The sequence below is a fragment of the Lacimicrobium sp. SS2-24 genome (genome assembly GCF_002201535.1).
Classification (GTDB): domain Bacteria; phylum Pseudomonadota; class Gammaproteobacteria; order Enterobacterales; family Alteromonadaceae; genus Lacimicrobium.
This window is the reverse complement of the sequence record NZ_NIWW01000009.1, coordinates 57,672-115,342: the sequence shown is the minus strand read 5'-3', so window position 1 is coordinate 115,342 and position 57,671 is coordinate 57,672. Positions and strand designations below refer to the sequence as shown.

Genomic DNA, 57,671 nt, shown 5'->3' with positions numbered 1-57,671 from the left:
GTAATGCCCTGCGCCTCAGCCTCATAGCTGAGCAATAAGCGATGACGCAGAACATTGGCAAACACCGCCTGAATATCATCAGGACCTACAAAGTCGCGACCCGCCAGCCAGGCATGTGCGCGCGCGCAGCGGTCAAGAGAAATGGTTGCGCGGGGGCTGGCGCCAAATTCAATCCAGCCGGCTAATTCTTCGTCCAGCTTCTCAGGTAACCGTGTCGCCATGATGAGTTGCACCAGATACTGCTCCAATGCCTCGGCCAGGTGAATCTGCAGCACCTCTTCTCTGGCGGCGAAGATATCTTCTTGCTTCAGGTTAGGCGCGGCGACTTGCTTAAGGTGCAAAGCTTCGTTGCGGGTAAGACGCAGAATCTCAAGTTCCGTCTCGGCCCCGGGATAATCAATTTCCAGATGCATCAAAAAGCGGTCTAGTTGGGCTTCAGGCAAGGGGTAGGTACCCTCCTGCTCAATGGGGTTCTGTGTTGCCATCACCAGAAACAACGGCGGCAACGCATAGGTCTTATTGCCCACGGTGATTTGTCGCTCTGCCATGGCTTCGAGCAGGGCAGACTGCACTTTCGCCGGGGCGCGGTTGATTTCATCGGCCAACACCAGGTTATGAAATAAGGGACCTTGCTGGAATACGAAAGAGCCGTCTTCCGGGCGATAGATATCAGTACCGGTCAGATCAGCGGGCAACAAATCCGGTGTAAACTGAACACGGTGAAAGTCTCCTTCTATACCCTTGGCCAGAGCGTTTACCGCACGGGTTTTCGCCAATCCGGGTGGGCCTTCAACCAAGAGATGCCCATCTGCCAGCAAGGCAATCAGGATATTGCGGGTGAGGGTGGATTGGCCCAGAACCTGGGCATCCAGATAACGTTGAAGTTGCTTAAATTGTTCTACTGCCATTGCCCTTCCAAATCGTGTTGTGCTTTTTAGCTTATTGTTTGTCACATGTAGCGACATGAGCTTGCGTTAAACCGGCATGATTAGCCAGTTGTTATGGGGTCATTTACCCGTAATCCAAGGTGAACGTGGCGATATGTATTCTCTGCGATGACTTGGAGAGCGAATTCGAAGCGCAGTTCCCACGTCGACAAAGAATGTTACAACTCAGTCCGGAGTGATAAAAACAAGAATTTTTAAATCTATATTTATCAATGAGATAAGTTTTATTTCTGCAGATTTCAGGAAAAATTGTACAGTTAGTATGCGGATTCTAATTTGGCAGCGTAATCTTAGCATCGTTGATACATAACGGAGACCAACCATGACTAAATTAGACAGCATTAAAAACACAGTAAACGACGCCGAAGACTTTGCCCGTAAAATCTGGCTGGCAGGCCTGGGTGCCTATGGTAAGAGCCTGGACGAAGTTCAGGGACGTTACGAAAAGCTCAATGCCGACGCATCAAAAATGTTTGATGAACTGGTAGCTAAAGGTACCAAATTGGAAACCGAAGCGAAAGGCAAAATCAAGGCTAAAACGAACGTTGAAGCCCGCGTTGCCGAAGTTCGTCAGAAGCTCGGCCTGGACAAGCCAGAAATGGAGCAGAAAGTTGATGAACTGTCTGCACGCATTGATGCGCTGACTGCTGCTGTAGCCACTCTGGCCGAAAAGCAGAAGTAAGAGCACTATCTGAAGCAATGGAGAACGTGCCAGGGAGTGGCTGAATGTTATCGCCGTGCCAACGGGTAACGGCGAATCAGACCGACTTAAAAGGAGAGTTTTGGTGAAGACAGTCAAGAAAATCGAAAAAAACGGGCGCAATACTTGGTTGGCAGGACTGGGAAGTTACGATGCTGGTCGGGATGTGGCGGCGGAAAAGCTCGATCAACTGGTTGAAGGCACCGGCTCGACCCTGGATAGTCTGGTTAGCCGTGGACAGCTGGTGGAAGCCGATCTGAAGAAACGCTTGCAACCGCCTGCATGGCTGGAGCAGAGACTGGCAGCAATTCGTGCCAGCCTCAATCCAGGGCAGCAACAATTGGAGCAGGCTACGGATAAGCTGAACCAAGCTCTGAACACGCTCGAAGCACTGGTCAAAAACGTGGAGCAGGAGCAGAAAAAAGCCGAGCAGGCCAAAAAGACTGCTGCAGCAAAATCAGCGGCTAGCAAGAGTGCCTCCGCATCAACGGGCACCTCCAGTGCTAAGAAGACAACCAGCACGGCCAGCACCAGTAAAAGCCAATCGAGCGGTAACACCCGCTCTTCGGCGAGTAGCAAGGGCTCCGGCACGCAGCGTAAAACGACGACGCGTCGCAGCAGTGCCAGCGGCACTAAATCAGCCAGTACAGCCTCCAAGCGCGGCAGTAACAGCTGATATCAGAATAAACCTTAAAAAAGCCCGTTAGCCTGCGGGCTTTTTTTATGCCCCCGGTTCAGGCATAGGGTATTAAGAAGCGGCATAGCGTTGCAGGGTTTCAATCGGTATCACTGACAATGCGGCCTCGTTGACGGCAGCCAGGATGACGGGTGGGGCAACGCCCGCCTGTTCTGCTTGCAACCAGCGCCCTGCGCACAAGCACCATCGATCCCCTGCCTTGAGGCCCGGAAAGTCGTATAGCGGATTCGGCGTCATCAGGTCATTGCCCTGCGCCCGGGAATATTGAAGAAAGGCATCGGTCATAATGGCACAGACACTGTGATTACCGATATCGCTCGCTGGCACGTAGCAAAAGCCTTCCCGGGTGAAGCCACCATTACCACAACACAACTGCAACGGTTGTCCCAATACATTTTTTATCCTTGCCATAGTAATCCCTCTGTTGGATTTTACGTATCAAATGACTAAACGTGCAGACTAAAGGTTCTCACCTTATGGTCTTCATACACAGACAGTGAAGCAGAATAAGATGTTAGATAAAAGTCGGTTACAACCGCCAATGGATAACCACGCCAATGTCTCGGTAAAGGAGATCGAAAAATTTAATGCCTTAGCTGAGGCATGGTGGGATCCCAGTGGGAAATTTAAAACAGTATTAGCTTTTAATCAGACGCGATTACACTGGATTAAGCAACAGATTCAACGCCATGTTCATCATCAGGACGCAGAATCCGGGTCATTGGAGGGGCTGGAAATATTGGACATTGGTTGTGGCGGGGGATTATTGGCAGAGCCGCTCGCGCTCAGTGGCGCCACCGTGACCGGAATTGACGCCAGTGGCGTCAGTATTGAAGTGGCAAAACGTCATGCTGAAAAACAGGGCGTGAGTGTTGAGTACCGTCATGGTCTTGCCAGCGAACTGCTCGTACAAAAAAGGCAATTTGATGTGGTGATCAATGCTGAGGTGGTTGAACATGTGCCGGATCAAAAGCAACTGATTGATGACTGTTGTCAGTTGGTCAGGCCCGGTGGATTACTGTTGTTGGCTACCTTAAATCGAACCCTGAAGAGTTTTGTTGTGGCCATCATCGGGGCCGAGTATGTCATGAACTACCTGCCCCGCGGGACCCATGACTGGCGTTTTTTTGTCAAACCCGACGAATTAAGAACCATGGCCGAAGCCCACCATACTCGCCAGCTTGCTAGCACGGGCATGCGTTTTAACCCTTTCACACAGCGCTGGCGGTGCTGTGCCAGTGAATCGGTTAACTATATCCAGGCTTATGAGAAAATGCCTGAAGGGTAACGCCCATAAGGTGCAGATTTTAAGATCTTTTTTTGGAGAATGCCGGCCTTAGGTAAGCGGCGTATGTGCCACTGGCGCAACCATCTTTTGAAGAGCGCAGTCAGCGCAAATGGAAAATGGTACGAATCTATGACAATGTTTGGGCCCTGTCTGACAGAATGTGCCCAGACCCAAAGAAGATAGTTGCCATGAAACGATCTGTACGATACCTCATCATTTCAATTGCAGTGCTGCTGACAGCGGGCTTGGCTTACCTTTGGTTTACCTTTGCCAGCTCATATGGTTATACACCGCCCAAAGGGCTGCCTGTTATTGAGGACAATGTGCGCCACCCCGTGTTTGTTTACGGCACGCTTACACATCGTTGGGTACGCTGGCTGGTTATGGGGCGCGCCGGTAAAGCCGAGCCGGCTGAGTTACCAGGCTACCGTAAGCAGGCACTTAACATTGAGCCCAGTAAGGGAGCTACTACGCCGGGTGTTGTTATTCATGTCAACGCCGAGGAGCTTAGAGATCTGGATCGCTATGAACGCCTTGGCGTGCGGTACGAAAGAGTAAAGCTGACACTTAAAAGTGGTCAGTCAGCCTGGGTCTATCGGCTCATGGAGCCGGCATTGCTGGATATCACAGAGCAAATACAAGAGTGAAACCTGGGTACAAGTGGTTGCGCCATTGCCTTAGTGTTATGACCACACAAGGCCCGCAGTTGGACTGTAAAGGCGGCAAGGCAGCGGCGCTAGTGGTTGCCCATTAATTGCACTGGGCTAACTGCCGGTATTCGCCAGCTTTGGTCTGACTTCCTGGCCAGACAAAATGCGCGCTTCCCGGGTTTTCAGGCGCTTCAGGTAATGATTAAAAGTCTTACTGATTTTGGTACTGCGCTCAATTAAATCAAGCTGAGGCCAGGTCGCCTTTTCGCCCGCCCGGATAAGGGCCCTTAATCCATCCTCGGTGGGATTGGTTAACAGGTATTTCAGGCTCCCCAACCCTCGTTCAGGCAGAATATTAATGTCGCCCACATATTGCTGGTCGATAATCGAGCGCAGCTTATGAATGCCCAGTTTCGTGGCGCGCCCGGGGATCAGGTTTTCCATTACATCAAAGGCATACACGCTGTTGCTTTTCGCCAGATTGACCAGATGTTTCTTGGTTAATGAGAACAGCCCCTTGCTGCGCTGTTTGGTGCGCGATAAAAAGGGCACTGCCAGAGGATTGGTCTGGCTGACGATGCTGTGGTTGACACCATACAGACGGGCCAGCCGGTTGAAAGGCATATCCGCCATCAATGAGCCATCGGCGAATTTGCGATTAGGGATATAAGGAACAATTTCGCCGGCCTGGTTGCGGGCTTTCAATTGAACCGGGGAAAATACCCAGGGAATGGCGCACGATGCACGCACAGCCTGAGTAATAATGGCATTCGGTGAGGTTTTCGCATTCAGTAACCGTGAATACTGATGTAAATCTGCCGGCGATACGGTGATGGTGACTTTGCGTCCGGTGAGATTATACGCATCCTCGAAGGTGATCAAATCGAAGAGTTCTATCAGTGCGTTTTCCAGATTCGTGCTGTCCAGCCAGCTCCCTTTACCGGGACCACGCCAGGTACTCCATTTCTGGAACCGCTGGTGGATATTTTCGGCAGTGAGCAGTTCCAGCAGCTGTTGATCGGTTCGGGTGGCAACCAGAGCCGCAATAATAGAGCCAGCACTGGCCCCAGAGATGACCTCTGGCAACAAGTCGTGCTCAATCAATGAACGTACGACGCCACAATGAAAAAATCCCAGGCCGGCCCCACCACTGAGCATCAGACAACTCTGACCATAGGCAAAGGCCGTTTCCTCAAAGAAAGACAATTTTTCATGGAAGTCGATATCCTGCTCATCGGCGGCATAAATAAAATCGAGCGCTGCGCAGACTTCGTCGAGAAACTCCTGAATAAGGTGCTTTGTGCCCACTTTGCAGTAATGGGTCAGGTCAGGATTGGCAATATTGCCCAGGTTGCCGTGTATGCCTTCATGAAGAATAAACATCAGACCAGGTGCATCGTTGCGGGTCCGGGCGTCTTTCATGCGCTGAACACGTTTTCGTATCAGTTTATAGTCATAATCCCGGGATTTATCTTCCGCCTTCCATGCATCGGCGCCAGACAAACGGTCATGCTCCAGGCTGGCTTGCAGAAATTCCGCATAGCTTTGCGCTGTGGCGATGGTGTGTTCCAGCTTTTGAAGAGTGTTTTTCATGGCCATTTACTGCTGCCTGGATGGTTTATCAATAATACTGATTTCACGCTAAATAATTTGAAAGGACAACCTAATTCCGCGGAATGGTGTGAATACGCAGACTTATTGCAATAGGTTCATGCTTTTAGATTGACCATTCTAATTTCAGTGGTTAGCCTGAGTTGATACCCGGTCAACTCGCCCTGACCCGACCCTAATAATAATAGGCGCTACAGAGCTGATATGGAATGGAATGTTGAATTATTGATCCTTTTGTTGATCCCGATCATCAGTGCTTTCGTGGGCTGGTTTACCAACTATCTGGCGGTCAAAATGATGTTTTATCCGTTGGAGTTTGTGGGGATTCGGCCTTTTTTTGGCTGGCAGGGACTGATTCCGGCTAAGCGCCGTAAGATGGCTGAAATTGAAGTGGAACTGGTTTTGGGGAAGCTTCTGAGCGTCGAGGAGATCGTTAATCGTCTGGATGCAGAGCAGCTTACTCTCGCCATTCAGCGACGTCTGAAACAGGTACTCAGGCGGATTGTTAATGATGTGATGCAGGAATCAGCGCCAACACTCTGGTCAGCATTACCGGTGCAGGGTAAGAACCTGGTGTATGCCCGCATCGAGCTGGATGTGCCCAACGTTGTGGCAAAAATGGTCAGAGATTTTCAGCAAAATGTAGGGGAAATCCTGGATATCCGCGAGTTGGTCGTCGAACACCTCTCAGACGATCCTGAGCTGATCAATGAGATCTTCCTCAAAGCCGGAGCCCGGGAATTTCCTTTTATCGAGCGCTCCGGTTTGTATTTTGGCTTTCTCTTCGGTCTGCCAACCATGGTGGTATGGTATTTTTACCAGTTCTGGTGGATTCTGCCTTTGGGCGGGCTGGTCGTGGGCTACGCCACCAACTGGATAGCCATCAAAATCATATTTGAGCCCAAAAGACCCACTAAAGTGGGTATCTTCACCTTTCAGGGCATGTTTCTTAAGCGCCAAAAAGAAGTCTCCAGGGTCTACTCCGATATCATTCAGCAGCGGCTGCTGAATTCTCAGACGATTACGCATGCTGTGCTCAAAGGTTCCGGTTCGGCGCAACTGCTGGAACTGATCGAGTTGCACGTCAATGATGCCATTGAACGTTATGTAGCGGTTGCACAGCCCTACTTTGCACTGAGCGTAGGATCGCAGGACTATTTCCGTATGAAAGAGCTGGCGGTTCAGCGTTTGTTTGAGGATTCCGATAAGTTTCTGCGCTACGCCCATGACTATGCCAATGAGGCATTGAATATCGGTGATGATCTGTGCGTAAAAATGGAAGGCCTGACACCCGAAGAGTTTGAAGGGGTGTTGCGTCCTGCTTATAAGCAGGATGAATGGAAGTTGATCGTGGTTGGCGCAATACTGGGGATGCTGGCGGGTTTTGCGCAACTGTACTTCGTCTTCGGTGGCTGAACCTTATGTATATTAAAGCGATGACACGCATCCTGTTGTCAGCGATATCAATGTGCTTGTGGACCAGTGTGGCTCAGGCCGCAGCAGTATGGGAAGTGACGTCACCCAAAGGCAACGTCCTGTATCTGGCCGGAACATTGCACCTGCTGAGTGAACAGGATTACCCTCTGGATGCCGCTTATCAATACGCCTATGCACAATCTCAGCGGTTGGTTTTTGAAACGGATCAGCAGGCTTTGACTTCGCCCTCATTCCAGCAGGCTATGGCGGACGGATTTTCGTTACAGGATGGACAGCAACTGTCTGATTTGTTACGCCCCGCTACCTATGCTGCACTGCAGGCTGTGCTGAAAGAGAAGGGGCTGCCACCTGACGCTTTTAAGTCAGCGAAGCCTGCACTGGTTGCACTGACATTAACAATGCAGGAATTACAGCGTCTGGGTCTGACTGAGGCGGGGGTGGATAACCATTTTTTCCTGAGGGCCCAAGCCGATAATAAACCTGTCAGCGAATTGGAAACCCCTGAACAGCAACTGGCATTTGTGGTTAATATGGGCAGTGAAAACCCGGATCAATTCATACAGTTTACCCTGAACGAAATCGATGAGATGTCAGACAGCCTGGCACTGCTTCGCGCTGCATGGCAAAACGGAGATCTGCAGCAGTTGGAGCGCCTCGGTATCGCGCCAATGCAAGGACACTATCCTCAGGTTTATGACACGCTGATAAAAAAGCGAAATACAGAGTGGATGCGACAATTGCTGGTTTTGTTTGATACACCCCACACTTATTTTGTGCTGGTGGGGGCCCTCCATTTACCCGGTGAGGATGGTCTGATACCTCAATTCCAGCAGCGGGGGTTTAAAGTAAAAGCGCTGTGATGTATCCACAATAGGGTTTTCATTGTTTCAGATTAGGGCTAGGCTGGTGATTATTGCTTAATCAGCCTGATTCGGACGTCGTTGACTATGTGGGAGACTCACCGTGGCAAGTAAGACCGCAGAACGGATTCTGTTTACCAGCCTGGAACTGTTTAACGAACATGGTGAGGCTAGGGTAACCAGTGTGGATATCGCTATGGAGCTGGACATCAGCCCTGGCAATTTGTACTACCATTTCAAGGGTAAGGAAGTCATCGTGCTTGCCTTGTTCGATATGTACCGGCATAAGCTGAGTCATATTCTCGCCGCCCCCAGCAACGATCTCTCATTGCATGACTTTTTCTGTTTCCTGTATATGACGCTGGATTGCTCCTCACTGTTCCGTTTTTTGTATCGTAACCCCTCTGACCTGATGGAAAAATATCCGCCGCTGGCGAAAAAATTCAGACAATTACTGCAAACCCGCGAAGAAACGGTGACGAATCAGCTGGAGTACCTTAGTCAAAGTGGACAACTCAGTCTGCCTGGGGACGCCCTGAACCCTTTGAGTGAGCAAATAGGGCTGGTATTCAGTCAGGCGGCCAACTACTATCTGATTAAAGAACAAGTGCTTGATCAAAAAGGTTTTATCCAAAAGTGTCTGGACAGTATTCTGTTTCTGCTACATCCCTACCTGACGCCGGGTGAGGCTAAGGAAGAGGAGCTCAGACAGCTGATCAGTGAGTTGAGTGTTAATCGGGAAGACACCGATGAGTAAAAAAATCAGTTTTTTAGACAAGGCCTTTTGGATTACCGAGAGTGAAGACAGCCCAAAGCATGTTGCCAGCCTGCAAATTCTGGCTTTGCCCGAAGGGGCAGATGAGAACTACCTGCCTGAGCTGGTGAGTACTTTCAGAAGCTTCGAACAGGCTACCAGCCCATTTAATACAGTGGTGAAGACGGTATTGGGCTTTCCCTGGGCGTTAAAGCCCATCGATAAGCTGGATATGGAGTATCATGTGCAATTGCATGAAATTGATGATGTCTCGGACCGCCAGCAGTTACATCGTTTCATTGCGCGCCTGCATGAGCCATGTCTTGATCGCACGAAGCCCTTGTGGCAATACCATATCATCAGTAGTCGGCAGGGACGTCAATTTTCCATCTATGTCAAGATTCACCATATGTACGGTGATGGTGCCACACTGATCCGCTGGTTTCAGGCAGCCTACCGTGATGAGCCCTGCGACAAGGAGTTTGTGCCGGTTTGGGCTATTGAGCAGCCGTACAGAGATCGCCGCCCGCGTCACTGGTTCAAAGGCGCCGTGGCTAAAACCTGGCACTTTATCCGGACCATTACCGATCTGGTGTGGATCCTTTTCAGGATCCTGGTCAAATTGCTCCGCATCAACACCCACTATATGCCGGTTCCGTTTACCGGCACCCGAACGGTGTTGACCGGGCAGGTGCATAAGGGCAGGGTGGTAGCCACAGCAGACCTCGATTTTTCGCGTGTTCAGGCACTGTCAAAACGCCTGCGTGCTTCGGCCAATGAGATTCTGTTGTGCTGTTTTGATATTGGTGTACACCGCTTTTTGAAAGATTACGGACATAGCTTCAAACGGGCTTTGTATACCAACATGCCCATTAACTTGCGTAAGCCCGGAGAGCAGGTCGGCGGGAATAAAATTGCCATCGTACCGGTAATGCTCGCCCATGGTGAAACCGACCCCTATTTGCGCCTACGCCAGATCATTGAGAACCATCGCATCGTAAAGCATGCGGCCCGTCGTTCTGAGCCTGGCGCATTTGCCTATTATACCATTGTGATTCAGTCGGTGGCTTTGGTATTTGAATTGTTACGGGTATCTGACTGGTTCAGACCGATTGCTAACATTCTGATTTCCAATGTTCCCGGTCCCAAGCAGAAGCGGTATTTGAAAGATGCAGAACTGCTGGCTGTCTATCCTATCTCTACGATTACGCCAGGTGGAGGCGTGAACATCACGTTGCTGACTTATGGTAATACGGCCAATATTGGATTAGTTTGCACTGACAGGCGCATCAACTCTCTTGAAAACATGGCTCATTACTTCAATGAAGCCTTTGATATGCTTGAGAAATGTGTCGATGACCCAAGTCTGACTATTGATGATATTGGTGAGCATGTGGAAGAAGAAGTGCGTTCGATTGTTGCGGAACAGGAAATTCATGAAAATGGTCACTCTTAACAGATTTAAAGGGCTTAAGGCAGTGGGAATGGCCTCACTGCTATGGCTGTGTGGCTGTGCTTCTGTGGAGAGTCTGCCCGGGAGCGAGCAGATTGAACTGTTGTCGCTGTCACAACTGTCACAGTGCAAGAAACTGGGTGTGGCCTCTGCCCAGGTTATAGACAAAATTGCTTTTGTTGAGCGGGACGAGGAAAAGATGGCAGCCGAACTCCTGCAGCTGGCCCGCAATGAAGCCATGAAAATGGGGGGAAATGCGCTGCGAATCGCCAGTGATATTAAAAACGGCAGCCGCGACTATGAGGTATACCGCTGTCGCTGATCGGTTATGGCGGCAGAGGTGATTGACAGGGTAAGGTCAGTTCGACAATCACGCGGTTAGAATAAAAACAGCAAATGATCTTTTTCTGCTTTTATTTGCTGACCATATTCGGCGAAAAGTCGTTCATCCAATAATGTCTTATCCAGTGTGTAAGCGGGTTGATGCTTATCCAGATAGGCCAGTAGCTGCTGTTCAATTTGTGGTTTATGGTAGTCCAGCACGCGCTGCTTACTGCCGTTGATATACAGCTTCATATACTCCCCCATATCACCATAGAGGCTGTTTTCCAGCAAGGTGAGGGCACTGCTGATACTGAGTTCGATACCCAGATTAAACATTCCCCCAAGTGGGCGGGGAAGCAAGGCAGTCATGATTTCTCTGGCATCCTTTATCAGGGCATAGCTGTCTTTGATAAGATGGATTTGCACCAGTTTTATGTGTTCAGCAAAGATGGTGCCTGATGCTTTATCGAAGCCAGGAAGTGCGCGGATGAGAATCAGTAAATGGGCCTGATACATGGGATAGCCCAGCACAGTGATATTAAACTCGCAGGTCAAGGCGACTTCAATGGTATCGTCGCCGCCAAGTTCAGTTTGTGCTGCGATCACCTTTATCCGCCCCACGCCACGGGGCACTCTGATATCAAAGTGTAATGGCAGGTGGGGGGCGAGCATGTCATCCAGTTCAGCGCGGGTCATTTCTACCTGACGCAGCCTTCCCCATCGAACCATCAGCGTGAGCAACCAGTACTTCAACCGGCCAAAACGTCCGGACTGTATCCTAATCACTCGTCATTCTCCATATAAGCCACTGTTATCAGTAAAAAAATTATAAAAGATTGGATTTTTAACATATTATCAACAATATTTTAAAACACTCGGCCTGAGCTCCGCCCCATGATACGGGATGGCACATGGCGTCGTCATTGAATAATAAACACAACAAAGGTGGTGGTTTTATGTTTATTCCTAGTATGTTGCTCAAGCAGCTCTACAACAGAGGATCGTTAGTTAATACCGGTGACGGTGTCAGATTTGTACTGAAAAATCGACTTAAAGATGCTCATGTGACGGAAATCTCTGAAATCCGGATTGGCGATAAGAGCATCGCAGAGCAAAAAATCACCGTACAGCTGGCCGATGGTCAGCAACTCTCTTTAAAAGAGTTTAACGAGATAGGAAGCTATGATTTTCCGCTGAAAAGCAACATTGCCGTATTCATTCACGATTGTCAGCCCTTACCCAAACAAAAGCATAAAGTCTTTGTCAGCTTTAAAGCGTCGCCATTCGGTACCCTGAAATTTGAAGTGGAAGACGTGGTCACTGAAGATAAGGTGGCCGAAAATAAAATTCCCCGTGACGATATGGATGACTATGGTGAGGACATCATTAAAACCCGTCAGAAATACTTCGAGAAGTTCTCTGGTGGTAAGGTCAACCATGTAGGTCAGTATTCCATCGATCCCCATCAGCTACAGGGCAATATTGAACACTTCATCGGGGTCGCGCAGGTTCCTATGGGCATCGCGGGGCCCTTTACGATTTATGGAGAGCATGCACAGGGCGAGTTTATGATCCCCATGGCCACCACAGAGGGAACTCTGGTGGCGTCTTACAACCGCGGTATGAAGCTGTTGAACATGAGTGGTGGGGTGAAAGCTACGGTGGTGGACGATGCTATGCAGCGGGCACCGGTATTTGTATTTGAGGATGCTCGTGGCGCCCGTGATTTTGTGCAGTGGGTAAAAGATAATTTTGAAACCATCAAGGCAGAGGCCGAGTCCACGACTTCGGTAGGTAAGCTCACTTATATCGATAATTTCCTCTCCAACAAATTTGCTTTTTTACGTTTTAACTTTAAAACCGGTGATGCTGCCGGTCAGAATATGGTTGGTCGGGCGACCTTTGCTGCGTGTGGCTGGATTCTGGACCACTATCAGGGAATTAAGAATTTTTATCTGGAATCTAATTTTGCCACCGACAAAAAAGCCTCGCAGATCAACATTATGCGCACCCGTGGAAAACGTGTCACTGCAGAAGCCACTATTAAGCGTGAGCATTTATTGCAGGTGATGCGGGTCGATCCCAAGCAAATTGATTACCATGGCCGGGTTGCTGGTGTGGGATCATTTCTTTCCGGTGTAAATAATACCGGTCTGCACTCGCCCAATGGTATTACTGCCATGTTCATTGCAACGGGGCAGGACGTGGCTAATGTTTCCGAGTCATCGGCAGCCATTTTGTATTCGGAGCTGACAGACGAAGGGGATCTCTATCTTTCTATCACCATCCCGTCGCTGATTGTGGCCACGTACGGTGGTGGCACCGGCATAGGCACTCAGCGCGAGTGTCTTGAGTTAATGGGCTGTTATGGTAAAGGCACGGTGAACAAGTTTGCAGAAATAGTGGCCGCAGTCGTTTTGGCGGGGGAGATATCCCTGGCTTCTGCAATATCGTCTTCTGACTGGGTATCATCCCATGAGCAATATGGCAGAAACCGATAATTGCATAGGTAACGGGTTTTGTATTTTCTGATACACTGGTACGATGTGTTAGCGGGCGGATACTCCGCACCGCGGAGCAAATAACATGGTGGCAGTGACTGAGTGTGACAGAAAAACAAAGCTTTGATTATATTGTCGTCGGCGGAGGGTCTGCCGGCGCAGTAATGGCAGCAAGGCTGTCAGAGGATCCGCAATGTCAGGTTTGCCTGTTGGAAGCCGGTGTTCCTGATCGCAATCCACTGATCCACATCCCCTTCGGACTAGCACTGTTAACCCGCTTTAAATCCATCAACTGGGACTACTACACTTTACCCCAGACGCATCTTGACCAGCGCCAGCTCTATTGGCCTCGGGGTAAAACTCTGGGTGGTTCCAGTTCGATTAATGCCATGTGTTATATCCGTGGCGCCACACAAGATTATGATCACTGGGCAGAGCTGGGCGCCACAGGGTGGGACTGGCAATCCGTGTTGCCCTTTTTTAAAAAATCTGAGGATCAGGCGCGGGGAGAAGATGCTTTCCATGGCATTGGTGGCCCACTCGGGGTCTCCGACTTACGCTACTTGAGTCCACTTAGTCAACGTTTTATTGAAGCCGGTCAGTCTGTTGGCCTGGCACATATCGAGGATTTTAATCGTGAGAACCGAGAGGGGGTGGGGGCCTATCAAGTCACCCAAAAAGACGGACAGCGCTGTTCGTCTGCCAAAGCCTACCTCAAACCGGCGAAACAGCGTTCAAACCTGCACGTTATAACCCGCGCACCGGTTAACCGAATCCTGACGGAAAAGGGGCGAGCGGTTGGTGTGGAGTTGAGCGCTGCCAGGGGACATCAGCGCGTGTTAGCCCGCAAAGAGGTTATCCTTTGTGCCGGTGCGATAAACAGCCCTAAGTTGCTTATGCTTTCCGGGATTGGTCCTGCTGAGCAATTAAACGAATGTGGCATCGATGTGGTGACGGATCTGCCGGGCGTCGGGCAAAACTTACAGGACCATCTGGATGCGATTGTTCAGTATCGCTGTCAGCGCCCGGGAGGCTATGGTTTGGCGCTCTCGGCCTTGCCCTCATATCTTCGTGCGGCGTGGCAATACCTGTGCTCTCGTCAGGGGCTATTTACCAGCAATATCGCTGAGGCCGGAGGCTTTGCCCGCGCGATAGCTTCTTCTGCGCTGGCGGATGTTCAGTTTCATTTTTTGCCGGCCATATTGAAAGAGCACGGCAAACAGTTAGTGGGCGGATATGGTTTCGGCTTGCATGTGTGCTGTTTGTACCCCAAGAGTCGGGGTGAAATACGACTGAATCCTCGTAACCCCACGGGTGCCCCTTTAATCGACCCGCGCTATTTAGCCGATGAAGACGATCGTCGTGTCATGATCGAGGGGGTGAAGCTGGCGAGGCGCCTTTTGCAGGATGCTGCCTTTGATGATGTAGACGGGCAAGAATTTATGCCAGGCAATGATGTGCGCGATGATGAGGCAATACTGGCCTTCATTCGCCAGCACGCCGAGACTATTTATCACCCTGTTGGAACCTGTAGGATGGGCCAGGCAGCCGATTCCATGACGGTAGTAACGCCGGATCTGAAAGTAAAGGGGCTTGACGGACTGCGGGTGGTGGACGCCTCCGTGATGCCGACTCTGGTGGGGGGGAATACCAATGCGCCTGTGATCATGATTGCCGAGAAAGCTGCTGAGATGATACGTCAGGGAGACTGACGCGCTCTTGCATAGCATCAAAGGCGTCTGCGTGTACTAGAATTTGAAATTTACCCGCTAACGAGTACAATCACCTCAAACAGGTCAGACCACTAGATAAGGATCTTATATGCCCACCAATAAAAAAACCGCCGCGCCCCGAGTGGCCACCCACAGCGGCGACCGTATTGCCATTGTTAGTGGGTTACGCACACCCTTTGCAAAGATGGCCACGTATTTTCATGGTGTTCCCGCCGTTGATTTAGGCAAAATGGTCGTCAATGAGATGCTCGTCAGAGCAAACCTGGATCCGAAACTGGTTGAACAACTGGTGTATGGACAGGTCGTGCAAATGCCTGAAGCGCCTAATATAGCCAGGGAAATAGTGTTGGGAACTGGCATGTCGGTTCATACTGATGCCTATAGCGTGTCACGTGCGTGTGCTACCAGTTTTCAGGCAACGGTTAATATTGCCGAGTCCATGATGGCAGGAAATATCGAAATTGGATTGGCAGGGGGCGCCGATTCTACTTCCGTTTCTCCTATTGGCGTGTCTAAAAATCTGGCCAGAGCCTTGGTTGATTTGCAGAAGACCAAAACCCTGGGTCAGAAATGGAATGTGATTAAACGTCTTGGCTTTAAGGATTTGTTGCCAGTGCCGCCTGCTGTTGCCGAGTATTCTACCGGGCTATCCATGGGAGACACGGCGGAGCAAATGGCCAAGACGCACCAAATCAGTCGTGAAGATCAGGACGCCCTGGCGCATCGCTCGCATAGCCATGCGGCACAAAGCTGGGAACAGGGAAAGCTCAAAGACGAGGTAATGACGGCCTATGCAGAGCCCTTTAAAGGCGCATTGGAGCAAGATAACAATGTCCGCTTTGATTCAAAACTGGAAAGTTACGCCAAATTAAGACCAGTTTTCGACCGTAAATATGGCACGGTAACCGCCGCCAATGCTACGCCGCTTACTGACGGCGCATCGGCCGTGCTGATGATGACAGAAAGTCGCGCTAAGGCGCTGGGTTATACACCACTTGGCTTTATTCGAAGCTACGCCTTCTCGGCCATCGATGTCTGGCAGGACATGCTGATGGGGCCTTCCTATGCCACACCGATTGCACTGGACAGAGCCGGTATGACCTTGAAGGATTTGACCCTGATTGAGATGCATGAAGCCTTTGCTGCCCAGACCCTTGCCAATATTAAGATGTTTGCCAGCGATCAGTTTGCAAAGGAAAAACTGGGGCGTGATAAGGCTACCGGTGAGATTGATATGGATAAGTTCAACGTCATGGGCAGCTCGATTGCCTACGGCCATCCTTTCGCCGCGACAGGAACACGAATGATTACGCAGATGTTAAATGAACTGAATCGTCGCGGAGGTGGAACCGGACTGGTTACTGCCTGCGCCGCTGGAGGCCTGGGGGCCGCAATGATTCTGGAAACGGAATAAGGAGGCAAGCATGTCAACAACTAAGAGCGCATTTACGTTATCCCAGCGTGACGATGGTATTGCCATCCTGACCATGGATGTTCCTGGCGAAAGCATGAACACCCTAAAAGCCGAGTTTGCAGAGCAAATTGCCGAACAACTGGATGAAATCGATAAAGACCCGGGAGTTAAAGGGCTGGTGATCGCCAGCGGCAAAGCGAATTCTTTCGTTGCCGGTGCCGATATCAGTATGTTGGCTGCCTGTCAGTCTGCCGACGACGCTGAACAACTATCCCGTGCGGGTCAGCAAATGTTCCAGCGAATCGAAAATATGAAAATACCTGTGGTGGCGGCAATCCACGGGCCAGCGCTCGGTGGAGGGCTGGAACTGGCCCTGTGCTGTCACTATCGTATTTGCAGCGACGACAGTAAAACCGCCATGGGCCTGCCTGAAGTTCAGTTGGGTTTGCTTCCCGGATCCGGTGGTACGCAACGATTGCCGAAATTAATTGGCATTCAAAAAGCCATGACCATGATGTTGACGGGTAAGCAGCTGCGTCCGAAACAGGCTAAGCGTGATGGGCTGGTGGACGATTGTGTGCCGCAATCCATTTTGATGGATGTGGCGGTTCAATATGCCAAAAAGCGCAAACCGCAGCGTGAAGGTCCCAGCCTGAGTCTTGTGAATAAAGTTCTGGAGCAGACGCCATTTGGACGTGGGTTCCTGTTTAAGCAAGCGCGTAAACAGACCCTTGCCAAGACACGAGGTAACTATCCGGCTCCGGAGCGGATTATCGATTGTATCGAGGCCGGTGTCAGCTCTGGCAGAGGTTATGAGACCGAAGCACGTCACTTTGGTCAACTGGTGATGACGCCGGAATCGAATGAGTTACGGAATATTTTCTTTGCCACCACGCAGATGAAGAAAGAAACCGGTGTTGAAGGTGTCGAACCGGCGAAACTGCATAAAACAGCGGTGTTGGGCGGTGGGCTAATGGGAGGAGGTATCGCTTACGTGACGGCCACCAAAGCCGGTTTGCCAGTTCGTATTAAGGATATCCGCTCAGAGGGTATCGCTAATGCCATCAAATACAGCTATGACATTCTGATTAAAAAGGTCAAGCGTCGCTTTATGCGTAAATCTGAAATGCAAAAGCAGCTGTCTTTACTGACTGGCAGTACCGACTACTCCGGCTTTAAAGACGTGGACTTGGTGATCGAAGCGGTATTTGAAGACCTTAAACTGAAGCAACAAATGGTGGAGGATGTTGAAGCCCATTGCCATGACAAGACCATTTTTGCCACCAATACATCATCTATCCCGATTACAAAAATAGCGGCCGAAGCGAAGCGCCCTCAGCAGGTCATAGGGCTGCATTACTTTTCGCCTGTCGACAAAATGCCGCTGGCTGAGGTGATCCCTCATCCACAGACTGATGATCAAACTATTTCGACAACAGTGGAATTTGCCCGCAAGCAGGGGAAAACACCCATTGTCGTTAAAGATGGTGCGGGTTTTTATGTCAATCGTATTCTGGCTCCCTATATGAACGAGGCGGCGAACGTGCTGCTCAGTGGTGAGCCCATAGAGCAAATAGACAAAGCGCTGTTGAACTTTGGTTTTCCGGTTGGCCCGATGAAGTTGTTAGATGAAGTGGGTATTGATATTGGTGCCAAAATCTCTCCCATATTGGTGGAGGAGTTAGGGGATCGGTTTAAAGCCCCCGATGCCTTTGACAAACTACTGGCCGATGATCGCAAGGGTAAAAAGAATAAGAAGGGACTTTACCTGTACTCGGGTAAAAAACCCGGTAAAGAAGTGGATGAGTCCGTTTATAGCTTGCTGGGTTTATCGCCTTCGCAACAATTTAGCCATGAACAGATTGCAGAACGTTGTATCTTACTGATGCTTAACGAAGCGGCCATGTGTCTTGATGAGGGTGTGATCCGCAATCCCAGAGACGGTGATATAGGTGCTATTTTCGGTATCGGCTTTCCGCCGTTTCTCGGAGGACCTTTCAGGTATATGGACAGCCTCGGTATTGACCATGTGGTGGCCCGCTTAGAACATTATCAGGGCCTTTATGGTGACAAGTTTGCGCCGGCGGCGTTGCTTAAGACTATGGCAGGGGAGAGCAAGCCTTTTTATTCGTAACGCCCGCTTAACATAATATTAACGAATAAAAAACTACATTGTAAGTCCAAAGTGGTATAATGAAGCTGTCTGTAGTCATACAGGCAGCTTTTTTTGTTGTAAGAGGGCGGATGATGATTGTTGGACTTCTGGCTTGCTTTGCTTCTGCATTGTTTTGTTATGTGGAGAGTTTTCGTAGCGGCTTGAGCGCCAGGCGCTGGGGGTTGGCTGGGCTATTTTTCGGACCGCTGATATTACCCTTATTCAACGTCAAAAGACGCCTTGCGCTGCGTCGAGTGCGCAGTTTCGGTAGCGTCTATCTGCGTGCCTAGGCCAGCAGCAACCGTTGTGGTTAACCTTTTTAAGATAAGCGATAAGATCCAATGCATTTTGTAGTACAGATTCTGCTCTCCATGGTATCGCCCGGAACCGGCTGTAAACACCTCAACCCGAGTGAACCTTCCAACGCACCGGCCCAGTCTGAAAAAAGCTAACAGAACGGCACTGGCTGCTGTCGTCGCATATGCGACGCTGCAATCCAGCTTAAGCACTAAATTGCCCTGTCCAGGGCGCTGAGAATAGCGACGTGGTAAAGGGATATCACGTGTTTGTATAAAATCCATCATAGTGACGAGCGCAACAGATTCCGTGACTCTATGAGTTATAACAGCGCTTGAGCTCTCCCCGTACGTTGTCGTATATCAAAGTGAAGGCACACTCAGTGCTTTGGTTCGCAGCGCAGCCTTGACGTTTGTAACCCTGTTGGACAAGGCGTCCGGCGAGTAGGGCGGGTCTTTGACATTAAAGAGCACAGTGTCAGCTTGTCACCGACGTTCAGATTAATTTTTCTTTCAGACATAAAAAAAGAGGGCAAGCCCTCTTTTTCGAATACTGTCGTCCTTCAGCCAATGCTGAACAACAAGCTTTGCTTACAGGCGAACTGAACCTGGCTTCCAGATTTGCATTGCAGGGGCTGGAGACTGCGCCTGAGTTTTTGCGCCGTCGGCTGCCTTATCTGCTACCGGAGCTGCTGTGGTCATAACAAGGGCCATTGCATAAGCTTTCAACATGTTTTCTCTCCTATCGGGTTAATTATTATTAACAGCGAACTAGCGCTGCCGAAGCATTAATAGCGAATCCCGTGCCATGTTGTGTAAGTTATTGATAAATATACAAAGGTATTGCTTTTAATGTCTTTTGACGAGAAACGTCAAAATGTTGTCGTTACCTTGATTGTGGCGATCCGACCGGGGAGACAGGAGAGTATGGCTGATGCTGTTGAGCCGACAACAGGCAAAGCCCTGCCACCCATTGCCGCCAGCATTAAGGATGGCGGCAATTTATGGTACAGCGAGAGGGCTGGATTCAGGTGCGCGGTGCAAGGTGTAAAGGGGTTAGAGGTTTTGTTGTTTAATCAGTTTAGACAAATGACGGTTTTCAACCAGAAGGCGGGTAAAGCGTTCAGCACTCAAAGGCTTGCTATACAGGTAGCCCTGCAGCATTTCACATTCGTAGCGGCGCAGTATGCTCAGCTGCTGCTCTTCTTCCACGCCCTCGGCAACGACCTTAAGGCCAAGGTTGTGGGCGATGGTGATGATGGCACTGGTCATATGCCTGTCAACAGAGCTGGTGGCAATATCATCGATAAAAGCTTTGTCGATCTTAAGTGTATTCAACGGGAAGCGTTTCAGGTACGCCAGTGAGGAATAGCCAGTACCAAAGTCGTCCAGTGCCAGGTGAATCCCCATTTCTCGCAGACGCTGCATCAGCTGTAGGGACTGTTCGGGATGCTGCATCAGCGTGCCCTCGGTGATTTCACACTCAAGATGCAATGCCGACAGACCGGTTTCTTTTAGTATTTGTTCAATACGCCGATCAAGATCGGGTAATTCAAATTGTCGGGCTGAAATATTGATGGCCACACGGCCGGTAAACAGCCCCTTTTTCACCCATTGCTGAGTCTGTTCACAGGCTTTGCGCAGCACGATTTCACCAATATCGATGATTTGCCCGGTTTCCTCTGCCAGTGGAATAAACTGGTCAGGGCTGACAATGCCCTTTTCGGGATGCTCAAAGCGCACCAGGGCTTCCATACTGATTAACTGACCTGAGGCAATATCGACTTTAGGCTGGTAGTAAACGGTGAATAAGTCCTCTTTAATGCCGTGGCGAATCAGGTTTTCTATCTGTAGCTGGCGTACCGCGTTCTGGTTCATCTCACCGCTGAAGAACTGATACTTATTGCCCCCGGCGTTTTTGGCGAAATACATGGCCGTATCCGCATTTTTCAGCAGTTCCTGAGGGGTTTTGCCGTCCTCCGGGTAGAAGGCAATGCCAAGGCTCGCACCTAACACAAACTCCTGACGATTAATCACAAATGAGCGGGCCATATCATCCAGAATGCTTTGTGCCAGGTGAGTAATGCGATGCACATCGGTGGTATTTTCAATCAGAATACTGAACTCGTCTCCACCCAGTCGATAACAGGTTGAGCTGGTGCCGGTAATTTTTTGTAGTCTTGCGGCGATTTGCTTAATCAGCAAGTCACCGGTCTGATGTCCCATGGAGTCATTGATCTTCTTAAAATTATCCATGTCCATGCAAATGAGAGCATGAGAAGTGGTGCGCCTGATCAGGTTCTGGTGACTGGCCTGGAAGAAAGAACGGTTCGGCAGACCGGTGAGGGTGTCGGTATTGGCCAGTTGCAGCAGTTCTTTCTCGGTCTGCTTACGGGATGTGATGTCTGAGAATACGCCGACAAAGTGGCTGACACTGCCCGTTTCGTCTTGAATCGCATCGATGTTTAAATCAATTTCATAACGGTCATTGCCGTGGCGAACGGATTCAACTTCACCGCTCCAGTTACCTTTCTGTTTCAGGGCTTTGCGCACCTCTTCAGTGAAAGCAGGGGGGTACTGTTCGAAATTGAGGTAACTGGCAAGGGCTTTTTGTTTACTCTCGCCAGTATGGTGACAATAGGCCTGGTTTACTGACACGATTCTAAAGCTGGTGTCCGTAATAAAGACACCATCTGAAATGGTTTCGATGGAGCGTTTAAAGAGCCGCAGTTGCTCTTCGGCTTCTTTTAAGTGGCTGATATTTTTCAGGGTACCGGTCATGCGCAAGGGCTTTTTGTCCGCAGACCAGGTCACCACTTTGCCCCTGTCGAGTAACCACATCCATTTGCCACTGAAGTTTTTTACCCGGTAGGTGGTTTCATAAAATTCACTGTGGCCCTGGAGATGCTCGCTAAGCACCTCTCTCACTCTGGAGATATCAGCAGGGTGTATATTGGAAGGCAATTCGGTGACCACACGCTGATTATCCTGTGGGAAATCCATAATGCCCCAGATATTGGAACGAAATACTTCTTCTTTTGGAATGTCCCAATCCCAGAGTTCATCGCCGCTGCTCCACAATGTCAGTTTGAGGCGCTCTTCGCTGTCCTGAACTCGCTTTTGCGTGTTTTTACGGTGCTGGTATTGATTATACCAGTAGCTCAGTAATAAAAACCCTAACAGGGCATAGATGATAAGTGCGTAGCGGTGCAGCCATATAGGCGATTTAATATGAATTTTCAGTGCAGCGGCATCAGACCAGGGGCCATCCAGCTCCCGGGCCTGAACCTTAAACACATAATCACCAAAGCCCAGATTAGTGAAGCTGGCCTGACGAATTCGACTGTCTGCCTCAAGCCACTGATCGGACAGTCCCTGCATCTGGTAGCGATAATTAATGGAACCCGGATTAATCGGGTTGATCTGAGCAAACTCAAAGGAAAACGGCGACGCATCATTCTCAAGGGTCAGTGCATTAGTTAAATGAATCGGCTTATCTAATGGACTGCCTATGTCGTTCAATGTGACCCGTTGGTTGAGTAACTGTAGTCCGGTGATGGTAGGTTTCATTGAGAGTGCTACGGCACTGTTGGTAAGCCTTTCCGGTCGGAACACATGGAAGCCGTTGGTACCACCGAATAAAATACTCCCGTTCTTGGTGATAAGCCCGGCTGACTCATTGAGTTCGTTGTAATCAAGTTGTGCGCGCGTGATATGCCTTACAATCTTGCCGTCATTCAACGAAATCTGATCGATGCCTTTAAAGGTGGCAACCCACAAGTATTGTTTGTCCAACAACATAGTTAGGACAACATTATCAGACAAACCATTTGCTTTACTGAAGTGTTGAACAGGTTGATAGGTGCTTTTATCTAATTTATATAACCCGTTCTTTAGACTGGAAATCCAAAAAAACTTTTCCCCTTCAATGACCGCATTTGCATTTAAAAATGGTGAAGGTTGTTGCTCGGGTTGTACTAGTAAGTGATTGAACTGTTGAGTGTCGAGATTGTACAAGCTCAGCTTACCTCCGGAGATCATCCAAAGGTTTTTATTGCTGTCAACTATGGTCGGCTTTACCAGTTGCCCTTCACTATTAGCGACTTGGGTATGGGAAATAGAGAAGTCTTCCAAATCAATTGAGGTCATCTTGCCTGTTGTAGATAGCCAGGCCTTCCCTGCTGCGAGGCTAATATTCTCTACTGCTTCGCTAGGAAGAAGTTGTGTTAGCCGGACAGGAGGGGCATTTTTAACAAGTTGATAGACATAGACACCGTCCATGGTTGCGAGCCAAGCTCTATCTTTATCATCAATCGACATATCCCAAATGAAATGTGGAAAGTCCTGAAGGTAGTGGGAAAACTCCCCTGTTTGTGGGTTGAAATGGTTGAGACCGTCGGTCTGAGTGGCAATCCAAATGTTGCCATCTCCAGATTCAGAAAGTGCCCAGACCATGTTGCCTGATAAAGAAATGTTACTGTGAGGTATTGCTTCGTAGTGTTTAATGAATGCTGCATTTTCATTAAAGCGATGCAATCCGCCGGTATAACTACCTAGCCACAGGGTGTCATTCCGGTCGGTAAAAAGTTTAAAAATGTAACGGCTTTTTAGAGATACCAGAGCATCATTACGCTGATCGATTGTCAGTATCGCCATGGTTGTAGGATTTAGTATACTCAAGCCTTCAGTCGTACCAATCCAGATGTCTCCATTGGCTTCTGTAGAGATTGAGCGGACAGTATCTCCCGCGATAGACGGTGAAGATCGCTTATCTAAAATTCTTAACAAATTAAGCTCTTGATTTACAACGTAAAGTCCTTGCTCTGTCGCCAGCCAATATTGGCCATTTATAATTTTCAGGTCATGAAGGATATCGCTGGGAATATTCAAGCCCCAGGGATTATTTTCTTTCAAAGAGTGGAGGTTTTTACTGGACTTGTCATAAACCCATATGCCCTGACCGTAACTCCCTATCCAAATAAAGTCTGACTCATGATGTATCAATGTGGTTTCAGGGAATACGGACTTTCCAGCCAGTGTAATAACGGCAAAGTCGTTTTTTTGCTCGTTATAGCGATATAGATGTTGTTTGTTGGCAATCCAGAGCTCTCCGTCTTCAGTTTCACTGATTGCACCGATAAAGCTATTGGTTAGCTCAGTGTTGCCATTGTCAAAGCGGGTAAAATCATCTTTTTCCTGATTGTATCGGGCCAGCCCTTTATCAGTTCCTATCCATAAGCGTTCTTTACTATCAATAAATAGCTTGCGCACAATTTTGTCTGGTAAGCTATTAGTGGCACCGGGACTGTGATGATACTGTTTAAATTCGTAACCATCGAAACGGTTCAGCCCATCCCCGGTGGCTACCCAGATAAAGCCATGTTTATCCTCGATAATATCGATAACCGTAGATTGAGTGAGGCCTTCCGCTACGGAGTAGTTGTCAAATTGCAGCGCCGAGATATCTGTTGTTGCCGAGGCCGTCACGGAGTAACAGCCGAGCACAGTCAGCACTGACAACAGACAAGCCAGATTGGTCAACGAAAGACGCAAAGGACACCTTTGGGGCAGCATAGGCTGCAATTATAATAATTTTTAATTCTTGAGTGCTCTACCTTCGGCCATCCTTAACCGGCACATATATCGCGCTATCCCGCTGCGCATAAGGCGTAAGGCCTCCTAAAGTAAAAGATGTTGGCAAGCAAGTCAAAGGATATAGGTTGAAAAACAAGGGCTTTATGGCACTAACGTGGCATTTGCTTTGAATTCACCCACATTGTTGATCTTTTGTCCTTCCACCGGGAGCGTAAAATCTGCCGTGCTCTGGCTATAAAGCAGCACCTGGGCTGAGGTTGTTTCGGACATCAGTTGGTCAAAATAACGAATGATGTCAGCAATGCTGACACGTTCAATCTGACCACTCAGTTGCTCCTGCTGATTGAAGTTGATGTCCTGATTGCCAATAGCCAGCCATAAACGCTGACAACGCATGGAAAGGCTGGTGTCACGGGCTGTAAGTTGTTTACTGATACTGGATTTGAGTCCCAGCCATTCCGTTTCCGGAATAGATTCAATCAACCGTGGCGCCTGGAAGAGGAACTCGTCAATATGTCGGCTCAGAATTTCAGGTGAATGATTGGGGGATTGCACATAAAAACCCATGCCCGGGTGCTGGTTATAAGGCATATAGCCAGAGCCCACAACATAGCCCAATTGCTTTTCAGTACGCAGCTGATTGAAAAATGGCGCCGCGAGCAGCTGTTCAGTGAGGATGGTTTTTGCAATATTGGCGGCACAGTTATCCGGAGATTGCAGGTACAGCAGCACGGCATGTTCGCCGGGTTGGCAGCGCACCGGTAACAGGTGGCGCTGTTCTGACTGCAGGCTGACGACTTTGCGTGGGAGTAGGTCTCCTGCTTGAAACTGGCTGAGTACGTCTTGCTTGATATGTTTGGCGAATTTTTTCGCCTCCTTCAACTGCCAGTCACCATAGGCAAACGCATCCAGATGCATTTGCTGCAGAATCTGATCCTGCATCTTTCGCATGTTGGGGGCCGTTGCGCTATCCAACACCGGCAGCATATCCAGAGGTGAGTCGGATAGCGGCTGTAATAATACTGACAGGCGGGTAAAAAGCCGGTTGATGGGTTTGTTGAGCAGGGTATTTTGCATCGCTTGCCATTGCCTTGCCCGTGCTTGTTCAAACTGACTGTCGTTAAACTCAAAGTGCATGATATCGCGTAAGACCTGTGCGGCGAGGTCAAACTGTCTGTCGCTAAAACCACTGGTGTGTAAAGAAAAGCCCCCCTGATGGGCATAAAAGTGAAGGTTTAGTCCGGCAATGACTGCCTGGTAGTAATCCTGATTAAGCTTATCCTGGACCATGCTGGCCCAGACCCGTTTATAACTTCTGAGTTCACAGCCTTGTTCCATTGCCGCGCTGTCTAAGGATAAATACAGCTCCCCTTTGGGTTGGCGAAAATCAGCATCCTGACCAAACCAGAATGTAAAGCCGCGATCGGCTATCAGGTTTTGAGGCTGGTTAAAATCCGGATTACTCTTATAAGGTTCGGTGCGTACGCAAAGATAAGGGTTAGCGGACGGTAGTTGCATATCGGACGGCACGGACACTGAATTTAAGCGCTGAATAAGGCGGGCGGGTAACGGAGATACCGCATAGGGCGTTGAATACCACTTGGCTGTTTTGTCGGTGGTTAAATCCGGCATAATTAGTTTCAGGCGCATGTTCTCTGGCATCAATTTGCCCAGCATCGATGTCACCAGTTCGGGATCATAACGATCCATGATGTACTCGCCCACCAGCACGTGCTCTTCAGGATAGTGGTGCATTTGCACAGAGAGACTGGCGGCCAGATCAATGGGCTTGGCCTTGTCATGGTAATCAAAAGCCAGCTGATTGAACTGTCTGCGCTCATCAAAACGCCAGCGGCTAATACCCTCTGACTTTATCAGCTTCAGGTAAGCAAACACCGCCTCCAGCACTCTTTGCCATTCGAGCGCGCCGGTTTCCGTCAATTGCAGGTTGATATTGAAGTCTTTGAAGTTACTGCCCTGAATGCCGCCTCCGGCACTGAGGTTAGTGGCCAGACCCTGATGCTTGAGGTGGCTGAGTAAACTGCCCTGACCTTCATCGCCGATAAGGTGGCTGAGCAGGTAAAGCGGCTTGCTGCGATAGTGCGGTTGGATGTCCGGTAAGGCGAAGGTCAGGATCATGCGCCTGGCAGTTTTGATTGGCACCACCTTAATGATTTGCCCCAGGTGCTGTGAGGTATACAACGGTGGTAACGCATCAGCAGGGCGGATACCGGGCGGTATAGTGCGAAAATGCTTCTCAACCAGTGCGCAGCTCTGTGCCAGGGGCAAGTTGGAAACCACACACAAGGTCATATTACCAGCACGGTAATGCTCAGCATGGATCTTAAACAACATGCGTTGTAATTCCTCGCCACTGAATTGCGAGAATATGTCCAAATTACCCACAGAAAACTGGCTAAAGGGATGGGCGGGATTGCAGGTCTCTTTGTGCACCTGATACAGACACCTTAAGTCGTCTTGCTGCTTGAGGCGAAACTCCGCATCGATAGCTTGCACTTCAGATTCAATACCACTGACACTAAAACAGGGGTTGCACAACATGGCCGAAAAGTGGGACAGGGCCGGATCCAGCGCATCAGTGAGTGTGTCAAAATAGAAACTGGAGTGTTCCGTACCTGTCCAGGCATTAATGTGACCGCCCCGTGAGGCGAGAAAATCCGCCAGATGATTCGGCTGATTGAAATGTTCACACCCCATAAAGAGCATATGCTCGAGTAAGTGAGATAAGCCTTCGCAATGTTGCGGGTCCTGGAAGTGTCCCATAGCGATAGTGGCCGACACGGCTGACTTTTTGCAATCGGTATCTTCTACCAATAGAACCCGTAACCCGTTTTCCAGAGTCAGGTAGCGATAACGGCATCGATCATGTTTGCTTTGAATCACCGTTTGTCATGCCTTCGGGGGTGTTTACCAGTAATGAAATAGGATAATCTATGCAATTGCAACTCCATTGCAGTTTTCAGGGTATTTCAAGTTAATGCAAATCTTCATTATGCGTCATGGTGAGGCTCAAAGCCGCTTTTCCCAGGATGCCAGTCGTGAGCTTACGTCTTTAGGTCAGGCAGAGTCTGTGGCAACCGGTCGTTGGCTGTTGCAAACCGCTAACGAGGTGGATTTGGCAATCGTTAGCCCCTATACACGTGCCCGGCAAACCCTGAAGGCGGTTCAGCAACACCTGCCCGTCAATGAAGTGATTCAGACCGAAGAGGTAACGCCTTATGGTGATGCCTCTGATTTTTCAGATTATTGTCACGCGTTGATAGAAACTCGCCCGCAAATAAACGCTATTCTGATTGTCAGTCATATGCCCTTCGTCAGTGCTCTGGTTGATGTGCTTTGTAGTCAATCCCATTCTCTGCTCTTTGCCACAGCCGGTGTTGCAGAGCTCAATTACGATAACACCACTGGACAGGCCACGCTGACCCGACAGTATATTCCCTAACGCCCTTTATCCTCTGCGGTGGCGATTTCAGGTCAGTCCTTCAAACCTGTATCTCTGCGTGTGCTGCGCCAGCTGTTAATGCGCTCGGCCAACAATTAACAAATCTGGTGCTGCAATGTCTCAGAGCCCTATGTGGGCAACTCAGATTTGGGAAGTTTAATCTGCAGGTGCTTTGGTGCCGAATTTTCTCTTTAGCTTCTGTGACAGTGACCGATAAAGAGCAGAGGAGGAGAGAGGCATGTCGGGTAAAACATTACCTGCTTATTTGCAGCAGGTGTTGGAAAATCATATTGCGCAATCAGATCTGGTCCGGGACAAGGAGCTGGAAGACATTTTCAGTGGTCTCAATCGTCTGAATGACAATGTTGAGCGTCTTAAAGCCATTATCCTCCAACGGCGGGAGGAAGCGAACGATTCAGAGACTTCCGCATCCAAAGACGTCAAATCAAAGAAGCGTCCGTAAGAGGTCTTGCGGCAAAAGCAGCCTCAACTGCACTGCTCGGTGGTAAAAGGCAGAATTGAGGCGTTAATTGCCGGTGCTCTCTGGCCTGCTGTCTACGGGCGTTTTGTAAAAGACCGGCATCACCCGCACAGATTTGACCATATTCTCATTATTCTCAATGATTTCTAATGGATAGCCGGCAATCCGGCAGCACAGGTTAACCTGGGGAATCTCTTCAAAGTGCTCTATGATCAGACCATTTAAGGTCTTTGGCCCCTCAGTGGGGAAATGCCATCCCATTTCCTTATTCAAATCACGGATATTTGCGCTGCCATCAACCAACACACTGCCATCCGATTCAAGGTTCACCTCTTTACTGTGTGTGGGCAGAATCGTGGTTGTAAAATCACCGACAATTTCTTCGAGAATATCTTCCAGGGTGACTAACCCCTGAATGTCGCCGTATTCGTCCACCACCAGGCCAATGCGCTCTTTTGCAGCCTGAAACTTATACAACAAAGTATGCAGAGGCGTGGATTCCGGGGTGAAGTAAATTTCCCGCACTGCCCGTAGCAGACTTGCTTTAGAAAACTCATCTTTTGTCAGTAGCTTTAGCGCATCCCGCATATGCAGGAAGCCAACGGCATCGTCAATGTTGTCGCGATACAGCAAGACGCGAGTGTGTTGAGAATGAAATAACTGTTTCTGGATGGATTTCCAGTCATCGTTGACATCAATGGCAACAATTTCGTTGCGCGGGATCATGATATCTTCGGCTGTCACTTTTTCCAGGTCCAGAATGCCTACCAGCATCTCCTGGTGCTGTTTGGGGATCATGGCGCCAGCTTCATGTACGACAGTTCGCAGTTCCTCACGACTGAGGCTGTCCTCGCCGCTACTTGCCGGATTAATCCGAAACAGGATCAAAATGCCATTGGTAAAGCCATTGATGACATACACCAAAGGATAAAAAAGTTTCAATAACGGCAGCAGGATAAAGGAGCTGGGAAAGGATATTTTTTCTGGATACAGCGCAGCGAGCGTCTTTGGCGTGACCTCTGCAAAGACCAGGATAATCAATGTCAGCGCAAAAGTCGCGATAGCGATACCGATATCACCGAACAGTCGCATACCGATGATCGTTGCCACCGCCGAGGCCGCAATGTTGACCAGGTTATTTCCTATCAGAATCAGTCCAATCAGTCTGTCGGGTCGGAGCAGCAGCTTGTGCACACGTTTTGCGCCACTGTGATCTTCCTTGACCAGATGCTTCAGCCGGTACCGGTTAATGGACATCATGCCGGTTTCCGAACTGGAGAAATATGCAGAGAGTACAATTAAGACGGCAAGCAGAATAAAAAGCGTACCGGTAGTGATTTCGTCCAAAAAGGATTCCTGTTTAGTTTTCCGAACCGGCTGACATCAGCCATGCCCTTCTCATCAGACCGGGGAGTGTGCCAAACTTAGGGTTACATTCCCAGTAAAACTTCTTTCACAAACCTGCTGCCAAAGTAAGCCAAAGTCAGCAAAATTGCGCCTGTTATCGTGCCGATGATAATAGGTCTGCCTCGCCATCCCAGCCAGTGATGACCCAACAGCAGTCCACTGAAAATCAGCCAGGCTATCACCGATAGCAGTGTTTTGTGTGCCTGATGCTGAGCAAACATATCATCGAGAAAAACAAAGCCACTGGCCAGAGATAAGGTCAGAATGACCGTTCCAATCAGCAGCAGTCTGAAAAAGATATTCTCCACGATCATTAACGGAGGTAAAGACGAGTGCAGCAAGGAGACTTGTTTGTGTTTTAAGCGAAAATTGATGTAAGAGAGTTGCAGTGCATACAACATGCTGATCATCAGACAACCATAGGCAAACAGGGCCAGCGTAATATGCGTCAGTAATGCCGGACGCAAGTCTATGTGCATGACGTAAGAGTCGGGTACTAGTTGATTAATCAGTACGATAAAAGCTGCAAACCCATACACCATGGGTAACAGCAGTGCATTAGGCAGACTGAATGAGGCGATGGTCATGGATAAGGTGATCATCAGTGCGACCAGAGACGCCACATTCAAAATGCTCATATTCTGCCCGGAACCGCTGAAAATACCATCAATCACCAGAACCATGTGGGCGATGACCGCCAGACTGCCCACCAGAATGGATAATCTGTGCTTGGGACCTTCCTGGTGAAATAATCTGGCGCTGATATGACCCACTGCAATCAGATACAGTGCGCAGACAGCCAGTGCCAGTATTAACATGCAATGTTCTCCTTTGGCGCCATGACGGGGCTTGAAATCTTTTTTAGCTTAGAAACAGCAGCCAGTATATCGCCTGATGTCGGCCTTAACCAGTGTCCAGATTGAGACTTGCGTCCCCCTGTATAGATTCGGCGTTGACTTAGGTATAATCCCTGACCAGCATAATCCTTTTTATCGGTATTGGAATCACGACCAGTGCCAGCGAGTCAGGAATAATCGATGTTTGAAAATCTGAGTGAGCGATTAGGTAAAACCCTTAAAAATATCAGCGGGCGCGGCCGGCTAACTGAAGATAATATCAAGGATACCCTGCGTGAGGTCAGAATGGCCCTGCTGGAAGCCGATGTGGCCTTGCCGGTGGTCCGCGAATTTATCAGCCAGGTAAAAGATAAGGCGGTTGGGATTGAGGTCAGTAAAAGCCTTAACCCCGGACAGGTCTTTATCAAAATTGTCCAGTCTGAACTCGAAGCCATTATGGGGCAGGCCAATGAAAAGCTGGATCTTTCCTCACAGCCTCCCGCGGTGGTCATGGTGGCAGGTTTACAAGGGGCGGGTAAAACCACCAGTATCGGTAAACTCGCCAGGTTTTTGCGAGAGCGTGAAAAGAAAAAAGTGTTGGTGGTCAGTGCCGACGTTTACCGCCCGGCGGCCATCAAGCAGCTGGAAACGCTGGCCTCTGAAGTGGGAGTAGGGTTTCATCCGTCATCGGTAGATCAAAAACCAGTAGATATTGTCGAAGGCGCCATTGAGCAGGCCCGTAAGCAATTCTATGACGTGTTGCTGGTGGATACCGCAGGGCGACTGCATGTGGACGAGAATATGATGGAGGAAATCAAAGCCCTGCATCACGCCATTCAACCAGTGGAAACCCTTTTCGTGGTAGATGCAATGACCGGGCAGGATGCGGCAAATACCGCACAGGCCTTTAACAATGCACTGCCCCTGACCGGTGTTATTCTGACCAAAGCCGATGGTGATGCCAGAGGCGGAGCGGCCTTATCGGTAAGACATATCACCGGGAAACCGATTAAATTCCTGGGCATGGGCGAAAAATCAGATGCGCTGGAACCCTTCCATCCAGATCGCGTGGCTTCGCGTATCCTCGGCATGGGTGATGTACTGAGTCTTGTGGAAGAGATCGAGCGCAAAGTCGATAAAGACAAGGCGCAGAAACTGGCCAAAAAAGTACAGAAGGGCAAAGGTTTTGACCTGCAGGACTTTAAAGAACAGCTTGAGCAAATGCGCGATATGGGTGGCATGATGTCACTGGTAGACAAGATGCCGGGGATGGGCAACATGTCAGCACAGATTAAGGATAAAGCCAACGATAAGTCCTTTAATCAGATGGAAGCCATTATTAATTCTATGACGCCAGGTGAAAGACAGCGCCCGGACATTATCAAAGGCTCCAGAAAGCGTCGCATTGCCGCAGGCTCTGGTACCCAGATCCAGGATGTCAATCGCCTGCTCAAGCAGTTTACCCAGATGCAGAAGATGATGAAAAAAATGTCAGGTGGCGGCATGGGTAAGATGATGAAACGTATGAAAGGTATGATGCCTCCGGGCGGTCCCGGTGGTCCTGGCGGCCCGGGCGGTATGTTCCCGCGCTAATTGCCAGTGAGTTGAGGTCGCTGTGAATTAAACACCGTTAATTCAAAACTGCGTCTTCTGGCGTGACGGTTATTTGTTTTACAAAAAGCCGGTCATTAATGACCGGCTTTTACATTCAGTGACAACAGCAATTCATTCAGTATGGTTTTCATGTCGGAGAGCTTTTCAGTCGCAATATAGATACTCATACTGGAGCGCACATTAATGGTGTTATGGCTGGACTGTCCGATACGGGTTTCATCCAGTTCCTTTTGTAACCTGTCAAAAAAGCGCATTGCACTTTGCTCTTCAATATCAGGCAGACATAACAGAAACTGCTCTGGTCCATATCGGCCAAGAATATCGGTATCCCGGGTGATTTTTTGTAAGGTGGCAGAGATCTGCCTGAGCACTTCATTACCCTTTGCCAGGCCGACCGCCATATTGAGTTCTCTGAAATTACTCAAATCAAGTAATGCCAGAGCATTGGTTTTGCCTTTTTCCGGGCTGTGTATTTTTTGAATCTGGCTTAGTGCAACATCACTGTTTAACAAGCCCGTCGTCGGGTCAATAGCCAATCTCTGTTTATGCTTTTTACGCAGGTAGTAAACGACTATCAGCGAAAAGAGCACAAATAAAGTAATGCTGGCGCCAACAATAAACCGCTTTGTGCGCCGGGTATTCTGTATTTCTGATTCCAGGGAATAGATTTTGGAATAGAGATTAGCAACCCCTAGTATACTGGCTGAAGACTGACTTTGTTTGTTGTTAGCGCTGCTTCGGGTTGCATATTTTTCAAAGGCAACCTCGGCCTGCTCCCATTCTCCCAGCACCATATGCATATCTACCGTCAGCTTCAGATAGTCGAGATTGTTTTCCAAAAAATACTTCACCGCAGGATGCATAGATGGCAGTGAATGAAGGTAATCTGACACGCAGGGTTTATTTCGTTCGTGCACACAGGGCACCACCTTGTACCATTGCGCCATCGCCTTATAAACAGGATTTGATAAAGGTTCTACGGCCTTTTCCAGTGCCGGCAATTCAGCCTTGAGGTTGTCAATATCACCGATTCGATAGTAATAGCCTGTCAGAGCGTGATAGTAAAAGTAATTGGTCAGTGGGGTCGCGACATTGCGGTTTATCCGCTCAAATTCATTGATGGCTTGCATGGCGCGTTCGTACTGACCACTTGCCAGCAGCGAGCTGATAGCACTGATCAAAATCGTTAACTGATTGCTGCCTGTGTAGACTTTGAGTCCCATTTCGTGCGCTTTAAGGTACTGTTCAGCGGCAAGAACGTGCTGCTGCAAGTCACCATAAATGAGGCCGATACTGTTGTGAATGTGAGCCAGTGCCTGATAATTATTGGTTTTTGAGTACTGTTCGAGCACATTAAACATCATGCCTAAACGTTCACCCACAGGCAGATCCATCCGACAGTTTGTGATCAAACCCAGGGTTGCACTGAGATAAATATCACTGTGCCTGTTATTCGACAGTACCTGTGCCTGCTCATAATACTCACAGCGTTGTGGCTGCTCTTTAAGATCATAGGTAAAGCCAATCTGATAGATAGCCGAGGCGTAAAAATAGCTTTGCTCATCCAGGTCATCCCAGCGACTAATATCAAACAGCAGTGCCTGTGCATCTGATGCTTTGCCGGCACAAATCAAAAAGTGTGATTTCTCCACAAGAAGCGCAAACTCTTGTGATCGCGTCAGATTATCTGATGCTAAATATTGTTCCAGCTCGCTGAAGTCTTCCGGATTCGGGCAGTCATAAGTCACGGTTCGTACCCGTTCAATAAAACTATCGACAGGTTCGGCCATTTGCGCCTGAGCAACGGGCGTTACCATCACCAGTAAAAACTGAACTGCCAGGCGCAATCCTTGATTCATTATTTTCTTATTCTTTATTGCCGTTGAAGCGGATTGTACCGTGATGATATGAAAATGCACACATTCCCATTTCACCTCTATAACGCAGCATGGTCATGAGCGATGAAAATGCATTCGTAGGCGGTGTCTTTTGGATGTGGATAGTCGAAGCTGATGGCTTAACCACGATAAGATACACTTAAAGACTATTTTTGATCGTGTTTCAGGTGCAGCATAAGACGCGCGATGCTTGTATCAAACTTATAATTTTATTCGGATGATACCACTTTTTGTCCACTTCATATTCCAATCCTTTCTCATACGATGAATAATGAGGCCAGTCTTCGGACTACAGTGATAGTAATATCTTGACCAGCTCGATAGGGAATGATTTTGAGCCAAGACAATTTCCCTGCGATTCGTAATTATAAGGAAAATATATGAAGTTTCAGCAATTCTTAAAACTCTCCTGGATTTTCGGTGTTTTATTTTTAACCGGTTGCATGGCGACCGGCAAGTATACTGTTCCTATGCCTGAGAGTAATAACCTCGTTCAAAATGACAAAGCTGCTATTATATTAATGCGGGCGTCAAGCTATGGTGGCGCCATTACGTCACCTGTGATGCTTGTGGATGACAAAGGCGCTACAGAGATAGTAGGTATCATAGGTCCTAATGAAAAAATGGTGCATTATGTAGAGCCAGGAAATCATACATATATGGTGATTGGCGAAAATGCTGATTTCATGAAAGCCGAGGTGGAAGCGGGTAAGGTTTATTATGCACTCATTCGGCCTAGAATGGGCTTCTGGAAGGCGCGTTTTTCTTTAACGCCACTTAAAGTAAATCCAGAGAACCCTGATTTTAGTATTAACGGTGAGAATATAAGTAAATGGGCCAAAGAATGCGTCTATACTGTGCCCAATGCAGAGGTGCAGAAGTGGCATAAAGCGAAAACCGCACAGCTTAGCGAGTTGTATAATAAATACATGCCAGAGTGGGAGCAAAAGTCACTAGGCCAAAAAGCGGCTGCAACATTAGAATCAATCGATGGGCTTGACGCAGTAGTCTATTGATGATGAAAAGGAGAAGCGGTGAATAGCACCGCTTCTTCTTATTTAGTTATCTAGCAGATAAGCATTTCTCTGAATTTCACTTTCTAGCAATTGAATCCATTTGTTATAGTTGCGGTGAATGCCATTTTTAGCTGCATCATAATCTAATTTCTTACTATCCCTGTAGTTGATTTCGAAACTGCCATTCTGGTAGGGAATTTCTATCTCGGCGTAGTGCTGGCGAACATTGATTCCGGCAATGATTTTGTTTTCTTCCTCACTAATCACATGCCAGCGTTTGTACAATAATGCTTCAATGATGGCACGTTTTAGTGTTTTATCTTTAATATTCACCGTTGATAAAGTGGTATCGGCGTTATAAATCGTGTGCGTGGTTTTACAAGCGACGACACTCAATGTTAAACAAAGTGCAATAAGAGCGTGTTTCATAATTTTCCTCTAAAGGGTGCCTATATTAATAACAGACACATCCTCTAAGTCTTCCGATTCTTAAAAAAGTGTAGTGAAATTATTAGGGAACCCTAATAATGTCCAGCATATAGTTTTTTAGAAATTGTAGCAATTGAGGGTTTCTGTGAGAAGGTGCACTAAGAGGAGGTTAAATGACGCGCCAAAACGGTCCAATCCGCAAGGTTCAGATCACTATCGTTAAATTTTTTATCCGCTTTGTACCGTTATAGCAGACTCGATGAAGCACATCTGAGCAACGGGCGTTACCATCACCAGTAAAAACTGAACTGCCAGGCGCAATCCTTGATTCATTATTGCCGTTGAAGCGGATTGTACCTTGCTAAAAGTAAAAAAAACACATCACAACAGCGAGTGGAATACCATGACGTTTGGTGAGTTAAAACATGCTAATTGCGCTTTGATACCCGTGCGGAGAAGGGCTTAACCGCTTCGAGTGAAGGGCGGATAGCAGACTCAGTCAGCATCCCTGGCTGAGAATGGTGTAGCTATCCATTCAATGCTTGTGCCAGACAACATCGCGGTTACCCCATCGCCACTGCTTCTAAACCAATTAATTCCTTGCATTCATGGGTCAGATCCGTACAATACTGCGGCCCTTCAACCTGCCGGTTGAAAGGGTACGTAAGTTAATGTCAACGCTTAACGAGTTTGAGGCACATATGGTTACTATTCGTTTACAGCGTGGTGGCGCTAAAAAGCGTCCATTTTATCAGGTCGTGGTGGCAGATAGCCGCCGCTCGCGCGATGGCCGTTTTATTGAAAATATCGGCTTTTTCAACCCGACCGCTCAGGGTCAGGAAGAAAAATTGCGCCTGGATCTGGACCGTGTTGAGTATTGGGTAGGGCATGGCGCAAGCCTGTCTGACCGCGTTACTCGCCTGGTCAAAGATGCAAAAGCAGCAGCGTAAGCTGTTGAACTGAGGTATAGGATGAGTGACGCGTCTGAAACTCTGGTGGTCGGCAAAATCGGCGCACCTTATGGTGTTAAAGGTTGGGCCAGGATCACAGCCTATACGGACACACCTGAAGGCATATTTGATTACACACCCTGGTTAATTAACCAGGATGGTAAGCAGATTGAAATTCAGGTAGAGCAATGGCGTCAGCAAAGCAAAGGACTGGTAGCCAAACTGGCAGGTGTTGAAGACAGAGATCAGGTCGACAGACTGAAAAATCTGGAAATCAGCATCCGCACAGAGCAGCTACCAAAACTTGAAGCCGGTGAGTTTTACTGGCGTGAGCTGGTGGGCATGCAGGTTGTTACTGAAAAAGGTTACGATCTCGGTGTCGTCCGCGAGTTATTTGAGACGGGTTCGAACGATGTCATGATCGTGCAGGCCAATCTCAATGACGCTTTTGCCAAAAAAGAACGAATGATTCCGTATTTGCCTGACCAAGTGATCAGGCAAGTGGATCGGGCGGCACGTACCATTAAGGTAGACTGGGAACCGGATTTCTGATGACCCGCTGGTTTGGGGTAGTCAGCTTGTTTCCGCCAATGTTCGACAATTTCACCCAACAGGGGGTTTTTGGTCGGGCAGTGAAGAAAGGTTTGCTACAGGTTGAGTGTTTTAATCCGCGGGACTTTACCCAGGATAAGCACCGTACTGTAGATGACAGGCCTTATGGCGGGGGGCCCGGTATGTTGATGATGGTGCAGCCGCTGACAGACGCAATCCATGCCGCCCGAGAGGCAGCTGGAACACGCCCCAGGGTGATTTATTTATCACCTCAAGGCAAAAAACTGGATCAGCAAGGAGTAAAAGCGCTGTCTGAACAAGACAGTCTGATACTGGTTGCGGGTCGCTATGAAGGCATCGACGAGAGAGTCATACAAGCCGAAGTCGACGAAGAATGGTCGATTGGCGATTATGTCTTAAGTGGCGGTGAATTACCGGCCATGGTGTTGATGGATGCGATAGCGCGGTTTGTGCCCGGCGTGCTGGGTCATGAGCAGTCTGCAGAGCAGGATTCCTTTACGGATGGCTTGCTGGATTGTCCGCACTACACGCGTCCTGAAAATCTCGACGGTCGCTTGGTTCCTGACGTGTTGTTGTCAGGTAACCATGAAAAAATCAGGCAGTGGCGGTTAAAACAGATGCTAGGCAGAACCTGGCAACGACGCCCTGAATTGTTAAACGACCTGGCTCTGACTGAGGAGCAGGAACGCTTGTTAAAAGAATTCTTATCAGAGAATAATGACAACAAGCCCTGCAGCTAGATGACAGTTACTCCAGGATGAGAGGTTATGATGAGCAAAGTCAATCAAGATATCATCAAGCGTATTGAAGAAGAACAGTTGAAAAAAGACGTTCCTGAATTTGGCCCCGGTGATACCGTTGTCGTTCAGGTACGGGTTAAAGAAGGCGAGAAAGAGCGTCTTCAGGCTTACGAAGGTGTTGTAATCGCCAAGCGTAACCGTGGCCTGCACTCTGCATTTACCGTACGGAAGATTTCCAGTGGTGAAGGTGTTGAACGTGTATTCCAGACTCACAGTCCTGCGGTGGCTTCTATTGAAGTCAAGCGTCGTGGTGCTGTTCGTCGCGCCAAACTGTACTATCTGCGCGAGCGTAGCGGTAAGTCTGCACGTATCAAAGAGAAGCTTAACTAAGATAAATTTTCCCGTTGACATTACTTACCAAAAAGCCCGGCTAATGCCGGGCTTTTTAATATCTGTGATTCAAATCAGTCATGCTGAGGTGTCGCGTTGGCTTCCTTAGGCTTCGTATTCCAGAGGGTCTTCGGCACCATTTTCGGCAAAGGCTTCCAGCCGTTCATTGCAGGCCCCGCATTTTCCGCAGGCCTTTTCTCTGCCGTTGTAACAGGTCCAGGTCTTACTGTAGTCCAGTCCCATCTTCAGGCCATCTGCCAGAATGTCGATTTTACTGACATTGAGGTAAGGGCAGGCGATCTCTACTGGCTCATAGTTGGCGATGGCGCAGACATCATTCATTTTATGTACAAATTCCGGCCGACAGTCAGGATAAATGGCATGGTCACCAGAGTGGGCACCATAAAACACTTTATCGGCCTTGAGTGACACGGCATAGCCAACAGCCATGGAGAGCAGAATCATATTACGGTTGGGAACGACCGTATTTTTCATGTTGTCATCGGCATAATGGCCTTCAGCCACATCCATATCATCAGTCAGTGATGAACCGCCAATCAGGCTGTTGATGGCACTGATATCCACCACCTTATGGGGAATACTCAGCTCCGCACACACACGGCTGGCATAATCCAGCTCTTTGCGGTGCCGCTGACCATAATCAAAGGAAAGAGCAAAAAGTTCAAATCCCTCTTTGTTGGCTTTATTGATAACAGTGAAGGAGTCCATACCACCGGAAAAGATCACGACTGCTCTTTGTGTCATATCTGTTGCGCCTTTATAATTGACTGCTAATTTTGATTAATTTTACCAGCCTGGAAGGAAAATCCCTACGTGAGTGTGCTAAAGGTCAATGAAATGTTTGAAACCATTCAGGGAGAGGGCTTCTTTACCGGGCTGCCTGCCATCTTTATTCGGCTGCAGGGATGTCCTGTGGGTTGTCCCTGGTGTGACACCAAGCACACCTGGACATTGGATCCCCAAATGGACATACCGGCTGAGCAGGTGCTGGCAAAAACGACAGACTCTGAGGCTTACTTTAGTACCGATGCCGCCTCTCTGGTTAAGCGCATCCTCAGCATGGGCTACAAGGCCAAACATGTGGTAATCACCGGCGGTGAGCCTGCCATGTATGATTTAACCCAGCTCACCGGATTGCTGATTGAGTCCGGCTACAGTGTGCAGATAGAGACCAGTGGGACTTTTGAGATTCAGACCCATCCGGATACGTGGGTGACCTTGTCACCCAAGGTGGATATGAAGGGCGGATACCAGATATTGGATCAGACCTTACAGCTTGCCAATGAGATCAAACATCCGGTGGCAATGCAAAAGCATATTGAGGAATTGGACGCATTGCTGGCAAGGCCCGTCACTAATCCTCAAGCCATGGTCTATCTGCAACCGATCAGTCAGCAGCGGCGTGCCACAGAACTTGCGGTGGCTACCTGTATTAAGCGCAACTGGCGTCTGTCATTACAAACCCATAAGTATATCGGTATCGAGTAGTCACTGTCCGGGCAATTCACTTGTTTGTCTCTGATGGATTCGCTAGTGTAGATTGGCGGATTGCGTAGCGAGAGAAAACATAATGAAAATGCTCGGGATATTACTTAGCTTGCTGGTGGCATGGCCTACCGATGCCGCAACGTGGAATATTACCTATCCGCGCCCTATGTCTGAGGGCGACAGTCGTCAACAATATCCACTCCAGTTACTGCGTCTGGCACTTGAAAAGACTGGTGTTAACTATCGTCTGCAAGCCACAGATCGCATCCTGTTGCAAAGCAGGGCGCTTAAGCAACTCAAAAGTAATCGCGAAATCAGCGTGCTGTGGAGTATGACCGATGAGCAACGGGAACAGGATCTGCTGCCTATCCGTATTCCTATTTACAAAGGATTGATAGGACTGCGCATCCCATTGGTAAGAGCGGCCGATGAGGATTTGTTTAAATATGTACAGAGTATGGAGAAGTTAACGCTGTTTACGCCATTGTCGGGACATGACTGGCCGGATACCAAGATTCTGCAGGCGAATGGCTTTGTCGTGGTGACCGAAGAAGACTATCAAGCTCTTTTTACTCAACTAGCATCCCGACACGGTGACTTTTTTCCTCGTTCTGTGGTGGAAATCTGGGATGAGACAGAAAAAGCCGACAACATCATCATCGAACCCCATATAGCCCTGCACTATCCCACAGCCATGTATTTTTTCGTCAATAAAAAGAGCGCTGCGCTGGCAAGATTGATTGAAAGCGGACTGGAGCAGTTGATTGCTTCCGGGGAATTTGAGCAGCTTTTCCTGGCTACACATCAGGACAAAATTGAGCGCGCGGCCTTGCAGACGCGGCGTGTTTTTCGCCTTAACAATCCGATATTACCGGCGGCCACACCGTTAGATCGTGCAGAGCTGTGGCAATTGCCCTAAGTGGCTAAATCAAAGCCCACCGCATCCATAGGTGCGGTGGTGGGGTGATTAGCTGTCAAAACCCAGTTTCAGCTTGGCATAGTCCATCAGGCGCTTAAACAGGCTGCCTTCGTTAACTTCCTGTAATGTCACCAGAGGATAACTGGCTACGTCCTCACCGTCTAATTGCAGATACAATGTGCCTACGGTTTCACCTTTTGCTAACGGGGCTTCAAGTTTCTTATCGAGCTGGAAGTTGGCTTCAAGATTCTTACTTTGTCCGCGGGGGATAGTAATGGGAGTGTCTTCCATAATGCCCAAATCCACAGTGTCTCTGTCACCCATAAAAATCTTATGGGCAACGAAACTTTCTCCGGCCTGATACGGAACAATGGTTTCGAAGAAACGGAAACCGTATTTCAGGAGCTTGCGATTTTCTTCTTTACGGGCTCGCTCACTCTCTGTGCCCAAAACCACGGAGATAAGACGCATGTCGTCCTGAATAGCTGACGTGATCAGACTATAGCCCGCCTCTGAGGTGTGACCGGTTTTGATTCCGTCCACCATCAGGCTACGATCCCATAACAGGCTGTTGCGGTTATACTGCTTGATCCCATTGAAGGTAAATTCTTTCTCTGAATATATCTGGTAAATCTCAGGAACATCGCGGATGAGTGCTGCAGAGAGAATACCCATGTCCCTTGGTGAGGTAAATTGTTCCGGATTGTCCAGCCCATGGCTATTAGCGAAACGGGTAGCGGTCATACCCAGTTTTTCGGCGTAGGAATTCATCATGCTGGCAAACGCATCTTCACTGCCGGCAATGTATTCTGCCATGGCCACACAGGCGTCATTGCCAGATTGCACGATAATACCGCGAAGCAAATCATGGACACTGATTTGTTTACCCACCTCAATAAACATTTTTGACGATTCGGGAAAGTTTTTAGCCCAGGCATTTTCGGAAACGGTGACCATATCCTGCATGGTAATCGCACCGTTTTTGATTTCCTGACCAATTACATAAGCGGTCATGATCTTGGTCAGACTGGCGGGAGCCAGGCGCATGTCGGCATTCTTGGAGGCAATGACTTTACCTGTCTGATAATCCATCAGAACATACCCTTTGGCAGCGACCTCGGGTGCACTGGGTATCACCACCGCGGCGTTTGCACTAAGGCAAAAAAATAACAAAATGATGCTGAAAAAATGTCTGCCAGAGAAGCCTGTCATTACTTGCATTACCCTTCCATTAATTGTTGTTGATTAAAATGGTTACATTGTCCACGCTGGCAGTGATTCAGTAACAGGTTGTTCAGCTGATACCGGCCAAGTACAACGGGGTCGACAATATAACATTAAAAACCGATGCTGTGTGGCTTTGCCACTTGTGAGCCTGGACACTAAAGACTAGTGTGGTGCGTAGAGCTGGTAAGCGCCCTGATAACCGCTACGCTTAAGCTCTTCGACCAGCAACGACGCCGCATTCTTGTCTTCGATAGGGCCGAGTCTGAGTCTGTAGACACCATTAAAGGCTAATAATTGCGTCGGTAACTGATAAAGATTTTCCAGCCCTTTGGCCAGTTGTTTCACTTTGTTCTCATCACTGAGCGCGGCCACCTGAATAAAAAGCGCTTTGGCGGCTTCCTGCTGCTCGGGGCGCAGCGGTGACTCGCCGGCAATGCGCATATTGCCCTGCTCGTCCACATGGATACTGTCGATCTGAACCTTGGCCGTACCGGTTTTAAGCATATCCAGCTTAACAGCGGCAGCATAGGACAGATCAATGACCCTGTTACCGTGAAAGGGACCTCTGTCGTTAACCCGCACAATAACCTGCTTATTGTTTGCCAGATTGGTCACTCTCACAAAGGAAGGCAGAGGCAGTGTTTTGTGGGCGGCACTCATGGCATACATATCGTACACTTCACCATTTGATGTGAGGTGGCCATGAAACTTCTGGCCATACCAGGATGCTTCACCGCGCTGACTGTAATCCTGGGCAGTTCGCATGGGCTGGTAAGCTCTGCCGAAGACTTCGTAGGGCGCATTCCCACGCGGTGTAAAAGGAACATGGACGGGCTCTGCGTCCCTCAGAGAAATTTCAGCAGGGGGGCGCGCCGGGGCAGAGTCATTACGTTGGCTGTAACGGCCCTGTTGTGTTGCGCAGCCGCTTAATGTCAGTATCAGCAAACTGATGAGCAATTTCATTATTGATTATTCTCTTGATAACAGGCGTTTTTGTGTGCCTATTCCCATCAGAATGCCAAAACCCGCCAGCAATGTCACCATCGACGTTCCGCCATAACTGATCAGAGGCAAGGGAACACCCACCACAGGCAGTAAGCCTGATACCATTCCCATGTTTACAAACACGTAAATGAAGAAGGTCAGGGTGATACTGCCCGCCAGCAGTTTGCTGTAGGCTTCCTGCGCACGCATGGCGATGATCATCCCCCTCACGACTATAAACCCATACAGAATCAATAACAGAACAATGCCGGTAAATCCAAACTCTTCGCTGAATACCGAGAAAATAAAGTCAGTATGTCGTTCCGGTAAAAATTCTAACTGAGATTGGGTACCTTGCAACCAACCTTTACCCTGAATTCCTCCGGAACCGATAGCAATTTTCGACTGGATAATATGATAGCCCGATCCCAGCGGATCGGATTCGGGATTGAGAAAGGTCAGAACACGCTGTTTTTGATAGTCCTGCATCAGGAACATCCACATGATCGGTGCGAAAGCCGAGGCAAGGGCGGCCAGGGTGCCAATGATCTTCCAGCTGGTCCCTGCCAGAAACAAGACAAATAATCCGGCGCTGGCCAGCAACAGAGACGTACCCAAGTCGGGCTGTTTAGCCACCAGTAATGTGGGTATTGCCATTAAGAGGAAGCCGACCACTATGTTCACAATGCGGGGGGGCAGATTAAAGCGACTGATATACCAGGCCACCATCATGGGTACGGCAAGTTTCATAATTTCCGATGGTTGAAACCGCATAAAGCCCAAATCCAGCCAGCGCTGTGCTCCTTTGCCCACCGTGCCAATTAACAGCACGGCAATTAACATCAGGACACCAACCACATAGAAGTGAATGGATAATCGCCGATAGGCCAGTGGCGGGATCTGTGCTAATACCAGCATTACAGATATGGCCACACCCAGGCGGATGCCCTGGCGTATAATCAGATCCATGTCTTTGCCACCTGCGCTGTAGATCACCACCAGACCCGTTCCCATCAGCACCAGGAGCGCAAGAAACAGAGGCAGATCAATATGCAGACGGTGCCAGATGCTGTTGGCATGCGGTTCCAGTTTACTGCGCAGCATAGTTACCACTTTCTTTGTTGGCAAAATAATAATCCATCACTTTACGGGCGATGGGAGCGGCTTGTGAACTGCCGCCACCCGCATTTTCCATGGCAACCGTCACGACAATCTCCGGATTTTCGAAAGGGGCATAACCAATATACATGGCATTGTCTTTATGATGGTCTGCAATGGTTTCCTCATCGTACTCCTCATCCATACCGATACTGATGACCTGAGCCGTACCGGTTTTACCGGCAGAGACATATTCGGTGTCTTTAAAGGCATTTCTGGCGGTGCCATGATCACTGTTTACGGTGCCATACATGGCATCCAGCACAACCTGCCAGTTGTCGGGTGAATCCAGCACAATGGGTTGCAGCTCCTTAGGTGCGGCCAGATGCAATTTATTATTACTGTAGTGGCCGCGTAAGATTTGTGGCACATAGCGGGTACCGCGGTTGACAAGGGTGGTAACCGATTTGGCCAGTTGCAAGGGGGTGGTGGTCCAGTAGCTTTGGCCGATGCCAACAGAGATGGTGTCGCCAATGTACCAGGGTTCGTTGTAACGCGCTCTTTTCCAACCGCGACTGGGCATATTCGCCGCAGACTCTTCATACAGGTCAATACCCGTATAATCGCCAAAGCCAAACTGACTCATCATTTCAGAAATATTATCAATTCCCGTTTTATATGCCAGGTCATAAAAAAAGATATCACAGGACACTTCTATGGACTTTTTCACATCGACCCAGCCATGGCCCCACTTCTTCCAGTCTCTCCAGGGGCGCTCCACGTTTTTGAGCTTGTAAGTACCGCGATCGAACATCCGTGTTTCTTCCGTGATCACACCTTTTTCCAGCCCCAGCAGAGCAAGATGCGGTTTGATTGTGGATGCCGGTGGGTACTGGCCTTGAGTAGCCCGATTAATCAGCGGCCTGTCGCGGGATTGCAGAAGTTTCTGATAGTCTTTGCTACTGATACCGTGCACAAACAGGTTCGGGTTGTAGCTGGGATTACTGTAAAGTGCCAGCACTCCGCCGTTTCTCGGATCCAGTGCCACCACAGACCCCCGGAATCCCTGTAAAGCATCACGGATAACCTGCTGTAATTTCACGTCAACATTTAAAACCAGATCTTCCCCGGGCACCGGAGGCTGAAACTTCAGGGTGCGGATAATACGGCCCTGATTGTTGACCTCCACTTCCTGATAACCCACCTGTCCATGTAATTTACTCTCGTGAAATTTCTCGACACCCTGTTTGCCAATGTTATAGGTGGCGGCATAGTTGTCTGCCTGACCTGCTTCAACCAGTTTTTGCAGATCTTTTTTGTTAATGCGTGCCACATAGCCGAGCAGGTGGGTGAGTGTTTCGCCGTAGGGATAATGGCGGGTCAGCCTGGCTTCCACCGAAATACCCGGAAACTTGTGCTGATGAGCCGAGAATAACGCCACTTCCTCATGGGTGAGACGGGCTTTCAGACTGACCGGGCGGAATCTGCGGTGATGCTTCAGTTCTTCGCGAAAATCAAGGATGTCATCCTCAGACAGGCCCAGCAATTCGCGTAATCGTTGCAGGCTGCTATCCAGATCCTCCACCTGTTCAGGTACAACCTCCAGGCTGAATGTCGGACGATTTTCAGCGAGCAAAAGGCCATTTCTGTCATAGATCAGCCCACGGTTTGGTGCTACCGGTAACACCTTGATGCGATTGCCGTTAGAGCGGGTCTGATAGTCTGTGTATTTGGTGACCTGAAGATAATAGAGGTTACTCACCAGTGTGACGATAAGTGCAGCAATACCCAGCAGGGCGATCACCGTTCTTCTGGCAAACAGGTTTGCTTCTGCAGTGTGGTCTCTGATGGTAATGCGTTTTGGCGGCACGTTATTCTCTGTGGTATGGATGGTTAGTGTTAACCGACCAGGCACGGTACAAACTTTCGGCCAGCAGCACTCTTACCAGAGGATGAGGTAAGGTGAGTGCTGACAATGACCAGCGTTGTTCTGCCGCTGCAATACATGCGGGTGCCAGTCCCTCCGGGCCACCCACCAGCAGGCTGACATCGCGACCGTCCATCTGCCAGTGCTGCAACTGTTTCGCCAGCTGCGTTGTGGTCCAGCTTTTACCGTCAACCTCCAGTGTCACGATGCGATTACCTTTAGGCACGGCGGCCAGCATGGCTTCGCCTTCTTTTTTCAGAATGCGGCTGATGTCGGCATTTTTGCCCCGTTTCCCTGGTGCAATCTCATGCAACTGAAAAGGCATATCCGGCGGAAAGCGACGGCTATATTCATTAAAGCCGTACTCCACCCACTCCGGCATTTTATTGCCTACCGCAACCAACTGAATACGCAAATTACCCCCAGAGTTTTTCTAACTGATAGAAATCCCGGGTTTCGTCTTGCATGACGTGAACGATGATATCGCCCAAATCCACCAGTACCCACTCACCGGTATCCTGACCTTCAACGCTCAGTGGTGCATGGTTAGCGTGTTTCGTTGCCTCAACCAGTTTCTCTGCAATTGAGTTAACATGGCGTTTGGAATTACCAGAGCAAACCAGCATCATATCGGTGATGCTGGACTTGCCGGTTACATCCAGCGTGACGATATCCCTGCTTTTCGCATCTTCGAGTTTATCCAATACAAAGTCTTTAAGTTGTTGGGTGTCCAAGAAAGCTCCTGAGTCATCATGGCGGCGACAATTCGCCCTGTGTATAAAGATGGTGTTGGTTAATATATGCCAATACGCTGTCGGGCAGCCAGTCCGGATCGACAACCCCGCGGCTCAGGGCTGCCCTGATCGCCGTGGATGATACCGGTATCTTACTGGTTTTGGCCAGATAGATAAGTCCGTTGCGCTGATGTTTCAGGGCAGCGACATCTTTAGTCTGGCGCTGGTCCAGCAACCTTTGAATATTGACATTGAATTTTGGCAAAAAATCCCCGCGTTGACATACAACCAGGTGACAATAGTCAAACAAGGACGACCATTGGTACCAGCTATCAAGGTGACAGAGTGAGTCCATGCCAATAAAAAAAAGTAACGGCTGCTGGCTGAATTCGCGACGAAAGTCCGCCAGTGTGTCAACGCTGTAAGAGGGCTTGTTCCACTGCAATTCGCGTTGGTCGACGACAAACAGAGGCCATTCCTGACAGGCTAGCCTGAGCATGTTAAGACGATGTTCAGGGCTGCTCTGTGGAGCCTGTTTATGTGGCGGGATATGACAAGGTAGCAGGCGGATCTCATCCATGCCCAACGTTGTGGCCGCCTCGGCAACAGGACGAAGATGACCGTAATGCACCGGATCGAAGGTGCCACCGAAAATACCCAGCATCTTCTTCGCTACCACGTTGTCCTGCGTGATATCAGGCATCACATATAATCCAGCGCCAGATTGTCGAGAGGCATCGGTATAAACATCAGGCATAAATGGCAAAGCTCCACAAAAGGTCTAGGTACCACCGATTGTTTAATTGCTTGATCGAAGTGAGCCAGTTTATCTGCCATGGAATCGAGTTGTTGATGGTTGAGACGTTGTAATGCCTTCTGATATAAGGTCTGACGATTTCGCCATATACGGTGTTGATTCCATAAGGATTGCAGTGACTTACCCTGACTGAGGGCATGTTGTAAATTTTTCAGTGTCTGCCATTCTCTGACCAGAGCCCACAGTACGATGGCGGGCTCGACGCCTTCGGTCTCAAGTCGATACAACATTTTGACCGCCCGTTGCGCATCACCGGCAAGCAAGACATCTACGAGCTGAAAGACGGTGAAACGGGATTGGTCGACGATGGCGCTTTCAGCCTGCTCCAGCGAGAGCTTTCCTTCGGGATAAATCAATGCCAGTTTGTCGATTTCCTGTCTGGCAGCCAGCAGATTGCCTTCACAGTAGTCACCCAGCAGCCTTACTAACTCGGGAAACGGCTGAATGCCGGTATCCTGCAAACGCGTGTTGATCCAGCGATGTAATTGCTGACCTTCTAATGGGTAACATGGAATATAGGCACCATGTTGCTCCACACTTTTAAACCATTTTGTGTTCTGCACATCTTTGCCGATCCGCCCACCGTAAAGCACAATAAGCACATCAGCACTGGGAGCCTGAGCCAGCCCTTGTAACACTTTGGCTCCTTCGGCACCCGGTTTTCCGGTGGGCAATTCCAGTTCGATAAACTGTCGACTACTAAACAGTGACAGGGTCTGACTGGCTTCCACCAGGCTATTCCAGTTAAAACTGCTGTCAACGCTGAGGCTTTGGCGCTCATCGAAACCCTGCCGCGCGGCATACTCGCGAATCATGCGCAAACATTCCATCTGTTGCTGTGGTTCATCACCAAAGACCAGATAGAATCCCTGCAAACCTTGGTTCAGGTTGTCAGCCAGGCGATCGGGGTACAGTGGCATTACAGTTCCTGAGTATTCAGGCGGCTGAGCTGGCGAATAATGCGCTCTGAGGCCAGTTGTCTTAACTCGTCCAGAATGAGATTCAGTTCTCTGGATTTGGCCAGTACTGCATTAGGGTCATCCTGGTATTCACGACTGAGATCAAAGCTGAACAACTGAGGTTCGAGTCCAGGCTGCCTGACTTCATAACGGACCTGATAGATCAACTCATATTCGGCAACCTGACCGGTGCGAAACAATGACAATAACTCGCGCTCGAGCGTTTCCGGATACAGATAAATGACCGTTGCCGAAGACGTAGGCTGGGGCAGCAGCGTAACCGAATAGCGCTCCAGTCTGTTTTGCAGCGCCCGCACCAATGGGGCATGTTCATTCTGTGCACTCAGATGAATCTCTCTGAACTGATTACCCAGTGGCACCGTGCCTCTTAATGTAAATCCGCAACTGCTGAGCGTCAGGCTCAGCAGTACCAGAACGGGAAAAAGTGTCTGACGTTTCATCAGTTGGCCACGATATTCAGCAGTTTACCTGGCACATAAATCACTTTTCTTAAGGTCTTACCCTCAGTGTGTTGGCTGACATTGTTTTGCGCCATTGCCAGAGTTTGTACCTGCTCCTGGTCGGCATCGGCAGGTATGGTCACCTTGGCTCTGACTTTCCCATTCACCTGCACCACAATTAGTTTTTCATCTTCCACCAGCGCCGTGCTGTCCACCTCAGGCCAGCCGCTGAACTCGATTTCTGTCTGATGCCCAAGTTGTTGCCATAATTCATGGCAAATGTGCGGCGTGATAGGGTTCAGCAAGGCCAGTACGATCTCGATCGCCTCGCGCATCAGGGCGCGATCTAACGCCGAGTCCTGAGGGGCTTTCTGAAGGTGGTTCATCAACTCCATGACGGCCGCAATGGCGGTATTGAAGGTTTGGCGGCGGCCCAAATCATCGGTCACTTTGGCCAGCGTTTTATGTACTTCCCGGCGCAAGGCTTTCTGATCTGCACTGAGCGCACTTTTATCTAAGGATGAGATATCCCCTGCGGCCAGATGCTCCTGAACAAGTTTCCAGAGACGTCTTAGGAAGCGATGTGCGCCTTCCACGCCGGAGTCCATCCACTCCAGAGTTTGTTCCGGCGGTGCTGCAAACATGGTGAATAAGCGAATGGTATCGGCACCATATTGATCGATCACTTGCTGAGGATTGATGCCATTATTTTTCGACTTAGACATCTTTGTCATGCCACCGTGAATCACCTCTTTGCCGTCGCTACGCAAAATGGCACGGGTGATACGGCCTTTATCATCTTTTTCCACATCAACATCAGCAGGACTGTACCAGGTTTTGGCGCCTTTACTGTCTTCGCGGTAGTAGGAGTCGGCCAAAACCATTCCCTGACACAACAAGCGTTTAAAAGGCTCGTCAGACTCTACCAGGCCTTCATCACGTAATAATTTGTGGAAAAACCGAGAATACAGCAAATGCAGTATGGCGTGCTCAATGCCCCCGATATATTGATCGACAGGTAACCAGTAGTTGGCCTGCTTGGGATCCAGCATGCCTTCCTGATACCCGGCACTGCAATAACGGGCATAATACCAGGAGGACTCCATAAAGGTATCAAAGGTGTCTGTTTCACGGCTGGCGGCCTGACCCTGATACTGAGTCGTGGACCAGTCACTATCACCCTTAATCGGGGACGTGACACCATCCATAACCACCTCTTCAGGCAGGATGACCGGTAGCTGCTCAGCTGGCACGGGAACGGACTCACCATTTTCCAGATTCAGCATCGGAATTGGCGCGCCCCAATAGCGTTGTCTCGACACACCCCAGTCACGTAAACGGTAGTTCACTGTGCGCTTGCCTTTGCCCAGTTCAGTGAGTTTTTCAGCGATGGCGTTAAATGCCTGCTCTGAGGTTAACCCATCGAACTCGCCTGAATTGATCAGAATGCCTTTTTCAGTGAAGGCCTGCTGTGCCAGATCGCACTCTTCATTATCGGCAGGCTTGATCACTTGTTTGATTTCAATCTGATACTTGGTGGCAAACTCCCAGTCCCTCTGATCATGCCCCGGCACGGCCATCACGGCGCCCGAACCATAATCCATTAGCACGAAGTTGGCTACCCAAACAGGCACCTGTTTCCCGGTCAGTGGGTGGACGGCAAAAAGCCCGGTGTTGCAGCCTTTTTTCTCCATGGTGGCAATGTCAGCTTCAGCGACTTTGCTGTTTTTGCACTCTTCGATAAACGCCGTCAGTTCGGCATTATTTTTCGCTGCCTGCAGCGCTAAAGGGTGTTGTGCTGCTAGTGCCACATAACTCACGCCCATCAAGGTATCCGGTCGTGTGGTATAGACGTCAAAATCGGCCGAGCCATCGGCTAACGCGAAATTCAGTTCAACGCCTTCTGAGCGTCCGATCCAGTTGCGTTGCATTGCCCTGACTTGATCCGGCCATTCATCCAGTTTATCCAGATCGGTGAGCAGTTGTTCTGCATAATCGGTGATCTTGATAAACCACTGAGGAATTTCTTTTTGCTCCACCAGCGCACCGGATCGCCAGCCCCGGCCATCAATGACCTGTTCATTGGCCAGTACCGTCTGATCTACCGGATCCCAGTTCACCGTCGCATTCTTCTTGTATACCAGGCCCTTTTCATACAGGCGGGTGAAGAACCATTGTTCCCACTGATAGTAGTCAGGCTTACAGGTGGTGACTTCGCGATCCCAGTCATAGCCAAATCCCAGCGAACGCAACTGTTCTTTCATGTAATCGATATTGGCGTAGGTCCACTTAGCGGGGGCGGTCTTGTTTTCGATGGCAGCATTTTCTGCAGGCAGTCCAAATGCATCCCAGCCCATGGGTTGCATTACATTTTTACCCTGCATTCGCTGATAGCGGCTGATCACATCACCGATGGTGTAATTGCGCACGTGACCCATGTGTAACCGACCACTGGGGTAAGGGAACATCGACAGGCAGTAGAACTTTTCTTTATTTTCATCCACTTTGGCTGTGAACAGACCACTGTCCTGCCAGTGTTGTTGAACCTTCTTTTCTATCTGCTGAGGATTATACTGTCTTTCCATCAATTTCGAATTCCGGGCTGTTGAGATGATTTTTGCCAAGCCGGATGGCTGACACAAGACCCAATAGAATACCCCAGTGCAGACGTGCTGAACAATAGCGAAGGGGGAATTCATTGGTATTGGATCATCTGCCCCTATACTCTATAAATCACCAACAAACAGGAGAGTCCGTTGCAAAAGCATCAATCTGACTACGAGAAATTGCTGGAGAACATGTCTGACTGGGTCAAACACTCAGTACAACAGGACGTACTGACGCTGATGCAGATAGAGGAGCAGGCCAAAGCCTATCTCAAAGCGGCAGAAGATCTCAGTAAAGATGAAATGGAAATGCTGGAAAACACACTGACCCGCGATTTACAGACCTTTGCACATCACTGGCAGCGGGATGCCGACAATTCCCCCTGGTGGCAGGCTACCAAAGACAAGTTCTGGTCGTTACTAGCCGATCTGTCTGATAAGAGTCAGTTGGCAATGAGCGAGTCCTGGCGGGATATTCAGCACCAGGGTATTTATCAGGCAGGTGAAGCGGTGGCATTGGGTGAGCTGGAGTGCAGTCGCTGTCATCATCGCCATCAGGTAACCCATGCGGAAGTGATTCAGCCTTGTCTGGAATGCGGTAACCGGCGTTTTTCCAGAGTATTGTAACCCAGTATCCCGGGCGTGCGTTTGGGATTCATTCCAGTGTCAGCATGTGCTGATTCACAGGCAAAAAAAAAGCCCGCCTATGAGGCGGGCAAAACAACAAGTGTTGAAGGAAAATGAAAACTTTCCAGGGAACATGTCAACAGGAGATGTGACAAGTGCATCTGACTAAATTGATGAAACATCGTGCGCTAGTGCAGAATACGCCGCGTATTTTACTGACATCGGGTTACGGCACAATTGAGATTTTTTCTGTTTTGTAATTAGAAAAACTAATGTGTAAACAGGATGTTTCCTGTCACGCTAGCTAGAATTTAACCGGTTTTTAATTTAATGCATTGATTTATAAGGTGAAATAAGCAAGATTAAAATTTAAACAATCAAAATATTTTTGACGGAATATCAGTTTCACTATTGCAAGTCCGGTGACTTCACCACAGTAGCCAGCCAATGTGTATTTTACGGCACTTTTCATTGTACTTTGGGGGATTCACGTTCAACACCGCCCCGGTTGTGTTGTGCCTGGTTTAAAAGTGAACAATTGAGACAGGCTGAGTGTATAAGCCGACGGTGTGGCTTGGTATGCTATCGGGCTAATGGTATAACAGTTGGAACATAAAGAATGCATCGGCATAACATTCGCGTGTACTACGAGGACACGGACGCGGGCGGGATAGTGTATTATGCCAACTATCTCAAATTTCTGGAGCGAGCCAGAACAGAATGGCTCAGAGCACTGGGGATAGAGCAGGATAGTTTGCTGGAACAATCTACGGGTTTTGTCGTCAAACACCTGGAAATCGACTACCTGGCTGCCGCAAGATTCAATGAATTGTTAGCTGTGGAATCAACATTGGCGTTGGTGAGGCGGGCCAGTCTGGTTTTCGAACAACGTATTTATAATCATAATAATAGGCTGCTGGTTACTGCTCAGGTAAAGGTGGCCTGTGTGGATCTTCGCTCAATGAAAGCGAGGCCCATACCGGATTTCGTATTAGGGGAGCTATCAGGTGTCAGGTGAAATGTCTTTCTTCGGTCTGTTTCTGCAGGCCAGTTTTCTCGTTCAGCTGGTTATGTTGTTGTTGCTGGCAACATCGGTTGTATCATGGGCGTTTATTTTTCAACGCAGTAAAGCGCTCAATCAGGCACGGCAGGAAGTCAGAAAGTTTGAAGACAAGTTTTGGTCTGGTGGCGACCTCAACCGATTATTTCAGGAAATTTCCGCCCGCCAGCATGTCTCCGGCATGGCCAGTTTGTTCGTCGCCGGATTTAAAGAATTTGCCCGTCTTCGCAAAAGCGGTTCGGCCTCGCCTCAGGCCGTAATGGATGGCACTTACCGTGCCATGCGGGTGTCCTTGTCCAGAGAAGTGGATGCCCTGGAAAGTAATTTGCCCTTTTTGGCCACGGCTGGCTCCATTAGCCCTTATATAGGATTGTTTGGCACAGTCTGGGGGATCATGAACGCCTTTATTGCATTGGGTGAAGTGCAACAGGCAACCCTGGCCATGGTGGCTCCAGGCATCGCTGAAGCATTGATCGCAACGGCAATGGGGTTATTTGCAGCGATTCCGGCCGTCATAGCTTACAACCGCTTTAGTCATCAGGTTGAGAAGCTGGAAAACAGCTACGGCAACTTTATGGAAGAGTTCTCAAGTATCCTCCATCGCCAATCCCACAGCTCAGACAGTGCCGCTTAGGAGTTAGCATGTACGAGAGAAAGCGCCGGCGCCCGGTGTCAGAGATCAATGTGGTTCCTTATATCGACGTGATGCTGGTATTGCTGATTATCTTTATGGTGACGGCACCGCTGGTGACTCAGGGGGTTAAAGTGGAGCTGCCCAAAGCCTCTGCCGAAGCTTTGTCAGAAGACAGTAAACCGCCTCTGATCGCCTCGGTTAATGCAGACGGAGAGTACTTCTTAAATGTGGGAGAAAGTCAGGACGAGCCGCTGACGGCGGTCGACCTGGCGACTCTGGTGGCTGCTCATTTACAAAAAGAGCCCGATACACCGGTGGTAGTTAAAGGTGATGGCCGGGTTCCCTATGACAATGTGGTGCAACTCATGGTGTTGCTGCAACGGGCTGGTGTGCCTTCAGTGGGACTGATGACGGATTCACCGGAGTAAAACATGCAGAGTCTGAAACCTGCACTGGCATGGTCTGGTTTATTGCACCTTGTTATGGGTGGCTTGTTGGTGGTGAGTATTGACTTCAGTTCCATTCCAGAGGTGACACAACCGCAAGTGAATCTTGTGCAGGCGGTGGTTGTGGACAGTGCGGTAATTGAACGGCAATTTGAAAAAATTGAGCAGCAAAAAGAAGCAGAGCGCCAGCGTCTGGCTGAAATTGAGCGAAGAGCCCGGGAGGCAGAACAGCGTCGTCGGGAAGCGATAGAAGAGGCTAAAGAGGCGAAAAAGCGTCAGCAACAGGAAGCACAGCGGCGGGCGCAGGCAGAAGCTGCGGCAAAGAAAAAAGCACAGGAAGAGCGGGAGCGCGCTAAACGGCTGGAGCAGGAAAGACAACGAAAAGCGAAAGAAGAAGCCGAACGCAAGGCTCGGGAAGCAGAAGAACGGCGTAAACGAGAGGAAGCGGCAGCCCGTGAAGCCGAGCGCAAACGCCAGGAAGAGGCTGCCAGAGCAGAACAAGAGCGACTGATGCAGGAGCAACTGCGGGCAGAACAAGCGGCCAGGCAACAGCAACGTCAGCGGCAGATTCTCTCTGAAACAGACAAATACCGCGCATTGATTATGCAGGCGATTCAACGTAACTGGATCATCGATGATTCAATGCGCGGAAAGTCCTGTCGCTTAAATATCAGTGTCGCTTCAAATGGTTTTGTGAAGACAGTACGGATTCTTGAAGGGGATCCCAGAACCTGTAAATCAGCTGAAACCGCAGTCTATAAAACGGCCACCTTGCCTGTTCCTAAAGATCCGGAAGTGTTGCAACAATTTTTGAATTTTAATTTAACGGTGAAAAGAGACTGATATGCCCAGAATATTCCATCTCTCAGGTTTAGTGTTTGTTTTACTGATCATGTTCAGTGCCAGGGTCAACGCCACACTGGAAATTGTGATTACAGAGGGTATTGACACGGCCCGCCCGATTGCCGTGGTGCCTTTCAAGTGGGAAGGTCAGGGCAGTATGCCGGAGCGTCTGTCAGACGTGATTGCCGCAGATCTCAGACGCAGTGGTAAATTTAACCCGATTAATGTGGCACGTATGCCGCAAATGCCATCACAGGACCGGGATGTGGATTATGCTGCCTGGGCAGCCACCGGCGTAGAGGCGGTATTGGTTGGCCGGGTTGAGCAGGAAAGCATGGATCGCTACCGGGTCAGTTTTGAATTGATCGATGTGGTGCGCGGGCAAATCACGGGCGGTCAGGCGCAAATGCTCAGTGACGGCAAGTTAATTGACAGTAAGGACCATGTGCTGGCGGGGCGCCAGCATATGATTGACGGTGGTGGCTTCAGACAGCATGCTCACCGTGTCGCCGATATTGTCTATGAGAAACTGACCGGTACCCGCGGGGCATTTTTAACCCGTATCGCTTATGTGATTGTCCGTGATCGAGACACTGAAGAGTTTCCCTATCAGTTAGTCGTCGCAGATTATGATGGATACAACGAAACCGTGCTGTTGCGTTCCAAAGAGCCGCTGATGTCTCCTGTGTGGTCGCCGGATGGTACCAAGCTGGCCTATGTCAGCTTTGAAAACCGTCGCTCGCAAATCTATATCCAGGATATTTACACCATGAGTCGCACGCGTCTGACCGACTTCCCCGGGATTAACAGTGCGCCGCAGTTCTCTCCTGATGGCAAGCAACTGGCCATGGTGTTATCCAAAGATGGCCAACCGGATCTGTATATTATGGATTTAGCCAGTCGCCAGCTTCGTCGTCTGACAAATAGTCGCAGTATCGACACAGAACCGAGTTGGACTCCGGATGGACAAAACATTATCTTTACGTCAGAACGGGGTGGTAAACCTCAGTTATATCGCGTAAATTTAGCATCAGGCAAGGTTCGTCGCCTGACATTTGATGGTGAGATGAACCTCGGGGGAACGGTAACCCCGGATGGTAAAGAACTGGTAATGGTGAATCGCACAAATGGCGACTACCACATTGCCCGTCAGGATCTGTCTACCGGCGTGATGCAAGTGCTGACCAAAACCTACCTGGATGAGTCACCCAGTATCGCTCCCAATGGCAGTATGATTATTTATAGTACGTTACATCAGCGCAGGCAGGTATTGTCGCTGGTGTCGCTGGATGGACGATTTAAGGCAAGGTTGCCTGCGGCTAACGGACAGGTCAAGTCACCAAGCTGGTCGCCGTTTTTAATGTAATTTGTTAAACCCTTTGAAAACAATAAGGAACACGAGAATGCAATTAAGTAAAGTATTCAAGGGCGTAATCATGGCTCTGCCTGTCGTTACGCTGATGGCTTGCTCCTCCAGCAGTCAGGTAGATGAACAGGCCGCCAGCACCAATCAACAAGGCTCTGAAGCTGCTACTGAACAACAAGGTTCAGCCGTGCAGACTGGTAGTGCCGAGAAAATGAAATCACCTGCTGAAATCAAGCGTGAAGAACTTGAAGCGTTGCAGAACGAACAGATGGTTTACTTTGATTTTGATGTATCCACCATTCGTCCTGAGTTCTACTCAATTCTGGACAAGCATGCCGCATTTCTGGTGAAAAATCCGGGTGAAACCGTCACCATCGAAGGCCATTGTGACCAGCGTGGTACCCCTGAATACAACATTGCACTGGGTGAGCGCCGTGCCAAGTCTGTTGCCACCTACTTGCAGAACGCCGGGGTGAGTACATCCCAGATTTCTGTTGTTTCTTACGGTGAAGAGAAGCCTCTGGATACCAGCAATACCGAAGCGGCGTTTGCTAAAAACCGCCGTGGTGTGTTGGTTTACCGATAAGAGATAATGATGAGCTTTCGTGGTCTCGTTGTAACCGGAGTCATGGCTGTTGCCGCCCCTGTGGTGTTGGCTCAGGCTCCGGTCTCCGATCTTAGCGCCGGTAGTCTTGAGAGTCGTATCGCCACGCTGGAACGCATGGTAGAGGCCCGCTCCGGTGCGCAGCATAATATCCAGCGTCAACTGGATATTATGCAGCAGGAAGTCAATGAGCTCAGAGGCTCTGTTGAGGAGCACAGCTATAAGCTGGAGCAGATCCTGCAGCGCCAGCGTGAATTGTATGTTGAGATTGATAATCGCATGCAAGCCATCAGCAATCAGCCGACCCCGACGTTGCCTCCCGCAGGGAATGCTAACGCATCGTCTGCACCGGCGTTGAGCTCGCTGGGGGAAGATGATGCTTATGATCGGGCGGTTAACCTGATATTACGTGAAAAGCGTTATGATCAGGCCATCCCTGAATTTGAAGCCTTTTTGCAGCAGTATCCGACGTCAGGATACGCAGCGAATGCTCATTACTGGTTAGGCCAATTGCACTTTAATAAACAGCAATGGACTGATTCCAGTACGCATTTTGAGCAAGTGGTCAATCAATTCCCCGATTCTAATAAGCGGGCAGACTCGCTGCTGAAACTGGGTATGATTGCACAGAATCAGGC

The 57,671-nt window shown here is 49.2% G+C and carries 52 protein-coding genes (2 of these 52 cut by a window edge); 31 read left to right on the top strand and 21 right to left on the bottom strand.

What is annotated here, in order from left to right; genetic code table 11:
• A protein-coding gene (locus CCY32_RS14700) for a MoxR family ATPase (protein WP_088331991.1) crosses the window boundary here: on the bottom strand, positions 1-908 show its 5' portion. The gene continues 49 nt to the left of window position 1, outside the view; the window shows 908 of its 957 coding nt (coding positions 1-908); it begins with the start codon at positions 906-908; its stop codon lies beyond the left edge, outside the window.
• Between the two features lie 361 nt (positions 909-1,269).
• Here CCY32_RS14700 and CCY32_RS14695 point away from each other — a divergent pair, with 361 nt between their 5' ends.
• Entirely contained in the window at positions 1,270-1,629 is a 360-nt protein-coding gene (locus tag CCY32_RS14695) for a phasin family protein (RefSeq protein ID WP_088331990.1), read from the top strand.
• 103 nt (positions 1,630-1,732) lie between these two features.
• Positions 1,733-2,323 carry a hypothetical protein gene (locus tag CCY32_RS14690; protein ID WP_088331988.1) on the top strand — a complete coding sequence of 197 codons (591 nt, stop codon included), beginning with the start codon at positions 1,733-1,735 and terminating at the stop codon, positions 2,321-2,323.
• Positions 2,324-2,395: 72 nt separating this feature from the next.
• On the opposite strand, the gene CCY32_RS14685 is transcribed toward CCY32_RS14690, so the two are convergent.
• Positions 2,396-2,755, bottom strand: coding sequence for a DUF2237 domain-containing protein (locus tag CCY32_RS14685; protein WP_088331986.1), 360 nt, complete (start codon positions 2,753-2,755; stop codon positions 2,396-2,398).
• Positions 2,756-2,855: 100 nt separating this feature from the next.
• Here CCY32_RS14685 and ubiG point away from each other — a divergent pair, with 100 nt between their 5' ends.
• The gene (gene ubiG / locus CCY32_RS14680) at positions 2,856-3,632 is read left to right on the top strand and encodes a bifunctional 2-polyprenyl-6-hydroxyphenol methylase/3-demethylubiquinol 3-O-methyltransferase UbiG (RefSeq protein ID WP_088331984.1); all 777 of its coding nucleotides are present in this window, start codon (positions 2,856-2,858) and stop codon (positions 3,630-3,632) included.
• Between the two features lie 188 nt (positions 3,633-3,820).
• Complete coding sequence (locus tag CCY32_RS14675; RefSeq protein ID WP_168171536.1) at positions 3,821-4,279, top strand: gamma-glutamylcyclotransferase family protein; 459 nt, start codon at positions 3,821-3,823, stop codon at positions 4,277-4,279.
• A gap of 117 nt (positions 4,280-4,396) precedes the next feature.
• Here CCY32_RS14675 and CCY32_RS14670 read toward each other — a convergent pair whose 3' ends face one another.
• The gene (locus CCY32_RS14670; protein ID WP_210401755.1) at positions 4,397-5,881 is read right to left on the bottom strand and encodes a DUF3336 domain-containing protein; all 1,485 of its coding nucleotides are present in this window, start codon (positions 5,879-5,881) and stop codon (positions 4,397-4,399) included.
• A gap of 216 nt (positions 5,882-6,097) precedes the next feature.
• On the opposite strand from CCY32_RS14670, the gene CCY32_RS14665 reads away from it, so the two are divergent.
• From CCY32_RS14665 to CCY32_RS14645, 5 genes are all read left to right on the top strand, one after another.
• Positions 6,098-7,309, top strand: coding sequence for a DUF445 family protein (locus tag CCY32_RS14665; RefSeq protein WP_088331980.1), 1,212 nt, complete (start codon positions 6,098-6,100; stop codon positions 7,307-7,309).
• A gap of 5 nt (positions 7,310-7,314) precedes the next feature.
• Positions 7,315-8,190 carry a TraB/GumN family protein gene (locus tag CCY32_RS14660; RefSeq protein ID WP_168171535.1) on the top strand — a complete coding sequence of 292 codons (876 nt, stop codon included), beginning with the start codon at positions 7,315-7,317 and terminating at the stop codon, positions 8,188-8,190.
• A 103-nt stretch (positions 8,191-8,293) separates the two neighbouring features.
• On the top strand, positions 8,294-8,947 hold the full coding sequence (locus tag CCY32_RS14655; RefSeq protein ID WP_246840636.1) for a TetR/AcrR family transcriptional regulator: 654 nt from the start codon (positions 8,294-8,296) through the stop codon (positions 8,945-8,947).
• Entirely contained in the window at positions 8,940-10,400 is a 1,461-nt protein-coding gene (locus tag CCY32_RS14650; protein ID WP_088331977.1) for a wax ester/triacylglycerol synthase domain-containing protein, read from the top strand. The genes CCY32_RS14655 and CCY32_RS14650 overlap by 8 nt, the downstream gene beginning before the upstream one ends.
• Positions 10,381-10,719, top strand: a complete 339-nt coding sequence (locus CCY32_RS14645; protein WP_168171534.1) for a DUF4156 domain-containing protein — start codon at positions 10,381-10,383, stop codon at positions 10,717-10,719. The genes CCY32_RS14650 and CCY32_RS14645 overlap by 20 nt, the downstream gene beginning before the upstream one ends.
• Before the next feature lie 56 nt (positions 10,720-10,775).
• Here CCY32_RS14645 and CCY32_RS14640 read toward each other — a convergent pair whose 3' ends face one another.
• Positions 10,776-11,507, bottom strand: coding sequence for a DUF1439 domain-containing protein (locus tag CCY32_RS14640; RefSeq protein WP_141096240.1), 732 nt, complete (start codon positions 11,505-11,507; stop codon positions 10,776-10,778).
• Between the two features lie 575 nt (positions 11,508-12,082).
• Here CCY32_RS14640 and CCY32_RS14635 point away from each other — a divergent pair.
• The 4 genes from CCY32_RS14635 (at position 12,083) to fadJ (ending at position 18,503) form a co-directional block, all read left to right on the top strand.
• On the top strand, positions 12,083-13,222 hold the full coding sequence (locus CCY32_RS14635; RefSeq protein ID WP_246840643.1) for a hydroxymethylglutaryl-CoA reductase: 1,140 nt from the start codon (positions 12,083-12,085) through the stop codon (positions 13,220-13,222).
• Between the two features lie 104 nt (positions 13,223-13,326).
• Positions 13,327-14,934, top strand: coding sequence for a choline dehydrogenase (locus CCY32_RS14630; RefSeq protein ID WP_088331971.1), 1,608 nt, complete (start codon positions 13,327-13,329; stop codon positions 14,932-14,934).
• A 109-nt stretch (positions 14,935-15,043) separates the two neighbouring features.
• On the top strand, positions 15,044-16,369 hold the full coding sequence (gene fadI, locus CCY32_RS14625; RefSeq protein ID WP_088331969.1) for an acetyl-CoA C-acyltransferase FadI: 1,326 nt from the start codon (positions 15,044-15,046) through the stop codon (positions 16,367-16,369).
• Between the two features lie 10 nt (positions 16,370-16,379).
• The gene (gene fadJ / locus CCY32_RS14620; protein ID WP_088331967.1) at positions 16,380-18,503 is read left to right on the top strand and encodes a fatty acid oxidation complex subunit alpha FadJ; all 2,124 of its coding nucleotides are present in this window, start codon (positions 16,380-16,382) and stop codon (positions 18,501-18,503) included.
• Between the two features lie 1,373 nt (positions 18,504-19,876).
• Here the strand turns inward: fadJ and CCY32_RS14610 are convergent.
• Both CCY32_RS14610 and CCY32_RS14605 read right to left on the bottom strand, forming a co-directional pair.
• Positions 19,877-24,373, bottom strand: coding sequence for an EAL domain-containing protein (locus tag CCY32_RS14610; protein WP_348638945.1), 4,497 nt, complete (start codon positions 24,371-24,373; stop codon positions 19,877-19,879).
• Between the two features lie 183 nt (positions 24,374-24,556).
• Entirely contained in the window at positions 24,557-27,319 is a 2,763-nt protein-coding gene (locus CCY32_RS14605) for an insulinase family protein (RefSeq protein ID WP_088331963.1), read from the bottom strand.
• 94 nt (positions 27,320-27,413) lie between these two features.
• Between CCY32_RS14605 and sixA the strand changes: the two genes are divergently transcribed.
• On the top strand, positions 27,414-27,878 hold the full coding sequence (sixA, locus tag CCY32_RS14600) for a phosphohistidine phosphatase SixA (RefSeq protein ID WP_088331961.1): 465 nt from the start codon (positions 27,414-27,416) through the stop codon (positions 27,876-27,878).
• 238 nt (positions 27,879-28,116) lie between these two features.
• The gene (locus CCY32_RS14595) at positions 28,117-28,341 is read left to right on the top strand and encodes a hypothetical protein (protein ID WP_088331959.1); all 225 of its coding nucleotides are present in this window, start codon (positions 28,117-28,119) and stop codon (positions 28,339-28,341) included.
• Positions 28,342-28,404: 63 nt separating this feature from the next.
• On the opposite strand, the gene CCY32_RS14590 is transcribed toward CCY32_RS14595, so the two are convergent.
• Both CCY32_RS14590 and ccsA read right to left on the bottom strand, forming a co-directional pair.
• Entirely contained in the window at positions 28,405-29,706 is a 1,302-nt protein-coding gene (locus CCY32_RS14590) for an HlyC/CorC family transporter (protein WP_088331957.1), read from the bottom strand.
• 83 nt (positions 29,707-29,789) lie between these two features.
• Positions 29,790-30,584 (bottom strand): cytochrome c biogenesis protein CcsA, encoded by a 795-nt coding sequence (ccsA, locus tag CCY32_RS14585; protein ID WP_246840635.1) that lies wholly within the window; start codon positions 30,582-30,584, stop codon positions 29,790-29,792.
• A gap of 219 nt (positions 30,585-30,803) precedes the next feature.
• On the opposite strand from ccsA, the gene ffh reads away from it, so the two are divergent.
• A complete protein-coding gene (gene ffh, locus CCY32_RS14580) occupies positions 30,804-32,195 on the top strand; it encodes a signal recognition particle protein (protein ID WP_088331955.1) in 1,392 nt (463 codons plus the stop codon).
• A 95-nt stretch (positions 32,196-32,290) separates the two neighbouring features.
• Here the strand turns inward: ffh and CCY32_RS14575 are convergent, their stop codons facing one another.
• A complete protein-coding gene (locus tag CCY32_RS14575) occupies positions 32,291-34,075 on the bottom strand; it encodes a GGDEF domain-containing protein (RefSeq protein ID WP_088331953.1) in 1,785 nt (594 codons plus the stop codon).
• Positions 34,076-34,494: 419 nt separating this feature from the next.
• Here CCY32_RS14575 and CCY32_RS14570 point away from each other — a divergent pair, with 419 nt between their 5' ends.
• Positions 34,495-35,130, top strand: a complete 636-nt coding sequence (locus CCY32_RS14570; RefSeq protein ID WP_088331951.1) for a hypothetical protein — start codon at positions 34,495-34,497, stop codon at positions 35,128-35,130.
• Positions 35,131-35,172: 42 nt separating this feature from the next.
• On the opposite strand, the gene CCY32_RS14565 is transcribed toward CCY32_RS14570, so the two are convergent.
• Positions 35,173-35,559: a hypothetical protein gene (locus CCY32_RS14565; RefSeq protein WP_088331949.1), complete on the bottom strand. Its 387-nt coding sequence runs from the start codon at positions 35,557-35,559 to the stop codon at positions 35,173-35,175.
• Between the two features lie 701 nt (positions 35,560-36,260).
• Here CCY32_RS14565 and rpsP point away from each other — a divergent pair.
• From rpsP to rplS, 4 genes are read left to right on the top strand one after another with little or no spacing between them, the layout of a single operon-like run.
• Positions 36,261-36,509, top strand: a complete 249-nt coding sequence (rpsP, locus tag CCY32_RS14560; protein WP_088332093.1) for a 30S ribosomal protein S16 — start codon at positions 36,261-36,263, stop codon at positions 36,507-36,509.
• 21 nt (positions 36,510-36,530) lie between these two features.
• On the top strand, positions 36,531-37,061 hold the full coding sequence (gene rimM / locus CCY32_RS14555; RefSeq protein WP_088331947.1) for a ribosome maturation factor RimM: 531 nt from the start codon (positions 36,531-36,533) through the stop codon (positions 37,059-37,061).
• Positions 37,061-37,822: a tRNA (guanosine(37)-N1)-methyltransferase TrmD gene (gene trmD / locus CCY32_RS14550; RefSeq protein ID WP_088331945.1), complete on the top strand. Its 762-nt coding sequence runs from the start codon at positions 37,061-37,063 to the stop codon at positions 37,820-37,822. The genes rimM and trmD overlap by 1 nt, the downstream gene beginning before the upstream one ends.
• A 30-nt stretch (positions 37,823-37,852) precedes the next feature.
• Positions 37,853-38,212: a 50S ribosomal protein L19 gene (gene rplS / locus CCY32_RS14545; RefSeq protein ID WP_062484027.1), complete on the top strand. Its 360-nt coding sequence runs from the start codon at positions 37,853-37,855 to the stop codon at positions 38,210-38,212.
• Between the two features lie 105 nt (positions 38,213-38,317).
• On the opposite strand, the gene queC is transcribed toward rplS, so the two are convergent.
• A complete protein-coding gene (gene queC, locus CCY32_RS14540; protein ID WP_088331943.1) occupies positions 38,318-38,977 on the bottom strand; it encodes a 7-cyano-7-deazaguanine synthase QueC in 660 nt (219 codons plus the stop codon).
• A 69-nt stretch (positions 38,978-39,046) separates the two neighbouring features.
• Between queC and queE the strand changes: the two genes are divergently transcribed.
• The gene (gene queE, locus CCY32_RS14535) at positions 39,047-39,721 is read left to right on the top strand and encodes a 7-carboxy-7-deazaguanine synthase QueE (protein ID WP_088331941.1); all 675 of its coding nucleotides are present in this window, start codon (positions 39,047-39,049) and stop codon (positions 39,719-39,721) included.
• An 82-nt stretch (positions 39,722-39,803) separates the two neighbouring features.
• A complete protein-coding gene (locus tag CCY32_RS14530) occupies positions 39,804-40,640 on the top strand; it encodes an amino acid ABC transporter substrate-binding protein (protein WP_210401754.1) in 837 nt (278 codons plus the stop codon).
• A 48-nt stretch (positions 40,641-40,688) separates the two neighbouring features.
• Here the strand turns inward: CCY32_RS14530 and CCY32_RS14525 are convergent, their stop codons facing one another.
• The 10 genes from CCY32_RS14525 to leuS form a co-directional block, all read right to left on the bottom strand.
• Positions 40,689-41,852: a serine hydrolase gene (locus CCY32_RS14525; RefSeq protein WP_246840642.1), complete on the bottom strand. Its 1,164-nt coding sequence runs from the start codon at positions 41,850-41,852 to the stop codon at positions 40,689-40,691.
• Between the two features lie 177 nt (positions 41,853-42,029).
• Entirely contained in the window at positions 42,030-42,830 is an 801-nt protein-coding gene (locus tag CCY32_RS14520; protein WP_088331937.1) for a septal ring lytic transglycosylase RlpA family protein, read from the bottom strand.
• Positions 42,831-42,836: 6 nt separating this feature from the next.
• Complete coding sequence (gene rodA / locus CCY32_RS14515; RefSeq protein WP_088331935.1) at positions 42,837-43,955, bottom strand: rod shape-determining protein RodA; 1,119 nt, start codon at positions 43,953-43,955, stop codon at positions 42,837-42,839.
• Positions 43,942-45,819, bottom strand: a complete 1,878-nt coding sequence (gene mrdA / locus CCY32_RS14510) for a penicillin-binding protein 2 (protein ID WP_088331933.1) — start codon at positions 45,817-45,819, stop codon at positions 43,942-43,944. The genes rodA and mrdA overlap by 14 nt, the downstream gene beginning before the upstream one ends.
• 1 nt (position 45,820) lies before the next feature.
• Entirely contained in the window at positions 45,821-46,291 is a 471-nt protein-coding gene (rlmH, locus tag CCY32_RS14505; protein WP_088331931.1) for a 23S rRNA (pseudouridine(1915)-N(3))-methyltransferase RlmH, read from the bottom strand.
• 1 nt (position 46,292) lies between these two features.
• Positions 46,293-46,610, bottom strand: coding sequence for a ribosome silencing factor (gene rsfS / locus CCY32_RS14500; RefSeq protein WP_088331929.1), 318 nt, complete (start codon positions 46,608-46,610; stop codon positions 46,293-46,295).
• 16 nt (positions 46,611-46,626) lie between these two features.
• A complete protein-coding gene (gene nadD / locus CCY32_RS14495; RefSeq protein WP_168171533.1) occupies positions 46,627-47,313 on the bottom strand; it encodes a nicotinate-nucleotide adenylyltransferase in 687 nt (228 codons plus the stop codon).
• Entirely contained in the window at positions 47,313-48,347 is a 1,035-nt protein-coding gene (holA, locus tag CCY32_RS14490) for a DNA polymerase III subunit delta (protein ID WP_088331927.1), read from the bottom strand. The genes nadD and holA overlap by 1 nt, the downstream gene beginning before the upstream one ends.
• Positions 48,347-48,847, bottom strand: a complete 501-nt coding sequence (gene lptE / locus CCY32_RS14485) for an LPS assembly lipoprotein LptE (RefSeq protein WP_088331925.1) — start codon at positions 48,845-48,847, stop codon at positions 48,347-48,349. The genes holA and lptE overlap by 1 nt, the downstream gene beginning before the upstream one ends.
• Entirely contained in the window at positions 48,847-51,432 is a 2,586-nt protein-coding gene (gene leuS / locus CCY32_RS14480; RefSeq protein WP_210401753.1) for a leucine--tRNA ligase, read from the bottom strand. The genes lptE and leuS overlap by 1 nt, the downstream gene beginning before the upstream one ends.
• Positions 51,433-51,603: 171 nt before the next feature.
• Between leuS and CCY32_RS14475 the strand changes: the two genes are divergently transcribed.
• The 8 genes from CCY32_RS14475 to ybgF form a co-directional block, all read left to right on the top strand.
• Complete coding sequence (locus tag CCY32_RS14475; protein ID WP_088331921.1) at positions 51,604-52,080, top strand: hypothetical protein; 477 nt, start codon at positions 51,604-51,606, stop codon at positions 52,078-52,080.
• Positions 52,081-52,699: 619 nt separating this feature from the next.
• On the top strand, positions 52,700-53,098 hold the full coding sequence (gene ybgC, locus CCY32_RS14470) for a tol-pal system-associated acyl-CoA thioesterase (RefSeq protein ID WP_088331919.1): 399 nt from the start codon (positions 52,700-52,702) through the stop codon (positions 53,096-53,098).
• Entirely contained in the window at positions 53,088-53,774 is a 687-nt protein-coding gene (tolQ, locus tag CCY32_RS14465; RefSeq protein ID WP_088331917.1) for a protein TolQ, read from the top strand. Before ybgC ends, tolQ begins: the two co-directional genes overlap by 11 nt.
• 8 nt (positions 53,775-53,782) lie before the next feature.
• Positions 53,783-54,202: a protein TolR gene (gene tolR / locus CCY32_RS14460; protein WP_088331915.1), complete on the top strand. Its 420-nt coding sequence runs from the start codon at positions 53,783-53,785 to the stop codon at positions 54,200-54,202.
• A gap of 3 nt (positions 54,203-54,205) precedes the next feature.
• A complete protein-coding gene (gene tolA, locus CCY32_RS14455; protein ID WP_088331913.1) occupies positions 54,206-55,063 on the top strand; it encodes a cell envelope integrity protein TolA in 858 nt (285 codons plus the stop codon).
• Positions 55,064-55,112: 49 nt separating this feature from the next.
• Positions 55,113-56,429: a Tol-Pal system beta propeller repeat protein TolB gene (tolB, locus tag CCY32_RS14450; protein WP_246840641.1), complete on the top strand. Its 1,317-nt coding sequence runs from the start codon at positions 55,113-55,115 to the stop codon at positions 56,427-56,429.
• Between the two features lie 37 nt (positions 56,430-56,466).
• The gene (pal, locus tag CCY32_RS14445; protein ID WP_088331909.1) at positions 56,467-57,015 is read left to right on the top strand and encodes a peptidoglycan-associated lipoprotein Pal; all 549 of its coding nucleotides are present in this window, start codon (positions 56,467-56,469) and stop codon (positions 57,013-57,015) included.
• Between the two features lie 9 nt (positions 57,016-57,024).
• Positions 57,025-57,671, top strand: partial view of a tol-pal system protein YbgF gene (ybgF, locus tag CCY32_RS14440; RefSeq protein ID WP_088331906.1) — the 5' portion only. Its footprint extends 112 nt past the window's final position; the window shows 647 of its 759 coding nt (coding positions 1-647); its start codon is at positions 57,025-57,027; the stop codon falls past the right edge of the window.

Bases quoted from the DNA above. Each gene is read 5' to 3' on its own strand.
- CCY32_RS14695 (WP_088331990.1), top strand. From the start codon at position 1,270: ATGACTAAATTAGACAGCATTAAAAACACAGTAAACGACGCCGAAGAC.
- CCY32_RS14685 (WP_088331986.1), bottom strand. From the start codon at position 2,755: ATGGCAAGGATAAAAAATGTATTGGGACAACCGTTGCAGTTGTGTTGT.
- ubiG (WP_088331984.1), top strand. From the start codon at position 2,856: ATGTTAGATAAAAGTCGGTTACAACCGCCAATGGATAACCACGCCAAT.
- CCY32_RS14675 (WP_168171536.1), top strand. From the start codon at position 3,821: ATGAAACGATCTGTACGATACCTCATCATTTCAATTGCAGTGCTGCTG.
- CCY32_RS14670 (WP_210401755.1), bottom strand. From the start codon at position 5,881: ATGGCCATGAAAAACACTCTTCAAAAGCTGGAACACACCATCGCCACA.
- CCY32_RS14665 (WP_088331980.1), top strand. From the start codon at position 6,098: ATGGAATGGAATGTTGAATTATTGATCCTTTTGTTGATCCCGATCATC.
- CCY32_RS14660 (WP_168171535.1), top strand. From the start codon at position 7,315: ATGTATATTAAAGCGATGACACGCATCCTGTTGTCAGCGATATCAATG.
- CCY32_RS14650 (WP_088331977.1), top strand. From the start codon at position 8,940: ATGAGTAAAAAAATCAGTTTTTTAGACAAGGCCTTTTGGATTACCGAG.
- CCY32_RS14645 (WP_168171534.1), top strand. From the start codon at position 10,381: ATGAAAATGGTCACTCTTAACAGATTTAAAGGGCTTAAGGCAGTGGGA.
- CCY32_RS14635 (WP_246840643.1), top strand. From the start codon at position 12,083: ATGGATGACTATGGTGAGGACATCATTAAAACCCGTCAGAAATACTTC.
- fadI (WP_088331969.1), top strand. From the start codon at position 15,044: ATGCCCACCAATAAAAAAACCGCCGCGCCCCGAGTGGCCACCCACAGC.
- fadJ (WP_088331967.1), top strand. From the start codon at position 16,380: ATGTCAACAACTAAGAGCGCATTTACGTTATCCCAGCGTGACGATGGT.
- sixA (WP_088331961.1), top strand. From the start codon at position 27,414: ATGCAAATCTTCATTATGCGTCATGGTGAGGCTCAAAGCCGCTTTTCC.
- CCY32_RS14595 (WP_088331959.1), top strand. From the start codon at position 28,117: ATGTCGGGTAAAACATTACCTGCTTATTTGCAGCAGGTGTTGGAAAAT.
- ccsA (WP_246840635.1), bottom strand. From the start codon at position 30,584: ATGTTAATACTGGCACTGGCTGTCTGCGCACTGTATCTGATTGCAGTG.
- ffh (WP_088331955.1), top strand. From the start codon at position 30,804: ATGTTTGAAAATCTGAGTGAGCGATTAGGTAAAACCCTTAAAAATATC.
- CCY32_RS14575 (WP_088331953.1), bottom strand. From the start codon at position 34,075: ATGAATCAAGGATTGCGCCTGGCAGTTCAGTTTTTACTGGTGATGGTA.
- CCY32_RS14570 (WP_088331951.1), top strand. From the start codon at position 34,495: ATGAAGTTTCAGCAATTCTTAAAACTCTCCTGGATTTTCGGTGTTTTA.
- CCY32_RS14565 (WP_088331949.1), bottom strand. From the start codon at position 35,559: ATGAAACACGCTCTTATTGCACTTTGTTTAACATTGAGTGTCGTCGCT.
- rpsP (WP_088332093.1), top strand. From the start codon at position 36,261: ATGGTTACTATTCGTTTACAGCGTGGTGGCGCTAAAAAGCGTCCATTT.
- rimM (WP_088331947.1), top strand. From the start codon at position 36,531: ATGAGTGACGCGTCTGAAACTCTGGTGGTCGGCAAAATCGGCGCACCT.
- trmD (WP_088331945.1), top strand. From the start codon at position 37,061: ATGACCCGCTGGTTTGGGGTAGTCAGCTTGTTTCCGCCAATGTTCGAC.
- rplS (WP_062484027.1), top strand. From the start codon at position 37,853: ATGAGCAAAGTCAATCAAGATATCATCAAGCGTATTGAAGAAGAACAG.
- queC (WP_088331943.1), bottom strand. From the start codon at position 38,977: ATGACACAAAGAGCAGTCGTGATCTTTTCCGGTGGTATGGACTCCTTC.
- CCY32_RS14530 (WP_210401754.1), top strand. From the start codon at position 39,804: ATGAAAATGCTCGGGATATTACTTAGCTTGCTGGTGGCATGGCCTACC.
- CCY32_RS14525 (WP_246840642.1), bottom strand. From the start codon at position 41,852: ATGACAGGCTTCTCTGGCAGACATTTTTTCAGCATCATTTTGTTATTT.
- CCY32_RS14520 (WP_088331937.1), bottom strand. From the start codon at position 42,830: ATGAAATTGCTCATCAGTTTGCTGATACTGACATTAAGCGGCTGCGCA.
- rodA (WP_088331935.1), bottom strand. From the start codon at position 43,955: ATGCTGCGCAGTAAACTGGAACCGCATGCCAACAGCATCTGGCACCGT.
- nadD (WP_168171533.1), bottom strand. From the start codon at position 47,313: ATGCCTGATATCACGCAGGACAACGTGGTAGCGAAGAAGATGCTGGGT.
- holA (WP_088331927.1), bottom strand. From the start codon at position 48,347: ATGCCACTGTACCCCGATCGCCTGGCTGACAACCTGAACCAAGGTTTG.
- lptE (WP_088331925.1), bottom strand. From the start codon at position 48,847: ATGAAACGTCAGACACTTTTTCCCGTTCTGGTACTGCTGAGCCTGACG.
- leuS (WP_210401753.1), bottom strand. From the start codon at position 51,432: ATGGAAAGACAGTATAATCCTCAGCAGATAGAAAAGAAGGTTCAACAA.
- ybgC (WP_088331919.1), top strand. From the start codon at position 52,700: ATGCATCGGCATAACATTCGCGTGTACTACGAGGACACGGACGCGGGC.
- tolR (WP_088331915.1), top strand. From the start codon at position 53,783: ATGTACGAGAGAAAGCGCCGGCGCCCGGTGTCAGAGATCAATGTGGTT.
- tolA (WP_088331913.1), top strand. From the start codon at position 54,206: ATGCAGAGTCTGAAACCTGCACTGGCATGGTCTGGTTTATTGCACCTT.
- tolB (WP_246840641.1), top strand. From the start codon at position 55,113: ATGTTCAGTGCCAGGGTCAACGCCACACTGGAAATTGTGATTACAGAG.
- pal (WP_088331909.1), top strand. From the start codon at position 56,467: ATGCAATTAAGTAAAGTATTCAAGGGCGTAATCATGGCTCTGCCTGTC.